51 protein-coding genes and 3 pseudogenes are annotated in these 48780 nt (G+C 73.0%); 28 read left to right on the forward strand and 26 right to left on the reverse strand.

Annotation, left to right across the window (positions count from 1 at the left end; translation table 11 throughout):
- A partial coding sequence (locus BBH68_RS14295; RefSeq protein ID WP_065962368.1) for a hemolysin family protein occupies positions 1-1138 on the reverse strand: 1138 nt, incomplete at its 3' end.
- A gap of 282 nt (positions 1139-1420) precedes the next feature.
- Here BBH68_RS14295 and BBH68_RS14300 point away from each other — a divergent pair.
- Together BBH68_RS14300 and BBH68_RS14305 are read left to right on the forward strand one after the other, a co-directional pair.
- On the forward strand, positions 1421-2458 hold the full coding sequence (locus BBH68_RS14300) for a sporulation protein (RefSeq protein WP_065962369.1): 1038 nt from the start codon (positions 1421-1423) through the stop codon (positions 2456-2458).
- Between the two features lie 123 nt (positions 2459-2581).
- Positions 2582-3037: a tellurite resistance TerB family protein gene (locus BBH68_RS14305; protein ID WP_065962370.1), complete on the forward strand. Its 456-nt coding sequence runs from the start codon at positions 2582-2584 to the stop codon at positions 3035-3037.
- Positions 3038-3061: 24 nt separating this feature from the next.
- Here BBH68_RS14305 and BBH68_RS14310 read toward each other — a convergent pair whose 3' ends face one another.
- Together BBH68_RS14310 and BBH68_RS14315 are read right to left on the reverse strand one after the other, a co-directional pair.
- Positions 3062-4009, reverse strand: coding sequence for a M56 family metallopeptidase (locus BBH68_RS14310; protein ID WP_065962372.1), 948 nt, complete (start codon positions 4007-4009; stop codon positions 3062-3064).
- Position 4010: 1 nt separating this feature from the next.
- Positions 4011-4415: a BlaI/MecI/CopY family transcriptional regulator gene (locus BBH68_RS14315; protein WP_065962374.1), complete on the reverse strand. Its 405-nt coding sequence runs from the start codon at positions 4413-4415 to the stop codon at positions 4011-4013.
- Between the two features lie 212 nt (positions 4416-4627).
- Here BBH68_RS14315 and BBH68_RS14320 point away from each other — a divergent pair, with 212 nt between their 5' ends.
- The 5 genes and pseudogenes from BBH68_RS14320 to BBH68_RS14340 all read left to right on the forward strand — a co-directional run bounded on the left by BBH68_RS14320 (position 4628) and on the right by BBH68_RS14340 (position 8839).
- The gene (locus tag BBH68_RS14320) at positions 4628-5203 is read left to right on the forward strand and encodes a TerD family protein (protein ID WP_065962376.1); all 576 of its coding nucleotides are present in this window, start codon (positions 4628-4630) and stop codon (positions 5201-5203) included.
- Positions 5204-5274: 71 nt separating this feature from the next.
- Positions 5275-5508 (forward strand): annotated as a pseudogene (locus BBH68_RS14325) (twin-arginine translocase TatA/TatE family subunit); the annotation flags it as partial.
- A gap of 262 nt (positions 5509-5770) precedes the next feature.
- A complete protein-coding gene (locus BBH68_RS14330; RefSeq protein WP_483855352.1) occupies positions 5771-6910 on the forward strand; it encodes a serine/threonine-protein kinase in 1140 nt (379 codons plus the stop codon).
- Between the two features lie 132 nt (positions 6911-7042).
- A pseudogene (locus tag BBH68_RS14335) lies at positions 7043-7306 on the forward strand (response regulator transcription factor); the annotation flags it as partial.
- A gap of 165 nt (positions 7307-7471) precedes the next feature.
- On the forward strand, positions 7472-8839 hold the full coding sequence (locus BBH68_RS14340) for a DUF1996 domain-containing protein (protein ID WP_425428814.1): 1368 nt from the start codon (positions 7472-7474) through the stop codon (positions 8837-8839).
- An 89-nt stretch (positions 8840-8928) separates the two neighbouring features.
- Here BBH68_RS14340 and BBH68_RS14345 read toward each other — a convergent pair whose 3' ends face one another.
- The gene (locus tag BBH68_RS14345) at positions 8929-9573 is read right to left on the reverse strand and encodes an NAD(P)-dependent oxidoreductase (protein ID WP_065962380.1); all 645 of its coding nucleotides are present in this window, start codon (positions 9571-9573) and stop codon (positions 8929-8931) included.
- Entirely contained in the window at positions 9570-10529 is a 960-nt protein-coding gene (locus BBH68_RS14350; RefSeq protein ID WP_174589024.1) for an EamA family transporter, read from the reverse strand. Before BBH68_RS14350 ends, BBH68_RS14345 begins: the two co-directional genes overlap by 4 nt.
- Positions 10530-10618: 89 nt before the next feature.
- Between BBH68_RS14350 and BBH68_RS14355 the strand changes: the two genes are divergently transcribed.
- The gene (locus BBH68_RS14355; protein WP_065962382.1) at positions 10619-11497 is read left to right on the forward strand and encodes a LysR family transcriptional regulator; all 879 of its coding nucleotides are present in this window, start codon (positions 10619-10621) and stop codon (positions 11495-11497) included.
- 31 nt (positions 11498-11528) lie between these two features.
- On the opposite strand, the gene BBH68_RS14360 is transcribed toward BBH68_RS14355, so the two are convergent.
- The 3 genes from BBH68_RS14360 to BBH68_RS14370 form a co-directional block, all read right to left on the reverse strand.
- Positions 11529-11819 carry an alpha/beta hydrolase family protein gene (locus BBH68_RS14360; protein ID WP_065962383.1) on the reverse strand — a complete coding sequence of 97 codons (291 nt, stop codon included), beginning with the start codon at positions 11817-11819 and terminating at the stop codon, positions 11529-11531.
- 292 nt (positions 11820-12111) lie between these two features.
- Complete coding sequence (locus tag BBH68_RS14365) at positions 12112-13539, reverse strand: amidase (protein ID WP_065962385.1); 1428 nt, start codon at positions 13537-13539, stop codon at positions 12112-12114.
- Positions 13540-13720: 181 nt separating this feature from the next.
- Complete coding sequence (locus BBH68_RS14370) at positions 13721-14680, reverse strand: nitrilase family protein (RefSeq protein ID WP_079150987.1); 960 nt, start codon at positions 14678-14680, stop codon at positions 13721-13723.
- 181 nt (positions 14681-14861) lie between these two features.
- Between BBH68_RS14370 and BBH68_RS14375 the strand changes: the two genes are divergently transcribed.
- Positions 14862-15878: a LacI family DNA-binding transcriptional regulator gene (locus BBH68_RS14375; protein ID WP_065962387.1), complete on the forward strand. Its 1017-nt coding sequence runs from the start codon at positions 14862-14864 to the stop codon at positions 15876-15878.
- A 35-nt stretch (positions 15879-15913) separates the two neighbouring features.
- On the opposite strand, the gene BBH68_RS14380 is transcribed toward BBH68_RS14375, so the two are convergent.
- Positions 15914-16873: a D-2-hydroxyacid dehydrogenase family protein gene (locus tag BBH68_RS14380; protein ID WP_065962389.1), complete on the reverse strand. Its 960-nt coding sequence runs from the start codon at positions 16871-16873 to the stop codon at positions 15914-15916.
- 79 nt (positions 16874-16952) lie between these two features.
- On the opposite strand from BBH68_RS14380, the gene BBH68_RS41950 reads away from it, so the two are divergent.
- Complete coding sequence (locus BBH68_RS41950) at positions 16953-17612, forward strand: hypothetical protein (protein ID WP_065962391.1); 660 nt, start codon at positions 16953-16955, stop codon at positions 17610-17612.
- Here BBH68_RS41950 and BBH68_RS14390 read toward each other — a convergent pair.
- Positions 17543-17938: a putative quinol monooxygenase gene (locus BBH68_RS14390; protein ID WP_079150988.1), complete on the reverse strand. Its 396-nt coding sequence runs from the start codon at positions 17936-17938 to the stop codon at positions 17543-17545. The genes BBH68_RS41950 and BBH68_RS14390 overlap by 70 nt on opposite strands.
- Before the next feature lie 29 nt (positions 17939-17967).
- Positions 17968-19032, reverse strand: coding sequence for an aldo/keto reductase (locus BBH68_RS14395; RefSeq protein ID WP_065962393.1), 1065 nt, complete (start codon positions 19030-19032; stop codon positions 17968-17970).
- A gap of 178 nt (positions 19033-19210) precedes the next feature.
- Between BBH68_RS14395 and BBH68_RS14400 the strand changes: the two genes are divergently transcribed.
- On the forward strand, positions 19211-20134 hold the full coding sequence (locus tag BBH68_RS14400) for a helix-turn-helix transcriptional regulator (RefSeq protein WP_065962394.1): 924 nt from the start codon (positions 19211-19213) through the stop codon (positions 20132-20134).
- Here the strand turns inward: BBH68_RS14400 and BBH68_RS14405 are convergent.
- The 5 genes from BBH68_RS14405 to BBH68_RS14425 all read right to left on the reverse strand — a co-directional run bounded on the left by BBH68_RS14405 (position 20050) and on the right by BBH68_RS14425 (position 24558).
- Entirely contained in the window at positions 20050-20742 is a 693-nt protein-coding gene (locus BBH68_RS14405; RefSeq protein WP_065962396.1) for a hypothetical protein, read from the reverse strand. The two genes, BBH68_RS14400 and BBH68_RS14405, sit on opposite strands and share 85 nt — an antisense overlap.
- Before the next feature lie 114 nt (positions 20743-20856).
- Positions 20857-22161 carry an ABC transporter permease gene (locus BBH68_RS14410; protein WP_079150989.1) on the reverse strand — a complete coding sequence of 435 codons (1305 nt, stop codon included), beginning with the start codon at positions 22159-22161 and terminating at the stop codon, positions 20857-20859.
- Positions 22161-22817, reverse strand: coding sequence for an ABC transporter ATP-binding protein (locus BBH68_RS14415; RefSeq protein WP_065962397.1), 657 nt, complete (start codon positions 22815-22817; stop codon positions 22161-22163). The genes BBH68_RS14410 and BBH68_RS14415 overlap by 1 nt, the downstream gene beginning before the upstream one ends.
- The gene (locus BBH68_RS14420) at positions 22814-24013 is read right to left on the reverse strand and encodes an efflux RND transporter periplasmic adaptor subunit (protein WP_065962399.1); all 1200 of its coding nucleotides are present in this window, start codon (positions 24011-24013) and stop codon (positions 22814-22816) included. The genes BBH68_RS14415 and BBH68_RS14420 overlap by 4 nt, the downstream gene beginning before the upstream one ends.
- The gene (locus BBH68_RS14425; protein WP_065962400.1) at positions 24013-24558 is read right to left on the reverse strand and encodes a hypothetical protein; all 546 of its coding nucleotides are present in this window, start codon (positions 24556-24558) and stop codon (positions 24013-24015) included. The genes BBH68_RS14420 and BBH68_RS14425 overlap by 1 nt, the downstream gene beginning before the upstream one ends.
- 168 nt (positions 24559-24726) lie before the next feature.
- On the opposite strand from BBH68_RS14425, the gene BBH68_RS14430 reads away from it, so the two are divergent.
- Both BBH68_RS14430 and BBH68_RS14435 read left to right on the forward strand, forming a co-directional pair.
- Positions 24727-25383: a response regulator transcription factor gene (locus BBH68_RS14430; RefSeq protein ID WP_065962401.1), complete on the forward strand. Its 657-nt coding sequence runs from the start codon at positions 24727-24729 to the stop codon at positions 25381-25383.
- The gene (locus BBH68_RS14435; RefSeq protein WP_065962403.1) at positions 25380-26639 is read left to right on the forward strand and encodes a sensor histidine kinase; all 1260 of its coding nucleotides are present in this window, start codon (positions 25380-25382) and stop codon (positions 26637-26639) included. Before BBH68_RS14430 ends, BBH68_RS14435 begins: the two co-directional genes overlap by 4 nt.
- A gap of 97 nt (positions 26640-26736) precedes the next feature.
- On the opposite strand, the gene BBH68_RS14440 is transcribed toward BBH68_RS14435, so the two are convergent.
- The gene (locus BBH68_RS14440) at positions 26737-27219 is read right to left on the reverse strand and encodes an iron chaperone (protein WP_065962405.1); all 483 of its coding nucleotides are present in this window, start codon (positions 27217-27219) and stop codon (positions 26737-26739) included.
- 128 nt (positions 27220-27347) lie between these two features.
- Positions 27348-28541 carry an MFS transporter gene (locus tag BBH68_RS14445; protein WP_065962406.1) on the reverse strand — a complete coding sequence of 398 codons (1194 nt, stop codon included), beginning with the start codon at positions 28539-28541 and terminating at the stop codon, positions 27348-27350.
- Between the two features lie 93 nt (positions 28542-28634).
- Here BBH68_RS14445 and BBH68_RS14450 point away from each other — a divergent pair, with 93 nt between their 5' ends.
- The 5 genes from BBH68_RS14450 (at position 28635) to BBH68_RS14470 (ending at position 32232) form a co-directional block, all read left to right on the forward strand.
- Entirely contained in the window at positions 28635-29645 is a 1011-nt protein-coding gene (locus BBH68_RS14450; protein WP_065962407.1) for an ArsR/SmtB family transcription factor, read from the forward strand.
- A 51-nt stretch (positions 29646-29696) separates the two neighbouring features.
- Positions 29697-29927 (forward strand): FitA-like ribbon-helix-helix domain-containing protein, encoded by a 231-nt coding sequence (locus tag BBH68_RS14455; protein WP_065962410.1) that lies wholly within the window; start codon positions 29697-29699, stop codon positions 29925-29927.
- Positions 29924-30328: a type II toxin-antitoxin system VapC family toxin gene (locus BBH68_RS14460; protein WP_065962411.1), complete on the forward strand. Its 405-nt coding sequence runs from the start codon at positions 29924-29926 to the stop codon at positions 30326-30328. Before BBH68_RS14455 ends, BBH68_RS14460 begins: the two co-directional genes overlap by 4 nt.
- Positions 30329-30457: 129 nt before the next feature.
- Entirely contained in the window at positions 30458-31432 is a 975-nt protein-coding gene (locus tag BBH68_RS14465) for an ATP-binding cassette domain-containing protein (RefSeq protein WP_065962412.1), read from the forward strand.
- On the forward strand, positions 31432-32232 hold the full coding sequence (locus BBH68_RS14470) for an ABC transporter permease (protein WP_065962415.1): 801 nt from the start codon (positions 31432-31434) through the stop codon (positions 32230-32232). The genes BBH68_RS14465 and BBH68_RS14470 overlap by 1 nt, the downstream gene beginning before the upstream one ends.
- Here the strand turns inward: BBH68_RS14470 and BBH68_RS14475 are convergent.
- Together BBH68_RS14475 and BBH68_RS14480 are read right to left on the reverse strand one after the other, a co-directional pair.
- A complete protein-coding gene (locus tag BBH68_RS14475) occupies positions 32229-35627 on the reverse strand; it encodes an ATP-binding protein (protein WP_065962417.1) in 3399 nt (1132 codons plus the stop codon). The genes BBH68_RS14470 and BBH68_RS14475 overlap by 4 nt on opposite strands.
- Before the next feature lie 160 nt (positions 35628-35787).
- The gene (locus tag BBH68_RS14480) at positions 35788-36291 is read right to left on the reverse strand and encodes a MarR family winged helix-turn-helix transcriptional regulator (RefSeq protein WP_245738059.1); all 504 of its coding nucleotides are present in this window, start codon (positions 36289-36291) and stop codon (positions 35788-35790) included.
- A 114-nt stretch (positions 36292-36405) separates the two neighbouring features.
- Between BBH68_RS14480 and BBH68_RS14485 the strand changes: the two genes are divergently transcribed.
- Positions 36406-36864 carry an SgcJ/EcaC family oxidoreductase gene (locus tag BBH68_RS14485; RefSeq protein ID WP_065962421.1) on the forward strand — a complete coding sequence of 153 codons (459 nt, stop codon included), beginning with the start codon at positions 36406-36408 and terminating at the stop codon, positions 36862-36864.
- 92 nt (positions 36865-36956) lie between these two features.
- On the opposite strand, the gene BBH68_RS14490 is transcribed toward BBH68_RS14485, so the two are convergent.
- Positions 36957-38330, reverse strand: a complete 1374-nt coding sequence (locus BBH68_RS14490) for a diacylglycerol/lipid kinase family protein (protein WP_065962423.1) — start codon at positions 38328-38330, stop codon at positions 36957-36959.
- Positions 38331-38615: 285 nt separating this feature from the next.
- Positions 38616-39296, reverse strand: coding sequence for a TetR/AcrR family transcriptional regulator (locus tag BBH68_RS14495; RefSeq protein WP_076970889.1), 681 nt, complete (start codon positions 39294-39296; stop codon positions 38616-38618).
- 120 nt (positions 39297-39416) lie between these two features.
- Here BBH68_RS14495 and BBH68_RS14500 point away from each other — a divergent pair, with 120 nt between their 5' ends.
- A complete protein-coding gene (locus tag BBH68_RS14500; RefSeq protein ID WP_065962424.1) occupies positions 39417-39977 on the forward strand; it encodes an NAD(P)H-dependent oxidoreductase in 561 nt (186 codons plus the stop codon).
- Positions 39978-40097: 120 nt separating this feature from the next.
- Positions 40098-40865: an alpha/beta hydrolase gene (locus BBH68_RS14505; protein ID WP_065962446.1), complete on the forward strand. Its 768-nt coding sequence runs from the start codon at positions 40098-40100 to the stop codon at positions 40863-40865.
- Here BBH68_RS14505 and BBH68_RS14510 read toward each other — a convergent pair.
- Entirely contained in the window at positions 40819-41205 is a 387-nt protein-coding gene (locus BBH68_RS14510; RefSeq protein WP_065962425.1) for a luciferase domain-containing protein, read from the reverse strand. The two genes, BBH68_RS14505 and BBH68_RS14510, sit on opposite strands and share 47 nt — an antisense overlap.
- 76 nt (positions 41206-41281) lie before the next feature.
- On the opposite strand from BBH68_RS14510, the pseudogene BBH68_RS44490 reads away from it, so the two are divergent.
- The 6 genes and pseudogenes from BBH68_RS44490 to BBH68_RS14535 all read left to right on the forward strand — a co-directional run.
- Positions 41282-41458: pseudogene (locus BBH68_RS44490) on the forward strand (nuclear transport factor 2 family protein); the annotation flags it as partial.
- A gap of 120 nt (positions 41459-41578) precedes the next feature.
- Positions 41579-41920, forward strand: a complete 342-nt coding sequence (locus BBH68_RS43100) for a PadR family transcriptional regulator (RefSeq protein WP_065962448.1) — start codon at positions 41579-41581, stop codon at positions 41918-41920.
- The gene (locus tag BBH68_RS14520) at positions 41917-42873 is read left to right on the forward strand and encodes a hypothetical protein (RefSeq protein WP_065962427.1); all 957 of its coding nucleotides are present in this window, start codon (positions 41917-41919) and stop codon (positions 42871-42873) included. Before BBH68_RS43100 ends, BBH68_RS14520 begins: the two co-directional genes overlap by 4 nt.
- Positions 42874-43075: 202 nt before the next feature.
- On the forward strand, positions 43076-43888 hold the full coding sequence (locus BBH68_RS14525; RefSeq protein ID WP_245738060.1) for a phosphatase PAP2 family protein: 813 nt from the start codon (positions 43076-43078) through the stop codon (positions 43886-43888).
- A 108-nt stretch (positions 43889-43996) separates the two neighbouring features.
- A complete protein-coding gene (locus BBH68_RS14530) occupies positions 43997-44494 on the forward strand; it encodes a GNAT family N-acetyltransferase (RefSeq protein WP_065962429.1) in 498 nt (165 codons plus the stop codon).
- 83 nt (positions 44495-44577) lie between these two features.
- A complete protein-coding gene (locus BBH68_RS14535; protein WP_065962430.1) occupies positions 44578-45363 on the forward strand; it encodes a hypothetical protein in 786 nt (261 codons plus the stop codon).
- 125 nt (positions 45364-45488) lie between these two features.
- Here BBH68_RS14535 and BBH68_RS14540 read toward each other — a convergent pair whose 3' ends face one another.
- The 3 genes from BBH68_RS14540 to BBH68_RS14550 are packed head-to-tail and all read right to left on the reverse strand — an operon-like array spanning position 45489 to position 47931.
- Positions 45489-45977 (reverse strand): hypothetical protein, encoded by a 489-nt coding sequence (locus tag BBH68_RS14540; RefSeq protein ID WP_065962432.1) that lies wholly within the window; start codon positions 45975-45977, stop codon positions 45489-45491.
- A 1-nt stretch (position 45978) separates the two neighbouring features.
- Entirely contained in the window at positions 45979-46695 is a 717-nt protein-coding gene (ribD, locus tag BBH68_RS14545; protein ID WP_065962433.1) for a bifunctional diaminohydroxyphosphoribosylaminopyrimidine deaminase/5-amino-6-(5-phosphoribosylamino)uracil reductase RibD, read from the reverse strand.
- 33 nt (positions 46696-46728) lie between these two features.
- Complete coding sequence (locus BBH68_RS14550) at positions 46729-47931, reverse strand: helix-turn-helix domain-containing protein (protein ID WP_065962434.1); 1203 nt, start codon at positions 47929-47931, stop codon at positions 46729-46731.
- Positions 47932-48110: 179 nt separating this feature from the next.
- On the opposite strand from BBH68_RS14550, the gene BBH68_RS14555 reads away from it, so the two are divergent.
- Positions 48111-48536, forward strand: a complete 426-nt coding sequence (locus tag BBH68_RS14555; RefSeq protein ID WP_065962437.1) for a hypothetical protein — start codon at positions 48111-48113, stop codon at positions 48534-48536.
- The last annotated feature ends 244 nt before the right edge of the window (positions 48537-48780 follow it).

Here is a 48780-nt window from a genome sequence, read left to right on the forward strand (position 1 = left end):
CGAGGCCGATGCCGGCGAGCTGGTCGAGGCGGACGCCGCCGTCGGCCTCCCAGACGGCGCGGCCGTCGTCGGCGGGCGGAGCGGGCAGCAGGTCGGGGGGGTCGAGCGGGTCGTGTTCGTCGCGGACCTCGCCGATGACCTCCTCGACGACGTCCTCGACGGTGACCACCCCGGCGGTGCCGCCGTACTCGTCGATGACCACGGCCATGGCGCCCTCGGCGCGCAGGCGCTGCAGCAGGGTGCCGACGGGCAGGGTGTCGGGCACCAGCAGCGGGCGCGTGGCCAGGTCGGTGACGGGGGTGGCGGCGCGCTTGGCCGGGTCCAGGGCGAGCACGTCGCGGATGTGGACGGTGCCGATGACCTCGTCCAGGCTGTCGCGGTAGACGGGGAAGCGGGACAGGCCGGTGGCGAAGGTGAGGTCGGCGGCGTCGGCGGCGGTGGCGTGGGCCTCCAGGGCCTGGACGTCCACGCGCGGGGTCATCACGTTCTCGGCGGTCAGCTCGCCCAGGTGGAGGGTGCGGACGAACAGCTCGGCCGAGTCCTGCTCGATGGCCCCCCGCTCGGCGGAGTGGCGGACCAGGGCCACCAGTTCCTCGGGGGTGCGGGCGCCGGCCAGTTCCTCGGCGGGCTCCAGGCCCATGCGGCGTACGAACCGGTTGGCGGTGTTGTTGAGGTGGCGGATGAAGGGCGAGAAGGCGGCGGTGAAGCCGCGCTGGGGGCCCGCCACGACCTTGGCCACGGCCAGCGGGCGGGAGATGGCCCAGTTCTTGGGCACCAGCTCGCCGACCACCATCAGCACCACCGTGGAGACGGCCACGCCCAGGACGGTGGCCACCGAGGAGGCGGCGCCGCCCAGGCCGACGGCCCGCAGGGGCCCGAGCAACAGCGCGGCGAGTGAGGGCTCGGCGAGCATGCCGATCACCAGGGAGGTGACGGTGATGCCCAGTTGGGCGCCGGACAGCTGGAAGGTCAGCCGGCGGACCGCCGCCAGCGCGCCCCCGGCGCCGCGCTCGCCCGCCTCGGCGGCGCGCTCCAGCTCACCGCGCTGGACGGTGGTGAGCGAGAACTCGGCGGCCACGAAGACCGCGCAGGCCAGGGTGAGGACCAGGGCGAGGAGGAGCAGCAGGACCTCGGTCACCGTGCCACCCCCCACTTCCTGCTCGACTGCCGACGGGGGACGACACGGCCGGTACTGGGAGGTTCACCCATGGCGGGTCCGCCGCTCCTTTCCTCGTTCTCTCAGGGTTTCCGGGGTCTCTCGGGGCTTTCCGGAGCCTCGGGGTTTCCGGGGGACGCATCCTCCCCCAGCCAACGTAAAGGGATGGTAAAGCATTCCCGAGGGGACGCGCCGCCTCTATGCTTCTACATGCGTGTAGAGAACGACGCGGAACAGAATACTTGTGAAGGAGTGAACGCCGCGATGGTGTTCAAACGACTGCTCGGCTCCCTCGGCATCGGCGGCCCCACCGTGGACACGGTCCTGGAGGGCGGCCCGGTGCGCCCCGGTGGCGCGCTGAGCGGCCAGGTCCACCTCAAGGGCGGGTCCTCGGACTTCGACATCGAGCAGATCACCCTGGAGCTGGTCGCCCGGGTCGAGGCCGAGTACGAGGAGGGCGAGCGCGAAGGCGTCGTGGCCTTCGACCGCTTCACGGTCGGCGGCGGGTTCCGGCTCGCCGAGGGGGAAGACCGCAGCGTCCCGTTCTCCGTCACCCTCCCGTGGGAGACGCCCGTCACCGAGCTGTACGGGCAGCCGCTGGGCATCGTCCTGGGTGTGCGCACCGAACTGGCGGTGGCGGGCGCCAAGGACAAGGGCGACCTGGACCCGCTGACCGTGGGCCCGCTGCCCGCCCAGGAGGCGGTCCTGGAGGCCTTCGGACAGCTGGGCTTCGGCTTCAAGTCGGCCGACCTGGAACTGGGTCACATCCGTGGCACGGGGCAGACGCTGCCGTTCTACCAGGAGATCGAACTCACCCCCGCGCCGCAGTACGCCCACGCCGTGAACGAGATCGAGGTCACCTTCCTCGCCCACCCCGGCGGCATGGAGGTCGTCCTGGAGGCCGACAAGCGCGGCGGGCTCTTCTCCGGCGGCCACGACGCCGTCAACCGCTTCACGGTCGGCCACGAGGGCGTCGAACACCGCGACTGGAACGCGGAGGTGGACGCCTGGGTGCGGCAGATGGTCGAGAACCACGGCTCGTACGGCTCCCACGGCGCGCCCTACGGGCAGGGTTACGGCCACCACGACGGGTATGCGCACGACGGCCACGGCCACGGACACGGACATGGCCACGGACACGGACATGGCCACGGGCACGACGGCCACCACCGCTCCGGCCCGAGCACCGGCGCGGTGGTCGCGGGCGTCGCGGCCGGGGTCGCGGTCGGCGTGGTCGGCGGCATCGTGGCGGCCGAGGTGGTCGACGAGATCGGCGACGCCTTCGAGGACGAAGAGGACTGAGGCGGCAAAGAGGACCGAGACGGCGAAGAGGACCGAGCCGACGAAGGGGACGACCGAGCCGGAAGGCCGCGCGCCCTGCTAGCTTTTACACCACTGTAGAAACACCTCACGTACGGAGTTCTCATGGCCCTGTGGGATCGCATCAAGGATTCCGCCCAGACGATGCAGACCCAGCTCGTCGCGAAGAAGAACGACCTCAAGAGCGGGGCGTTCCGCGACGCGAGCATGGCGATGTGCGCCCTGGTCGCGGCGGCCGACGGCAGCGTCGACCCGTCCGAGCGGCAGCGCGTCGCCCAACTCATCGCCACGAACGAGGTGCTGCAGAACTTCCCCGCGGACGACCTGCAGCGCCGCTTCAACGACTACCTCAACAAGCTCACCGCCGACTTCGACTTCGGCAAGGTCAGCCTGTTGCAGGAGGTCGCCAAGGCGAAGAAGAAGCCCGCCGAGGCGCGGGCCGTCATCCAGATCGGCATCGTCATCGGCGGCGCCGACGGCGACTTCGACAAGACCGAGCAGGCCGTGGTCCGCGAGGCCTGCTTCGCGCTCGACCTGCCGCCGGCCGAGTTCGACCTGTAGGCCAACGCCTCCGGCGCCGGCGCCCTACAGGGGGGTGGCGGCCTGGAGGACGAGGAACAGCGCCACCGCCGCGTTCGCCGAGGACAGCGCGGACGCGGCGGTGCCGGCGGCCGCGATCCACGCGGCCAGCCCGGCCGCGGTGGCCACCGGCGGCCACCACCGGGCCGGGGGCACCGGGCCCAGCAGCGCGGCCACCCGCCGGGGCACGGGCCCGGGCGCGGCGAAGCCCGCCAGCGTGGGGGCGGGCGTGCCCTGGGAGACCAGGGCCGCCTTGCCCACCGCCCGCGCCATCACCCGGCGGTCCCCCACCGCCCGGGCCGCCTCCTCGTCGGCCCACCGCTCCGCGCAGTAGGCCACCGCGCCCCGCAGCGCGTGCAGCAGCGGGTTCGCCCGCGCCGCCAACTGGGCCACCAGGAGGTGGCGGTGGTGCCGCCCGTCCAGGTGGGCCCGCTCATGGGCGATCAGCGCCTGCCTCTCTCGCGCGGTCAGGCAGTCCAGCATCGCGGTGGAGACGACGATCCGCCCCCGCTCGCGACACGCCCCGGGCCCGCCCGGCAGGGCGTACGCGTACGCCTTGCCGTCGGGCAGCACCGCGACCGGCGACTGCGGCAGGCCGGCCAGCGCCGCCTGGGCGCGCCGCCGCACGCTCACATGCCGCACCACCGTGGCCGTACAGCCGACGGCCACCACGGCCAGCGCGCCGATCGCGGCCTTCCCGGCCACCTCGTCGTACGGCACCGCGGCCCGCACCTCGGGGTCGGACCAGCCGTCCGGGAGCGGATTGCCCGGCAGTTGGGCCGTGCCGACGACGACCAGCAGGCCCAGGCACAGCGTCGAGCACAGCGCGAGCACGCCCCCGACGAAGGTCAGCAGGCGGGTGGCGGCACGCGGGTGGAGATGCTGCTCGGCCAGGCGCGCGATCGGCAGCGCCGTGAGCGGCAGCACCAGGGGGAGGAAGACGAACACGCCCATGTCAGCCCTCCGACTCCTCCGCGGCCTCGCCCAACAGGTCGCGCAGCAGCCGCTCGTCGTCCGCCGACAGCCCCGTCACAAAGCTCGCCAGCACGGCCTCCCGGTCGTCCTGGCCGTCCAGCACCCGGCGCATCCGCAGCGCGGCCAGGCCCGCCTCGTCGGCCTGGGCCCGCCACACGAACGACCGGCCCACCCGCTCCCGCGCCACGGCCTGCTTGGTGTGCAGCCGGGAGAGGATCGTCATCACCGTCGTGTACGCCAGGTCGCCCTCGAGCCGCTCCTGCACCCAGGCCGCCGTGACCGGGCCGCCCGCCCGGCACAGCACCTCCAGGACCTGCGCCTCCAGCTCGCCCTGCCCGCGCCGACGAGAACGCGGGCGCGGACCGTCCTTGTCCTGGTCCCTCACACCGTCTCCCTCCGCTCCGCCGGGACGCGCCGTACGCCGCCGGGCCGCGCGCTGCTCGCGGCCGGCTGACACAGGACCGTACCTCCTCGGAGGCCCCGCACCGGCCCCCTGAGTCTTCTACAGTGATGTAGATTTTGCTTCCGGCCCATCGGGCGCAGACCCCTTGGGCACTGACCCATCGGGCACTGGCCCACCGAGCACAGGAGGAGAACGTGGGAGTTTCCCTGTCCAAAGGCGGCAACGTCTCGCTCACCAAGGAGGCACCGGGCCTGACGGCCGTCCTGGTCGGCCTCGGCTGGGACGTGCGGACCACGACAGGCACGGACTACGACCTGGACGCCAGCGCCCTGCTCCTGGAGGAGTCCGGCAAGGTGGCCTCCAACCAGCATTTCGTCTTCTACAACAACCTCACCAGCCCCGACGGCTCGGTCGAGCACACCGGCGACAACCTCACCGGCGAGGGCGAGGGCGACGACGAGGTCATCAAGGTCGACCTGGCCGCCGTACCCGCCGAGGTCACCAGGATCGTCTTCCCGGTGTCCATCCACGACGCCGAGGCACGCGGCCAGAGCTTCGGCCAGGTGCGCAACGCCTTCATCCGCGTCGTCAACCAGGCCGGCGGCGCCGAGATCGCCCGCTACGACCTGAGCGAGGACGCGGCGACGGAGACCGCGATGGTCTTCGGCGAGCTGTACCGCCACGGCGCGGAGTGGAAGTTCCGGGCGGTCGGCCAGGGTTACGCCTCCGGCCTCGCGGGCATCGCCGCCGACTTCGGCGTCAACGTCTGATCCGCGACGGCCCCGGCGCCGGCCCTCACGTCACCCCGACCGCACCGCCACGCCCAGGAAAGCAGGTACCGATGCTCGGGATCAGTGAGCTCTCGCTCCTCCTCATCGTCGTCATCGTCGTGATCGGGGCCAAGAAGCTCCCGGACCTGGTCCGCTCCATGGGCAAGTCGGCCCGCATCCTCAAGAGCGAGGCCAAGGCGATGAACTCCGACGCCTCGCCCGCCGTCTCCCAGGACGGGTCCGGACACCGGGTGATCCGGGCCGAGCCCGGCGATGTCATCCGCTCCCGGACGGAGACCGATCCGGGCCACGGCAAGGAGGGCGGCAAGGACGGCGGCACAGGCGACGACAACGGCACGGGCCGGGGCCACGGCACGGGCACCGGCAGCGGCGCCGGGCCGCGCTGATCGCGCTCAGGCGGGGGCCACGGCCGCACAGCACCGAGCGGAACTGTCGGTACCCTGAAGCGGTCGCGGTCCCCCCACCACCACCTCGTACGGTGCCGTTGTCCGTCCGCGTCGGTTTGCTTCAGGTTCGATCAGGATCGAGGTTGGTGCGCACGTGCTGGTGGCGGATCGGTACCGGTTGGAGACGCCCATAGGCCGCGGAGGCATGGGCGAGGTCTGGCGCGCCACCGACGAGGTGCTGAGACGGACGGTCGCCGTCAAGTTGCTGATCGGGGACGACCCCGGCTCACAGGCGGCGGCCCGCTTCCGGCTCGAGGCCCAGACGGCGGCCCGGCTGAGCCACCCCAACATCGTGGGCGTCTTCGACTTCGGGGCGCGCGACGGGCGTTTCTACCTGGTGATGGAGTTGGTCGAGGGCCGCAGCCTCGCCCAGGAGCTGGCCGCCGAGGGCACGCTCCGCGCGGAGCGGGTGGCCGCGGTCGCCGCCCAGGCGGCCGCGGGGCTGGCGTCCGCGCACCGCACGGGGATCGTCCACCGGGACATCAAGCCGGGCAACCTGATGTCCGATGCCGACGGGATGGTCAAGATCGGCGACTTCGGGATCGCCCGGTTCGTCGACGACCCCGCCACCGCGCTCACCACTGCCGGGCAGATCATCGGCACCAGCCTCTACCTCGCCCCCGAGCGCGCCCTGGGGCGGCCCGCAGGGCCGGCCTCCGACGTGTACTCGCTGGGCTGCCTGCTGTACCAACTGCTGACCGGCACCCCGCCGTTCCAGGCGGACACCTCCGCCGCCACGCTCGCCCAGCACATCGACGCCCCGCCGCTGCCGCCCAGCCACCGGGGCGCCGCCCTGCCGCCCGCCTTCGAGAACTACCTGCTCGGCATGCTCGCCAAGCAGCCCGAGGACCGCCCCACCGCGCAGCAGATCGCCGACTGGTTCGGCTCCGGCGCCTGGCAGGGCCGCCCCGAGCCCATGCCGGAGCCCATGCCCGCCCCCGCGCCCGCGCCCGCCGCCATGCCGGGGCCGCCCCCGCACGCCCAGGTCTTCGGCACCACACCGGTCGCCGGCCCGGCATCCGGAGCGGCCACCATGCCGCCCCGCGCGCCCGAGACACCTTCCGTGGCCACGTACCGCCTGCCCCAAGCCGCCGCGCCGGCCGACCGACGGCGCCGGCCCGCCCCCGCGCAGCGGCAGGGCGCCCGCGAACTCGTCCGGCGCCGGCCGAGGGTGGCGAGCCTGATCGCCGGTCTGGTGGCCTTCGTCATCGCGATTCTGATCGGCATCGCCTTGTTCTGATCCGCCGACGGGCCCCGCGGTCAGCCGGACACGGGCCGGGCTTCCAGCGTCCGTTTGATGACGTCCATGCCCTGGACCATGGCCGCCCCGATGGGCTCGGCGAGGTCGTCGGGGAGTACGTCATGGTACGCCCGCCGGGACCCCCAGACCGCCGCGCTCCACCGCGACCTGGCGGCCCTGACCCCGCGCGAGGCGGAGGTCCTGCGGCTGCTGGCGCAGGGCCTGAGCAACGCCGAACTCGCCGCCCGGCTCCGTCTGTCCGAGGCGACCGTCAAGACGCATGTGGCCCGCATCCTCGCCGAACTCCAGCTCCGCGACCGCGTCCAGGCCGTGGTCGTCGCGTATGAGACCGGGCTGGTCAGCCCGGGTGGACGGCGGGAGACCGACGGCGGCTGAGAAGAACCGCCCCGGTTTCCGTATCTCTTCGGTATGCGACGACAACCGATGAGGGGCGGCCCGGGCGGCCCGGTGAAAAGCAGGAAGAGACACAAGCGGTCCCGAGTGATCGTGATCTCCGTGGTCGGTGCGACGGCGTTGGCCGTGGGGGGCGGAGCGCTCCTGATGACCGACAACAACGCCTCGGCCGCCAAGGAGACCCCCGCGCAGCAGGCGGCCGCGCGGGCCGGGATGACGGTCAAGTGCCCGGATGTCGCCACCAGCCTGTCGAGCGTGCCGCAGCAGGCTCGGCCCGCCGTGAACGACGAGCTGGCGAAGATGGACAGCCAGATCGCCGACGCCTACCGGCGGCTCACGGCCCAGGGCACGCGGGCCGACCAGGAGTTCCTGCGCACGCGGGTGCTGGGCCCGCTGACGGCCGAGCGGCGGCAGACCCTCGACCGCATCGCCACCGAGATCGAGAAGGCCGCCACCCGCCCGTCGGGCCTGGACTCGCTCGCGTCCTGCACGGTCAAGCAGGACACCGCGGCGCTCGCGGCCGCGCCGGACGCCCAGGCGCAGGGCGGGGGCGGGCAGGCGCAGGACAGTCAGACGCAGGGCAGTCAGGCGCAGGGCGGGGGCGGGCAGACGGCGGGCGGACAGGCGCAGGGCGGGCCGCAGCGGTCGGACTTCGTGGACATCCGCAAGGTGAGGCCCAACGTGAAGAAACCGCGAGTGCGGGCCAGGGGCTCCAAGGGCACCTTCTCCTCCCGCTGCGGGCGCAACCAGAACAAGCACTTCAACTCCGACAACGTCATCGTGGCCCCGGGCGTGAGCAACGGCGCCCACCACATGCACGACTACGTCGGCAACCTGAAGACCGACGCCTTCGCTTCCAACGAGGTCCTCGCCTCCGCCGGGACCACCTGCACCAACGGCGACCGTTCCACCCACTACTGGCCGGTCCTGCGGCTGCGGGACGGCACGAAGGAGGCCGACGCGGGCGCCCCGGGCGGCGGGACGGAGGGCAACATCGGGCGCATCCTGCGGCCCGCGTCCGTCCGGATCAGCTTCCGCGGCAACCCGGTGTCCAAGGTCGCGGCGATGCCCCGTTTCCTGCGCATCATCACCGGTGACGCCAAGTCGTTCACCAACGGAACGGCCAACGCCAACGCCTCCTGGAGCTGCACCGGCTTCGAGGACCGCCAGCTGAAGGACAAGTACCCGCTGTGCCCGAAGGGCAGCAACGTGGTGCGCACGTTCACGTTCCAGAGCTGCTGGGACGGCAAGAACGCCGACAGCGCGAACCACCGTACGCACGTGGCGTTCGCCCGCGCCGACGGCTCGTGCCCGCAGGGGTTCAAGGCCATCCCGCAGCTGGTGCAGCGGATCACCTACAAGGTGGCGCCCGGCGCGAGGAACATCGCGGTGGACAGCTTCCCCGAGCAGCTGCACAAGCCGGTGACGGACCACGGGGACTTCATCAACGTGATGTCCTCGAAGCTGATGAAGCGGGCGGTGAACTGCATCAACAGCGGCCGTCGCTGCGGCTGACGCGCAGCGGCCCGGCAGGGGCTCCCACCCCTGCCGGGTCTACCACGCGACCCTGACGCCCAGGGCCGGTTGCCCAGGGCCGGTTCCGCTCAGCCGTCGGCCTGGTGACCGACGGTGAAGTGCTGGTCCCCGCCCGGGTTCTCGAGTTCGTCGAGGACGGCCACGGCGAGGTCTTCCGCCGAGATCCGGGACGTACCGTCGGCGTCGGCTATGAGGGTGGTGGTCCCCCGGCGGTACGCGCCGGTGCGCTGTCCGGGTTCGAGGAGCGCGGGCGGGCTGAGGTAGACCCAGTCGGCCGGGTGGGCTCGGCAGACATCCAGTTGCGCGGCGCTGGCGGCGGCGAGGGTGCGGAATTGCCGTGGCACGTAATCCGGGCTCTCGAGGACGAGCCGGTCGGGGTGTCCCGGGATCCGCAGCGGGGCGGCGCCGCCGACGACGAGGATCCGTGCCCCGGCCGCCGCGGCGGCGTCGAGCAGGGCGGTGGTGGTGGGGACGGCGGTGTCCTCGTGGCCGGGGGCGGGGCGGGTCGCGGCCACGATCGCGTCGGCGTCCTTGAACAGCCGGCTCATGTGGTCGGTGTCGGTCGCCTCGCCCTCGACGGCGGTCACCCCGGACGGCAGGTCGGCCGGCCGCTGGGTGCGGAACACCGCGACGAGGTCATGGCCCCGGCTCACGGCTTCGGTGACGACGCGCGAGCCGACCATGCCTGCGGCTCCGACGACGACGATCTTCATCGAGGTGTCCTTTCGGGGGTGGGTGTCGCGGGGGTCGGTGTCGAGCCCGACGTGCGGGTGCGGGCGGGGGCGGGGAGCTGTCCGGCGACGATGGCGGCGAGCGAGAGCCCGAACCCGAGGAGCTGGACGGGGCCGAGCGTCTGGTCGAGCAGGACGGCGCCGAGCACGGCGGCGACCAGCGGCGAGAGCAGGCCGAGCACCGCGACCGAGGTCACGGGCAAGGTGGTGATGCCCTGGAACCACAGGGCGTAGCTGATCAGCCCGCCCACCAGGCCCAGCCACAGGTAGCCGAGGGCGGCGGCGCCGTCGATCGCGGGAGGCGGCCCCTCGACGAGGAAGGTGACGGGTACCAGGAAGAGCCCTCCGGCGGTCAGCTGCCAGCCCGCGAAGGCGGTGGGCCCGACCCCTGCGGGGCGTCCCCAGCGCTTGGTGAGCGTCACGCCGAGCGCCATGGTGACCGCGCCGGCCAGCCCCGCCACGATCCCCGTTGTGTCGAGCGCCGCGCGCGGCCCGATCACCACCAGGCCGACGCCGACGACGCCGATCACCCCCCACAGCAGGCGCCAGACGGACAGCCGCTCGTGGAGCACGGTCACGGCCAGCACGGCCACGCCGAGCGGCTGGGCCGCCCCCAGGGTCGCGGCGACACCTCCCGGCAGCCGCTCGGCCGCGACGAACAGCAGCGGCAGGAACAGCCCGATGTTCAGCACGCCGAGCGCCGCGGCCTTCCCCCACCAGGCCCCGCGCGGCAGGGTCCGGGTGACCGCGAGCGCGATCAGCCCGGCGGGCAGCGCCCGCAGGAGCCCCGCGAACAGGGGGTGTCCGGGCGGGAGAAGCTCGGTCGTGACCACATAGGTCGTGCCCCACACCAAGGGGGCGAGCGCCGTCAGCGCGGTGCGCGGCAGGTCTCCGCGGCGGATCCCCCCGGCTCCGCCGGACACGGTTCGGCTTGTCATATCCGGAGTCTCGCCGCGCGGGGATCAATGAGTCCAACACATGTTTGTCACGCCATCGATCTCGATTCGCGATAGATCATGATGGATCCATGGAACTCCAGCAGATGCGGTACGTCCTCGCGGTCGCCGAGACGAACAGCTTCACCCGGGCCGCCCAGCGGTGCCTGGTGGTCCAGTCCGCCCTCAGCCACCAGATCGCCCGTCTGGAGCGGGAGCTGGGCGCGCGGCTCTTCGACCGCACCAGCCGCCGGGTGCGGCTGACCCCGGCCGGTGAGGCGTTCCTCCCGGCCGCCCGCCAGTGCCTGGACGCCGCCGAGCGCGCGGCCGCCGAGGTCGCCGCGGCTGTCGGAGAGGTACGCGGGCGGCTCGCCGTGGGCCTGATCCCCACCGTCGCCGCGGTCGACATCCCCCGCGCGCTGCACGACTTCCGCCGGCGATATCCACAGGTGCGCGTCAGCTTGCGGGTGGGCGCGAGCGAGGACCTCGTCGAGCAGGTCAAGCAGGGAACCCTCGACGTGGCCTTCCTCGGGCTGCCGACCACCGCGCACCCCCAAGGCGTCACCACCCGGGAACTCGCCCGCGACCGCCTCGTCGCCGTGGTCGCCCCGGACCACCCCCTCGCCGGCGAGCCCGCGGTCACCCTGCGCAGGCTCTCCACCGAGGTGTTCGTGGACCTCCCGGCAGGGACGGCCGGGCGCGCCCAGTCCGACCAGGCCTTCGCGGCCGCCGACCTGGTCCGTGACGTCGCCTTCGAAGTGACCACCGCGGACCTCATCGCCCGGCTCGTCGGGCAGGGCCTCGGCGTGGCCATGCTCCCCTCCGCCTACGCGCCGCAGCTCGCCGGCGTCGTCACCGTCGAGGTCGCCGACGCGCCGGCCCGGGTGGAGTACATCGTCTGGAGCCGCTTCAGCCTCACCCCGGCGGCGACCGCCTTCCTCGGCGTACTCGACCTCACCCCCGAGCCATGAGCCGGCCCCGGCGTCAGCGGCGCGCGGGGAGTCAGCTCCCCGCCGGGGACGCGAGCAGCTCCCGTACGGCGGCGCCGATGAACTCGACGTCCTCGGGGTTGGCCCCGGCACCCGTGAGGTGGCCCCACTCGCCGGGGATGACCCGCACCTCCCCGTGCGGGATGTGAGCCGACGCCCAGACCTCGTCCTCGGGCGGGAAGTAGAGGTCCTTCTGCGCCGGCATGGCGAGCGTCCTGGCGGTGATGGTGCCGAGCGCCTTGACGACGTCCCCGCCCGCCCCCTCGGTCGCGCCCACGTCCGCGTGCTGCCACGTCCAGACCATCGCGAGCAGGTCGTTGGTGTCCTGGCCCGCGAAGTTGGCTTCCCGGACACGACACCGCCCACTGGTACGTCTGCTGCGCGCCCATGGAGCAGCCGATCACCAGCTCCAGGCGCTCGATGCCGAAGTGGCCGCGCACCAGGGCGCGTTGGACGCACACGTTGTCGCGCATCGTGATGTGCGGGAAGTCGGCGCCGGCCTGGGGCGCGGGGGTGTTGGAGGGCGAGGAGGACAGGCTGAGTAGTCGCTTGGCGTGGTCATGGGATGTTCCTGTTTCTGGTCAGGTCAGGTCAGCTCAGGGGAGTCGGGTCAGGCGGTGGGCGAGGGCGGCCGCCTTGGCCTCGTCTCCGGGACGGCATACGAGCTGGAGGGCGACGGGCAGTCCGTCGACCGTCCCGGCCGGGAGGCTGAAGGCGGGCAGGCCCAGGACGTTCCACGGGCTGGTGAGGGAGAGCAGGGCGTCGCGCACGGGGATGACGCGACCGTCCGGGGCCACCTCGCGGGCGCCGAGCGGCGGAGCGGTGATCGGAACGGTCGGAAGGGCCAGCACGTCATGCCGGCCGAAGAGCTCCCCGACGGCGCGGATGAGGGCCGCGCGGGTGTCGAGCGCCGCCGCGTACCGCTCGGGGGAGACGGCCGACGCGGCCTGGAGCCGGCGCAGCACCTCCTCGTCGTACAGGCCCGGCGCCTGCTCCATGCGCCGGGCGTGCAGCGCGGACGCCTCGGCGCCCTGGATGGCCGAGTAGGCCTCGCGGCAGGCTCGCGCCCGGCGCCACGCCACGTCCGGCACGGCGCCGACCGCCGTCTCCAGGGCGCGCCGCACCGTGGCCGCGACGCGGGGGTCCCCCGGCGGGGGCGTCTCCTCCGTGAGCCATCCGACGCGGTCGGTGTCCTGGGCGAGGCCGGTGTCCGGGGTGAGGCACGCGTCCGCCGCCCCGTCGAGGCGATGGCCACGCCCCTCGCGCTCCGCCAGCGCGTCGTGGACGGTGAGGCAGTCCCGCACCGTGGGGGCGTGGACGCCGACGTGGTCGAGCGTCCGGGACAAGGGCAGCACGCCGTGCGTCGGTATCGCGTCGTAGGCGGGTTTGAAACCGACGACGCCGCAGAGGGCGGAGGGGATGCGGACGGAGCCGCCGGTGTCCGTGCCGAGCGCGAACGCCACCATCCCGGCGGCGACCGCGGCGGCGCTCCCGGCGCTCGAACCCCCGGCCATCCGGGTGAGGTCGCGGGGGTTGCGCGTCGGGCCGTGGACGGAGCGGTCCCCCGTGGGCCCGTACGCGAACTCGTGCGTCGTCGTCTTCCCGACGATCACCGCGCCGGCCCGGCGCAGCCGCCGTACGCACGCGGCGTCGGTGCGGGCGACGCGGCCGGCGAGGTGGGCCGAGCCCGCCGTGGTGGGCAGGCCGGCCACGTCGATCATGTCCTTGATGCCGGCGGGCAGGCCGTGCAGCGGTCCGCGGTCCAGGCCCTCGCCGAGCTCGCGGTCGGCCTGGCGCGCCGCCGCCAGCGCGCCGCCCGCGTCCACATGGGCGAAGGCGTTCACCCGGGGGCCGGACCCGGCGATGGCCTCCAGGGCATGACGGGTGAGTTCGACCGATGTCGTGCGGCCCGCCCGCAGTTCCGTGGCCAGCTCGCCGATCGTCCGGCCGGCGAAGAAGCCCGGGGCGGCGGCATCGGGGTCGGCCGCGGCGGCGGCATCAGTGGTGGGGCAGAAGCTGGTCATGAAGGAGGGTCCTTGGTTCGGTGGCCGGTCGTTCAGAAGCCGGGGCACAGGCCGAGAAGTCGACCGCCTTCAGGCACCAGCCGGCCAGGACACCGGCCACGGCCGCCGTCGCGACACCCACCCGCCGGGGGGTGTCGCGAGCGCGTCGGTCCAGGGCTGTCTCGCCTGCCACGAGGCGCACCTATCGGGGGGCGGCGGGGCTCAGCGTGTAGCCGAGCATGGGGTCGTACAGGTCGGTGCGGCGATCGCGGATCAGGTCGTTGAGCTGGTTCCAGACGGGCGCGCCGCGGGCGGCGACGATGTCGATGTCGGCCGTCAGGATGCGCTCCTCGTCGGGCCCGGCCACCTCTCCCAGGGGCCATCCGTTGGTGCCCGCGATCAGCGAACACCCCAGGAAACGCGCGTCCCGGTCCGTGCCGATCCGGTTGGCCGCGGCGATGAACACGTTGTTCACGTGCGCGGCCGTCATGGTCAGGTAGGAGGCCATGCACCGCCCGGACTCGTCGAACAGCGGCGGCGGGGTCCACACCCAGTTGTTGACGCTGCAGATGATGTCGGCCCCCTGCTGCGCGAGCAGGCGCGGCACCTCCGGGAACCAGATGTCCCAGCAGATGAGGAGGCCGATCCGGCCGATCGGGGTCTGGAACACGGGGAAGCCGAGGTCACCCGGTTCGAACCAGAGCTTCTCCGTGTTCCACAGGTGGGCCTTGCGGTAGTGGCCCACATATCCGTCCGGGCCCACCAGTACGGCGGTGTCGTACAGCCGCGCGCCGTCCCGTTCGGCCAGCCCGCCGACGAGGTGGACCCCGCGCTCGCGGGCGAAGGACTCCCACGCGCGGACGGTCTCCCCCGAGGGGACCTCCTCGGCGTGCTCGTACGCCTCGGCCCGGGTGGCGAAGGTGTATCCGGTGGCGCACAGCTCGGGCAGCACGATGAGCGTGGCCCCGTCGTCGGCGGCACGGGCCGCGAGGCGCAGCCCGTGCTCGACGTTGCGACGGCGGTTCTCCACTCCCACCTGCGCGTCGCACTGGACGACGGCGACCCTGGCGGGACTGACCCGGCGGTCGGCCTGGTCGGGCTGATCGGGCTGATCGGGCCGGTCGGGCCGGTCGGGCCGGTCGGGCTGGGGGGAAGTGCTCATGGTTCTCGCCTCTCGTCATTTCGTCATTGACCGCGGAACCCAAACGTTTGGGTACGCAAGACCAAGCCAAAACAAATGACCCAAACCCATAGCCCAAACGTTTGGCCCAATCGTTTGGGCTATGATGGGCACGCGCTCGAAGCGTCGTCAAGAGCAGCGGCCGAGAGAAGGCAGAACACAGATGGCAGACGGTGCGCGGCCGGTCACCCTGCAGTCCATAGCCAAGGAGCTGGGGCTCCACGTCTCCACGGTGTCGCGCATCCTGAACGGCCCGGCGGCCACCGGGGCGCGGGCGGCGTCCACCGCCACCGCCGACCGGGTCCGCCGGCTCGCCGCCGAACTGGGCTACCGGCCCGACCCCCACGCCACCGGGCTGCGCACCCGGCGCAGCAATCTGATCGGCGTGCTCGTGCCCCGCATGTCCGACCTGGTGCTCGCCATGATCCACGAGGGCATCGAGGAAGCGGCCACCGCCAAGGGGCTCTCCACCATCGTGGTCAACACCCTCGACCGGCCCGAGACCCGCCGGGCGCGCACCGACATGCTCATCGCCCGCCGCACCGACGGCCTGATCTTCGGCGATGCCCGGGTGGAGGACGACTTCCTGGCCGAGGTCGCGGCCCGGGGCACACCGTTCGTCCTGGTCAACCGGCACTCGGCGGACCACCCCTCGGTCACCTGCGACGACTGGCTCGGCGGCCGGCTGGCGGCGGACCACCTCCTGGGGCTCGGCCACCGTGACGTCGCGATCATCGCGGGCGAACCGCACGCCAGCACGGGGGTGGACCGCGTCGGCGGCTTCCTCGAGCGCTGCGCGGAAGCGGGGGTGCCGGTGCCGGGCGACCGGATCGCCCATGGCGGTTTCGACACGGCGGCCGGCCGTGCGGCCGCCGACCGTCTGCTGGCCGCCGATCCCGCGCCCACCGCGATCTTCGCCGTCAATGACTTCGCCGCGATCGGCGCCCTGGGGGCGGCGCGGGACCGCGGCCTTCGCGTCGGCGAGGACCTCGCGGTCATGGGCTACAACGACACCCCTCTCGCGGCCGAACTGCCCCTCCCCCTGACCAGCGTGCTGTCATCGACGCACGAGATGGGACGGCGGGCGCTCGCGATGCTGGTGCGGATCCTGGCGGGGGAACGGCCCCCGTCGGAACGGCTGCGGCCCGTCCTCACCGCCCGGGCCTCCACGGGCTGTTAGGGGGGTGTCGTCGAAGCAGCGGCGTCGGGGCGCCGTCAGCCGAGGCGGCGGACGGGGGAGCCGTCGAGGAACGCCTGGATGTCCTCGACCGCCTCGCCGTAATACCTGCGGTAGTTGTCCCGCGTGACATAGCCGAGGTGCGGGGTGGCCAGCAGCCGGGGCGCGGTGCGCAGGGGGTGGTCCGCCGGCAGCGGCTCGATGTCGAACACGTCCACCGCCGCCCCCGCGAAGGACCCCCGCCGCAGCGCGTCGAGGAGCGCGTCCTGGTCGACGATGGCAGCCCGCGAGGTGTTGACGAGATACGCGGTCGGCTTCAGCAGCGCCAACTCACCGGCGCCCAGCAGACCTCGGGTGCGGTCGCTCAGCGCGAGGTGGACGGAGACCACGTCGCTGGAGGCCAACAGCTCCTCCTTGGACCCGGCGAGCGCCACCCCGACCTCGTCGGCCCGCTCCCGGGTCAGGTTCTGGCTCCAGGCCGTCACCTCCATGCCGAAGGCCTGCCCGATCCGCGCCACCCGGCTGCCGATCTTGCCCAGCCCCAGCAGCCCCAGCCGCCGGCCGTGCAGATCGGCCCCGACCGTGCTCTGCCAGGGCCCGCCCGTACGCAGCGCGGTGTTCTCCACGACCAGGCCCCGGGCGAGGCCGAGGATCAACGCCCAGGTCAGCTCGGTCGGCGGGGTCTGGGAGCTGGCCGTGCCGCAGACCGTCACGCCGTGCCGCTCGGCCGCCGCGTAGTCGATCACCGAGTTCCGCATGCCCGAGGCGACCAGCAGCTTCAGCTTCGGCAGCCGGGCGAACAGCGAGGCGGGGAAGGGGACGCGCTCGCGCAGCGTGACGACGAGGTCCATGTCGGACAGGGCCGCGACCAGCTCGTCCTCGGTGCCGAAGTGCTCGCCGAAGCTCACGACCTCCACCCGGTCCAGGACGGGCGTCCAGTCCGCGCTGCGGAGGGCGGCTCCCTGGAAGTCGTCGAGCACCGCGCAGCGCAACTTCATCGGGATTCCTCCGTACGAACCTCACCGGGCCGCCTGTGACGCTGTTCCCGGCACAGGTTTATCGGCCATACTGCCAGCCGTGGAGCAGCGCATAGGACCGAGCACCCCGCCCGTGCCCGCCGCCGGGTTCGATCCGGCGTTCATCCCCGGCCTCACGGCCCCACGCCCAGCGGAGGAGGAAACCCCGGACGAGAAGGCTGAGCAGCAGCCGCTCCAGGACGCCGACGCGGCGGCCGAGGCCGAGACCCGGGCCGTGGACGCGGTGGCCGAGGACGGCGCCGGCAACGCCGATGACGCCGAGGCGAAGGCCGGCACGGACGAGGCCGGGACGGCCAAGGCCGTGCGGGACGGGGCCGATACGGCCGAGGACGCGCCGGAGAAGGCCGCGCCGGACGAGGACGACACCGACGGGCCCGTCTTCGAGGCCGCCGACCGGCGCGCCTCGATCAGCGCCGGCCGTCGCGGTGTCACCCTCCACATGGACGGGGAGACGGCCGAGTTCGACTGGGACGAGGTCGGCGCGGTCGAGATCGACACCCCGCGGTTCGGGCGCCGGTTCTCCGTCACGGTCTACACGACCGCGCGCCGCTGGTACGAGGCCGAGGTCCAGGCGCCGGCCAGGAGCGCGCTGAAGACGTGGACGGCCGAGCTCGACGCAGTGCTGGACGCCTACTTCGAGGACGCCAAGCCGTCGGAGGCCAAACCCTCGGCCGCCAAACCCTCGGACACCGACTCCTGAGCCACCGGCTCCTGAGCCAGCGCCCCCTGAGCCAGCGCCCCCTGGACCACCAGCCTCCGTACGGCCATCGGCTCGGCGAGCACCAGGTCCAGCACCTGCCGCGCGTGGTGGACGTGGGGCGTGGCGCCGTGCCGGGCGAGGGCCTCGGGGCCCGTCCACTCCGCCACGACCACCATGTGACCGGGGTTGTTGGGGTCGGCGTAGGGCCGGTAGGCCAGACAGCCGGGCTCTTCCAGGGACGGTTCGATCAGCGCCTCGAGGGTGGTGCGCAGCCGGTCCTCCCGGCCCGGCCGCGCCACGCACTCGGCGATCACGACGAGGGACATGGCGGTTCTCCTCGCGGTGGATCCCACCGTCAGGGGCGGGCCGGGCCGGTGCCCGCGCCGGTGGCGGTGATGGCGGAGGCGATCTCGTCGAGGTCGGCCGGCGTCAGCTCCACCGCGCCCGCCCCGATCCAGCCGTCGACCTGGCCGGGCGTACGGGCGCCCACGATGGCCCCGGTGATGCCGGGCCAGGCCAGCGCCCAGGCGATGGCCACCTCGGCGACGGAGACACCGCGCCGCTCGGCGATCGGCCGCAGCGCGTCGGCCAGCCGCAGATTGGCGGCCAGGCCGGTGGTGAAGTCGGCGTGTGCGGAGCGCCAGTCGTCGGCGGAGAGGTTCGCGGCGCGCTCGGCGGAGAACGCGCCGGTGAGCAGCCCGGACTGGAGCGGGGAGTAGACGATCACGCCGGTGTCATGGGCGTGCGCCCAGGCGATCTCGGCGGCGGCTGAGCGGTTGATGGCCGAGAACGGCGGCTGGATGACATCGACGTGGGCGATCCGCTCCGCCGCCTCCAGCAGCGCGGGCGAGTGGTTGGACAGGCCGATCGCCCGGACCTTGCCCTCCGCCTTCAGATCGGCCATGACCTGCCAGTACTCCTCCAGCGGCGTGGCGTTCGGGGACGCCGCGCCGGAGCCGTCGCCCGCGTACTCCAGCGACTCGCCGGTGTCGGGCCAGTGCACCTGGTACAGGTCGATGTGGTCGACGCCCAGCCGCCGCAGCGAGTCCTCGATCTCGCGCCGCACACTGGCGGGCTTCATGATCCGGCGGGGCGCGGCCTTCGGATCGGCCGGGTCCCAGACCAGCCCGACCTTGGTGAACAGATACGGGCGCTCGGCCTCGGGCAGCCCGGCGACGGCCTTGCCGACCAGTTCCTCGGAGTGGCCGAGCCCGTAGACGGCGGCGGTGTCGATCCAGTTGACGCCGGAGGTGACCGCGTGGCGGATCGCGGCGATCGACTGGGCGTCGTCGGTGGCTCCCCAGCTGAAGCGCCAGTTGGCCCCGGACACCGCCCAGGAGCCGAAGCCGGTCCGGGTGATGTCCATGCCGGTGGTGCCGAGCGGAAGGGCGGGGAGTCCGTTGACGGTGGTCGTACTCATGGGTGGGTGTCTCCTGTTACGAGAAGGGTGGCCGGGGGCCGTGGTGGGCGCCCGGTGGGCCGGAACCGTTCCGGCGAGAGCAACTCTCCTCGTCCGGTGGCGGCGTACCCAGCGGCAGCCGGTGCCTGGGCACGGCATGACCAGGCTGGGCGGCGCGCGGGCCGGGGATACTTGGCGCATGGCATTGGACAGACGCGCGGAACTCGGCGAGTTCCTCCGGTCCCGGCGGGCCCGGCTGCGGCCCGAGGAGCTGGGCCTGCCGGGCTACGGCGGCCGCAGGCGGGTCCCGGGCCTGCGCCGGGAGGAGCTGGCCCAGCTGGCCGGGGTGAGCGTCGACCACTACGTCCGGCTGGAGCAGGGCCGTACCCTGCACTTCTCCGAGGCGGTCCTGGACGCGGTCGCCCGGGCGCTGCGGCTGGACACCGTGGAGCGCGAGCACCTGTACCGGCTGGCCCGCCCCTGGTCGGACACCGACCGCACGGACGATACGGACCGTCCGCAGCGCGTTCGGCCGGGGCTGCGGCGGCTGCTGGACTCGGTGACCGACGTCCCCGCCTATATCGTCGGGCGTAACACGGATGTCCTGGCCTGGAACCACCTCGCCGCCGCCCTGATCACCGATTTCGGCGCGCTGCCGCCCGACCGGCGCAACCTGGCCCGGCTCGTCTTCCTGGACGAGGGGATGCGCAGCCTGTACGCCGACTGGCCCGGCAAGGCCGCCGATGTGGCCGCCTACCTGCGCCTCGACGCGGCCCGCCACCCCGACGACCCGGGGACGGCGGCGCTCCTCGCGGAACTCTCCGCGGCCTGCCCCGAGTTCCGGGAGGTCTGGGCGGAACACCGGCTCAAGGACAAGACCCACGGGCGATACGTCTACCGCCACCCCGTCGTCGGCGAGCTGGACCTGGGCTTCGAGACCCTCCGCCTGCCCGACGACCCGGACCAGGCGCTGATCGCCCACACCGTCGAGGAGGGCTCCCCGTCCGAGACCGCGCTGCGGCTGCTGGCGGCGTGGGCTCAGGAGCGCGTCGAGGACGGCGGCCGGGCGGCGCGCGGCGGCGCGCCGAGCGCCTGCGCGGTCGGGGCGGAGTCCGGCTTGTAGGAGACGGACACCAGCGGCTCGTCCAGGCCGGGGTCGGTGAAGGTCAGCACCAGCACCGGATAGTCGGCCGCGTCATTGCTGCTGGGCTTCGGCGTGGACTGCACCAGGTCCCGCATCCCATAGCCGTTGCGCAGCGCCGAGCGCGGCAGCTCGACCGTGAAGTAGAGCGGATCCGCCCGGGTGACCCGGATCCTGCCGCTCCGCGCCCCGGCGCCCTTGACGGACCGCGGCGACAGCCCGCGGGCCTGTGCCATCAGCCCCTTCCCGTGCGGGGCGCAGACGCGGACCGACACGCTGCCGGGGGCGAGGGGGGTCCGCAGGGCGAGCGGGCGGCGATCGGTGGTGATGGTCGCGTCGATGGTGAAGCGCATCCGGCCGCCCAGGTGCGACTCCGACGCGTATCCATGGGCGAGCCCGGTCAGCCGGGGGCCTTGGTACTCGACCGGGGGAACGGACACGTCCTTCAGGCAGGGGTCCTCGGCGCTCCACGTGGCGGCATCGCCGTCCCCACCGCCGCCCCGCGCGCCGCGACTTCCCGCGTACGCCAGCGCGAGCAGCCCCAGAACCAGCGCCGCGATCAGCGCGTACGACCGCCGCGACAGATTCACCCCGCCCCTCCTTGCCCCGCCCCACCCGGCCCGGCCATCCAACCACGTCAGGCGGACATGCCGGCGGGCCGTCCGCCCGGCCCCCGTGGGCACCGGGCGGGCGGCCCTCCCTGTTCAGGGCGTGGCCAGGGCCTCCGTCGGGGAGAGCCGGGAGGCGCGGATCGCCGGGTAGAGGCCGGCCAGGCCGCCGATCGCGAGGGTCGCGGCCAGGCCGACGAGCAGCGCCCACGGCGGGACCACGACGGGCCAGCCCCGCGAGAGCGCGTAGCCCGCGGTGACCCCGGCGCCCAGGAGCGCCCCGCCCGCTCCACCCAGGGCGGACAGGAGCAGGGATTCCGTGAGGAACTGGCCGCGGATCTGGCCCCTGGTCGCGCCCAGGGAGCGGCGCAGCCCGATCTCCGCGCGGCGTTCCAGCACCGAGATGACCATCGTGTTGGCCACCCCGACGCCGCCGACGAGCAGCGCCACCGCGCCAAGGCCGAGAAGCAGCCCGGTGAAGGCCTCGCCCGCCGCCTGCTGGGCGGCAAGGGCGTCTGAGGGGCGGGAGACCTCGACCTCGCCGGGCGCCTCGGGGTTGGCGGTGGCGCCCAGGACGGAGGCCACCGACTCCACCGCGGACTCCTCCGAGCGGGTGTAGATCGTGGTGGGGCGCCCGTCGAAGGACAGCTCGGCCTCGGCCTCGGCCCAGCCGACGAGGGCCGCCGTGTCCAGCTCGGCGGCGAGCGGGGCGGGTTCGAGGACGCCCACGACGGTGAACCACTGGCCGCCGATGAGGATCTGGGTGTCGGGGCCGGCCCGCCCGATCCCGAGCCGTTCCGCGGCGGTGGCGCCGAGGACGACGGCCGGGTAGCGGCTGGTGGCGGCGTTGAGCCAGGTGCCGCTGCGCAGCTCGGCACCGATGGTGGCGCGCAGACTGGTGCGGACGGCGTAGGTGGCGAGGCCGTTGGTCTCGGCTCCGGGGATCTTGTCGGTGCGGTAGACCTTCGCGCCAGGGAGCTTGCCGACGGCCGACACCGAGTACACCGGGCCGATCCGCGCCACCATCTCCTCCGCGGTGGCCGGGAGCCTGGCCTGGCCGCCGGACATCGTCGAACCGGGCGAGGCGGTGAGCAGGTTGGTGCCCAGCGCGGCGAGGGCGCGGTCGAGATCGGCGCGGGAGGAGGACGAGATGCCGACCACCGCGACCATCGCCGCGATGCCGATGGCGATGCCCAGCGCGGAGAGGAAGGCCCGCATGGGGCGGGTGCGCAGGCCCACCGCGCCGACCTTGACCACATCGCGCGGGCGCAGCCGGGCGGGGCGGAGGGCGCCGGCGTGCGGCCGATCCGTACGCCCGGGGCGGTCCGTGCGGCCAGGGCGGTCCGTGCGGGCTTCCACGGGCGCTTCGGCGGGCGTGTCCGGGTGCGTGTCCATGGCCATCAGTCCGACACCGTCCGCCCGTCGCGCATCCGCACCTGCCGGGGCAGACTGTCGGCGATCTCCCAGTCATGCGTAATGATCACGACGGTGGTGCCCGCGGCGTGCAGTTCCCGCAGCAGCCGCATCACCTCGGCCCCGGAGTGCGAGTCGAGCGCCCCGGTCGGCTCGTCGGCCAGCAGCAGCGCCGGCTCGCCGACCACCGCCCGAGCGATGGCGACGCGCTGGCGCTCGCCGCCGGACAGCTCGTGCGGGTGGTGGCGCACCCGGTGGCCGAGGCCGACCCGGTTCAGCATCAGGGCCGACCGGCGGCGACGTACGCCCGCCGGCAGCCCGGTGTACAGGAGCCCGTCGGCGACGTTGTCCAGCGCCGAGGTGCCGGAGGCGAGGTGGAAGTGCTGGAAGACGAAGCCGATGCGGGTCGCCCGCAACGCGGAGACCTTGGCGTCGGAGAGGGCGCCGATGTCGTACCCGTCGAGGAGCACGCTCCCGCTGGTGGGCCGGTCGAGGGTGCCGAGGATGTTGAGCATCGTCGACTTGCCGGAGCCGGACGGGCCGACGATGCCCACGAGTTCACCGTGCGCGATCTCCAGGCTGACGCCGTCCAGCGCGGTGACCCCGCCCGGGTAGGTCTTGGTGACATCCGTCAGGGAGATCACTTCGGTACCCCCACCTTGGTGCCCTCGGAGATCCCCTTGCCGGAGATCTCCACCCAGCCGTCGGCGAACAAACCGGTGGTGACCGGCACGTACTCCGAGGTCGAGCCGTGGACGGCCTCCACGCCGAAGCCGCCTTCGGCGAGCGCCAGCAGGGCGCCGACCGGCACGGTGAGCACGTCCTTGCGGGTCTCGGAGGTGAAGTCGACGTGCACCGCGGCCAGTGCGTAGCCCTCGGCGGCCTTCCGGCCCGTCCGGTCCTTGAACCCGACGACCACCTCGACCTTCGTCTTCGCCTCCTCCCCCTGTCCGTTGCCTGGCTCGATCACCGTGGAGACGTTCTTGATGGTGCCCTTGACGCTCCGATCGCCTGGCAGCACGACCTCGACGTCCTCACCCTCCTTCGCCAGCCGCTGGTCGGCGGGGTCGAGCTCGGCAGTGACGGCCTGCTCGGTGCCGGTGTACGACAGCACCTTGCCGCCGGGGCCGACCGTGTCGCCCTTGCGGGCCGCCACGCTGTCCACCCGGACCGCACCGGGCGCGAACACCACGCTCCCCAGCTCCACGGCCCCGGTCTCCGCGAGCCCCTGATCCTCCTGCCAGGCGCGCACCGCCTCGGCGGTGGCGGCGGTGTATTCGTCGTCGACCGTGAACCCCGTGTAGCCGAGCGCGCTGAGGTTCTTCTCCAACTGGCGTACGTCCGCGCCCCCGGTGCCCGTCTTCAGGGGGCGGTACGCGGGCGTGGAGCCGTACATCAGCGTGACCGGGCGCCCGTCCTCCTCGTACAGCGCCTTGCCGCGGGTGATCCGGTCCCCCGCCTCGGGCGCCTCGGTGACCGTGCCGGGCCGCCGGGCGGACAGCGTGGTCGTCGGGCCGAAGCCGAGCTGTCCGTCAACGCTCTGGGTGTCCTGGAGCGTCCGGCGGGTCACCTCGGCAGTGCTCGGCGGCAGGTCGCTCGCGACCTTGTCGCCCGAGCCGTGGCCGCCGAGGCCGAGGGTGGCGGCGGTGGCGGCGCCGGCCGCCAGCAGGACCAGGACGGCGACGGCGACCACCTTCCTGCCACGGCCCCGGGCCTTGCGGCGAGGGGACCCGGGGTTCGGCGCTTGCTCGCGGTCCGGTGCCTGCCCGGGGTCCGGCGCCCCGTCGCGCTCCGGTTCCGGCCCGCGCTCCTGTGTGCTGTCCACGACCACCTCTGCCATCAGCCCTTTTCCCTGTGCAGAGTGCCGCCGCCGCCCATGAACTTGTTGCACGCCTTCTCGGCCTTCCCGAAGTCCGGGTCGTCCACGACCGATCCGTCGAGCCGGATGCCGCCCTCCGCCTGCGGGTCGGGGAATTGCTCCACGCCCTGCTCACGCATGCACTTGGCGTACTTGCGCACGTTCTCCTGCGCCTTCGCGTCGGGCTTGCCTCCGACTGCGTTCTGCACCGGGTCCCACTCACGGCAAGCCTCCTGGGCCTTCTCGACCTTGCCCTTGGGAGTGCCGGCCGGGATGGTGAGCCTGATCCCCTCACCGGGCTCCGGGTCCTCCATGTCGATGCCGTGCTCGCGCATGCACTGCGCGAATTTCACGCCCGTCTCCTGCGGGCTCAGCTTCGCGCCGGACTCGCCGCCCCCGCTCTTCTCCGCGCCGTTCGCCGAGGCCACCTTGCCGTCGCCGCCGTCGGAGCCACACCCGGTCAGGGACAGGGCGAGGGTCAGCGCCAGTGGCACGGCCGCGGCCATGCCGAGGATGCGCCTGCTCATCGCGTCGTCTCCTTCTGCTCGATCCGTCCGTACGACAAGGGATGCAAGAGCAGACCGCGTTTCCCCCACGTTTCCGTCGCCCGTCGAGGCGCTCACTAACGGCGCGGAAACGCCGTACCGGGAACCATGGGCCCTGCCCGGGAGAACCGGTAAAGGGAGGGGGGACCGATGCGGGTGCTGGTGGTCGAGGACGAACCATTGCTCGCCGACGCGATCACGGAGTGGCTGCGCGACGAGCCGCACGCGGTCGACGTCGCGTACGACGGCGCCGCCGCGCTGGAGCGGCTGACCGTCAACGACTACGACGTGGTGGTCCTGGACCGGGACCTCCCCCGGGTGCACGGCGACGACGTCTGCCGCGAGCTGGCCGAGACCGGGGCGACGGCGCGGGTGCTGATGCTCACCGCCGCCGCCGGGGTCGCCGACCGCGTGGCGGGACTCACGCTCGGCGCCGACGACTACCTCACCAAGCCCTTCGCCTTCGCCGAACTCGCCGCCCGCGTCCACGCGCTGGGCCGCCGCAGCCGCCCGGCGACGCCGCCGGTGCTGCGCCGCGCCGGGATCACCCTGGACCCGGCCCGCCACGAGGTGTTCCGGGACGGGCGCTACGTACCGCTGTCGAAGAAGGAATTCGCCGTGCTGACCGAGCTGCTTCGGGCCGACGGGAGCGCGGTCTCCGCCGAACAGCTCCTGGAGAAGGCCTGGGACGAGCACGCCGACCCGTTCACCGGCGCCGTCCGGCTGGCCGTGCTGAAGCTGCGTCGCAAGCTCGGCGAGCCGCAGGTCGTCGAGACCGTCACGGGCGTGGGGTACCGGATCTCATGACGCGCCGCCTGAGGGTCCTGCCGCGCCGGATCAGCCTGCGGGCCCGGCTGACCCTGATCTACGGGGGTCTGTTCCTCGCGGCCGGCGTGGTGCTGCTCGGCGTCACCTACGCGCTGTTCGACCAGCAGCTCGCCGGAGGCGGTCTGAAGGTCTACGCCCGCGGCGTGAAGACCGACGATCCCGCCTCGGGCCCACCTCGGAACCAGGTGATCACGGGGGACGGAAAAGTCCTCGGCAACGAGGCGGCGCAAAAGTGGATGAAGGACGAACGCGACCGGCTGAACGCCGCCGCCACCACGTCGCTCATCGCCCAGGGCGGGCTCGCGCTCCTGGTGGTCGGGGGCGCGGCGGCCGGTTTCGGCTGGCTGGCCGCCGGCCGGGTGCTGGCCCCGCTGCACCGGGTCACCGACACCGCCCGCCGTATCGCGAGCGCCCCCGCCGCCGACCGCGGCCTCCATGAGCGGATCGCCCTGCGCGGCCCCGACGACGAGGTCAAGGACCTCGCCGACACCTTCGACACGATGGTCGAACGGCTCGACCGGTCCTTCGACGGCCAGCGCCGCTTCGTCGCCAACGCCTCACACGAGTTGCGCACCCCGCTCACCCTGGGGCGGGCCCTGGTCGAGGTGGCCATGCACCGCAAAGCCGCCTCCGAGGACGTCAGGCAGCTCGGCGAGAACCTGCTGGAGATCAACGCCCGCCACGAGCGACTGATCAACGGGCTGCTGCTGCTCGCCAGTTCGGAGAACGAGATCAGCGAGCGACTCCCGGTCGATCTGTCCGACATCGTGGACCACGTGGTCGGGCAGACCGCGCGGGAGGCGGAAGTGGCCGGGATCACGGTGACGCAGCGGACCGCCCCGGCGCCCACTACCGGCGACGCGCTGCTGCTCGAACGGTTGGTGCACAACCTCGTCGAGAACGGCATCCGCCACAACACCCTGGACGGAGGCGGCTGGGTACGGGCCGTCTGCCGCGCCCGCGACGACGGCCTGGTCGAGGTGGAGGTGGACAACACCGGCCCGGCCGTGCCCCGTTACGAGCTGCCGGCGCTCTTCGAGCCGTTCCGCCGCCTGGGCACTGACCGCCTCGTCACCGCGAAGGGCGCCGGCCTCGGCCTCTCCATCGTCCGCTCCATCGCCCGCGCCCACGGCGGCGAGGTCACCGCACGCCCCCGCGACGGCGGGGGCCTGACCGTAACGGTCACCCTCCCCGCCCACGCGGAGGCGGACGGCGGCAGGCCGGGGCATCCATAAGGGCCGGACATTCGTCAACCGGTCAACGCCTCCCGATCCGGTTCCTCCCGATCCGGTTCCTCCCGGTCCGGTCAACGCCTCCGGTCCGGGGGCCGTCTCAGCTCACGGCCTGCCGGACGAGCGCGTCGATCCGCGCCTCGGCGGCGGGGGTCATCTCCGTGAGGGCGAAGGCGGTCGGCCACATGGCGCCGTCGTCGAGGTGCGCCTGGTCGCTGAAGCCGAGGGTGGCGTACCTCGACTTGAACTTCTGCGCGCTCTGGAAGAAGCAGACCACCTTGCCGTTCTTGGCGTACGCGGGCATCCCGTACCAGAGCTTCGGGGCGAGCTCCGGCGCGCCGGCCTTGACGATGGCGTGGACCCGCTCGGCGAGGACGCGGTCCGCCTCCGGCATCTCGGCGATCTTCGCGAGCACCTCGCTCTCCGGATCCGCCTTGGCCGCGCCCGCGCGGGAGCCGCGGCGGGCTGCCGACTTCAGTTCCTGGGCGCGCTCCTTCATCGCGCTCCGCTCCTCGTCGGTGAAGCCGTCGTACTTCTCGTCGGTCGCGGTGGTGGTCCTGGCGGCCGTCCGGGTGCCCTTCATCGCGGGTTTCCTCTCGTGCGGATCATGCGGATCGTGCGGATCTCGGTGTGACAACCAGGCTAGGGATCACCCGCGAGGGTGGCTTCTTGAAAACTGACCGGATGGCGCCGGCCGGAGGGCGCCCGGCGTCAGGCGGCCAGGTCGTGCTCGGTCCGGCGGCCGACCCGGGACCGGAGGGCCAGGGTCGCGGCCGAGGTCAGGACGCCGGAGAGGAGGGCGCTCCACCACAGGACGGCGGGGCTCAGGGAGGTGTAGACGGTGACGCCGAGGGTGAGGGCGCCGAACCGGGCCACCCCCCAGGTCCACTGGAAGGCGCCCTGGTAGCGGCCGCGGGCGTGGGCCGGGGCGAGGTCGGCGATCATGGCGGCGGCGATCCCCGCGACCACGACCTCGCCGAGGGACCACACGACCACGGACACGGTGTACGCGGCGACGCTGTCCGCCACGCCGGTCAGGGCCACGCCCACGGCGATCAGCACGCTGCCCGCCGCCTGCACGGGGAGCTGCGGGAGCCGGGCGAGGGTGGCGGTGGCGAGCGGCTGGAGTGCGACCACGAACACCGCGTTGACCGCGGCCATCGCGCCGTAGACGGCCGGGGAGAGCCCGCTGTCGCGGATGGCCAGCGGCAGGGCGACCTCGGTCAGCGAGTAGACGAAGAGCTGGATCCCGAACAGCGGGAGCAGGGCGAGCAGCAGGCGGTCGCGCAGGACGACGCCGTAGCCGGCGCCGTCCGCCGCCGGGGCCTTCTCCTGCCGGGCGGGGCGGGTCTCGCGCAGCCGGGTGGCGACGATCGCCGCGTAGATCAGCATGGTGGCCACATCGACGGTGAACAGCAGCCAGTAGCCGTGCGCGGCGAGGAAGCCGCCGAGGACGCCGGCCGCGGCCGTGCCGATGTTGACTCCCCAGCCGAAGAGCGCGTACGCCCGCTGCCGGCGGCCCGAGTCCACCGAGTCGGCCAGCAGCGCGTAGGCGGCCGGGCCGATCATCGCGCCCGCCGCGCTGATCAGCAGGGCGGCGGCCGCCATCGTCGCCACCCCCGGCGCCGCGAACAGCGCGCCCTGCGCGGCGGACGCGCCCAGGAGGCCGATCAGCATCGTGGAGCGGCGGCCGATCCGGTCGGCGAGCAGGCCGCCGAGCGCCGGGCCCAGGAGGTTGCCGGCGCCCAGCGCGCCCAGGACAAAGGTGGTCTCGGCGCCGGTGACGCCGCGCGCCGCCAGGAAGAAGACCAGGAAGGGGGTGACGAGGTAACCGAGCCGGTTGACGATCGTGCCGGCGAAGACGGTCCAGACGGCGGGCGGCAGGCCGCGGAATGTGGAGAGCATGCGTGGAGCCTGCGGGGTGACCCGGCCACCCTCCTATTGATTAAGGTGAGACCGAATCCACCGGAAGGATCGGCTGGAGACCGAGAGGATCGCATGGAGACCGGGCTCAGCTTTTCCGCCGCGGACCTGGCACAGACCCGCTTCGCGGTCTCTCCGATGTGGGAGGTCGTCACCAGTTTCCGGCTGCTGCGCGGCACCGAGGGCGAGCCGCCGCCGCACCGGCGGTGGATGGCGCAGGTCCGGCCGCGGCTCGCGGAGGCGGGGCTCGACCGCGGCTGGCTCGCCACGCTGATCCCCGAACGCGCCTATCTCGCGGACTTCCTCAACCCCACCCCCGAGACCCCCTTCCCCACGCTCGCCGCCGAGCTGGACGCGATCCGGCACACCCCGGCGGAGCGCGTACGCATCGATCTGGACCGGCTGGGCGCCGAGCGCGACCTGAGCAAGTCGCCCCGGATCCGGCTGCTCAGGGAGGCCCCCGAAGCGACGCTGCGGAAGGTCGCCGCCGAGATCGAGACGTACTGGGAGCTGGCCCTCGCCCCGTACTGGGACCGGATCCGGCAGCTGCTGGAGGCCGATGTCTTCCACCGGGCCCGGCAGGTGGCCGAGCACGGCGCCGGACACGTCCTCGGCGAGCTGCACGAGACCGTCCGCTGGGACGACGGCACCCTGCGCCTGGTGCGCCGCCACTGCGCGCTGAGCCGGTCGGAGGCCGGGGCGGGCCTGCTGCTGGTGCCCTCCGCCTTCGCCTGGCCCCGGGTGTTCACCCGCTCCGTGCCCCCCGACCCGCCGCAACTCGCCTATCCCGCCCGGGGCATCGGCACCCTCTGGGAGCCGCGGAACGCCGGGTCGGTCGACGCGGTCGCGGCGGTCCTGGGGCGGTCGCGCGCCCTGCTCCTCGCGGAGCTGGACACCCCCGCCTCGACGACACGGCTCGCGGAGCGGTTCGGGATGTCGGCGGCCGGGGTGTCGCAGCACCTCACCGCGCTGCGCGGCGCGGGCCTGGTGACGACGCACCGGACGGGGCGTTCGGTGCTGTACGCGCGCACGGCGGTGGCCGACGCGCTGATGGCGCCCGCGGACGGCGTCGCGCTCGCGCGCTGATACCTGGCGAGGTCGTCAGCATTTCGTCATCACCGCTGCTAAAATGCTGGCATGACCGACGTAACAGTCCGCAGAGTGCCCGACGACATGTTGAAGACGCTCAAGATTCGCGCCGCGGAGGCCGGCAAGTCTCTGCAGGCGTATCTGTGGGACATGATCGTGCGGGAGGCGACGACTCCCACCAATGCCGAACTGGCTCAGCGCATGAAGCGCGCCGCCACTCTGGACCTGACGGACGCGGACGTTCCGGGCCTTCTTGAAGCGGAGCGTGAACGTCGATGATCGTCATCGACTGCTCCGCACTTGTCCACGGCCTGACCGACCGGGGCCCGCGCGGGGACGCCGTACGCGCCAAGATCGCCGCCCATGGCCTCGCGGCGCCGGCGCTGCTCGACTTCGAGGTCGGATCGGCCCTGTTCGGCATGGCGCGCGGGCAACGCGGGGGCGTACCGAAGCTGGCTGCGGAAGACCTTGACGAAGCCCTGGCCACCTACCAGGCGCTCACCATCCGCCGGTACGACGCGATGCCGTTCTGGCCCCGTGTGCGAGAGCTGTCGGCGAACCTGTCCGCCTACGACGCCGCGTACGTCGCACTTGCCGAAGGACTCGACGTTGATTTCGTCACGAGCGACGCACGCATCGCGAAGGCAGGCGTAGCACGTGTCACGGTGGACGTTCTCTGATCGGCGAACCCAGACGGCGGCGGCTCGGGCAATGGGGCGACGTCTCTGTTGAAAGAGAGGGCGGTCATCGAGCCGCCTATGAAACCGCCGTGAAACCGCGGTGATCCCGGCCCCGCGCATCCTCACCGCATGACGACTTCCCGACCCGCCCGGGCCATCACGGCGACCGGGCTGCGCAAGGCGTACGGCGAGCAGGTGGTGCTCGACGGCATCGATCTGGACATCCGCGAGGGCACGGTCTTCTCGCTGCTCGGGCCCAACGGCGCGGGCAAGACCACCATGGTGCAGATCCTGTCCACCCTGATCCGGGCCGACGGCGGCGAGTTCCGCGTGGCCGGGCACGACCCGGCGAGGGAGCCCGACGCGGTGCGGGCCGCGATCGGGGTGACCGGGCAGTTCTCGGCCGTGGACAACCTGCTGACCGGCGAGGAGAACCTGCTGCTGATGGCGGACCTGCACCGCCTCGGCCGGCGCGAGGGGCGGCGGCGGGCCGCCGAGCTGCTGGAGCGGTTCGACCTCGTCGAGGCGGCCGGGAAGACGCCCGCCACCTACTCGGGCGGGATGCGGCGGCGGCTCGACCTCGCGATGACGCTGGTCGGCGAGCCGCGCGTCATCTTCCTCGACGAGCCGACCACCGGCCTCGACCCGCGCAGCCGGCACACCATGTGGCAGATCGTCCGGGACCTGGTGGCGGGCGGGGTCACGGTGTTCCTGACCACGCAGTACCTGGAGGAGGCCGACGAGCTGGCCGACCGGATCGCGGTGCTCAACGGCGGGAAGCTGGTCGCGGAGGGGACGGCGGAGGAGCTCAAGCGGCGGATCCCCGGCGGGCATGTGCGGCTGCGGTTCACCCGGCCGGAGGATCTGGAGCGGGCCGCCCGGGCCTTCGGCGAGGTGTCGCGCGACGACGAGGCGCTCACCCTCCAGGTGCCGAGCGACGGCAGTGTCCGGGAGCTGAGGTCCCTGCTCGACTGGCTGGACGCCGAGTCGGTCGAGGCCGAGGAGCTGTCCGTGCACACCCCCGACCTCGACGACGTCTTCTTCGCCCTGACCGGCACCCCGACCCAGCAGCCCCAGCCCACCGCACGGAAGGTGAACGCGTGATGAGCGGCGCCCTGATCCACACCTTCAGCGACTCGATGACGATGCTGCGGCGCAACCTGAAGCACGCGCTGCGCTACCCCGCCATGACGATCACCGTCGCCGCGATGCCGGTCGTCATGCTGCTGCTGTTCGTCTACGTCTTCGGGGGCGCCCTGGGCACCGGTGTCGGCCCGATGGGCGGGTCGGGCGGCGACGCGGACTACATCGACTACGCCGCCCCCGGCATCATCCTGATGGCGGCCACCTCCGGGTCGCTGGCGATGGCGGTGTCCATCTCCGTCGACATGACCGAGGGCATCATCAACCGCTTCCGGACGATGGCGATCTCGCGGGCCTCGGTGCTCGTCGGACACGTCGTCGGCAGCGTGCTCCAGACGCTGGTCGCCATCACCCTGGTCACCGGGCTCGCGCTGGTCATGGGGTTCCGCCCGAACGCCACCGTCGTCGAGTGGCTCGCCGTACTCGGCCTGCTGACGCTGGTCACCGTCGCGCTCACCTGGCTGTCGGCCGCCATGGGGCTGGCGTGCAGGAGCCCCGAGACCGCGAGCAACGCGCCCATGCCGCTCCAGTTCCTGCCGTTCCTCGGCAGCGCGATCGTCCCCACGGACTCGATGCCGACCGGGCTGCGCTGGTTCGCCGAGTACCAGCCGTACACGCCGATCATCGAGACGCTGCGGGGGCTGCTGATGGGCACGGAGATCGGGAACAGCGGCATCATCGCGGTGGCCTGGTGCGTGGGCCTCACCGTGGTCGGATTCCTCTGGGCGCGGGCGTTGTTCAGGCGGGAGCCCCGGCGTTAGGCGCCCCGGCGCTGCTCGTCCGTGCCTGCTGTGCGGCCGTGCCCTCCGCACTCGCGCGGAGCTGCCGTGAGGGGTTCGATCGCGGCGAGCGCGGCGGCCCGCAGATCGTCCCGCCCCAGGGCGGCGTACGAGGACACCGCCTCCTCGTACGCCGCCCTGTCGGCCTGTTCGGCCGCGCGGCGGGCGCGGGCCGAGGACATGGTCGGCTGGAATCCGCGCAGGAAGCGGAACCGCTCCGCCAGAGCGATCAGCCGGGCCCCGGCCGCACGGGCGCCGGGGACACCGGCCCCGGACGCATGGGCCCCGGACGCACCGGCCCCGGCCGCGCGGGCGCCCGCGTCGCCGGTGTGCTCCGCGCGGTCGAGCTCCACCATGGCCACGGCCAGCAGCAGCGCGCCGCACACCGGGAGCTCCATCAGATAGGCCGGGGGCTTCTCCACGGGGTGGCTGAGCATTGTCCACAGCTTGTGGGGAAGTGCGCCGGCGGTCTTCTCGATCAGGTCCACCCGGCCGTGGTGCGCGTGGGCGATCACGGCGGCGGCCTCGACCTCCAGGGTCCAGGGCTCCAGGCCGGGCGGGTCGGTGCGGTAGAGCGTGTTCTCGTCGCTGCGCGACGCCTCGACGGCCCGCCGCCACTGGCGCAGACCGGTCTCGGTGTCGCCGCGCGCGAGGGCCAGTTCCGCCCGTGTGCCGAGGTCGAAGATGACCACACCGACCGTCTCGTCCCTCCGGTCCGACGTGGTCAGCGGCAGCCAGCGCTCCGCCTCGTCGATGGCGCCGAGCTGCAGGTTGACGAGGCTCAACGCCGCCCGGACGCCGGAAATGTCCCCCCACGGCATGCACTCCTCCAGCAGCCGCAGCGCCTCCTCCCCATGGCGCCTGCCCTCCTCGCCCCGTTCGGCCTGGAGGCACAGCTCCCCGATCCGGGAGTGGGCGAGGACCTGGACCCAGGCGGCGCTCCGGCCCGCGAACGCGTCAAGCATCTCCCGGGCGGCCCGCAGTGCGCCGTCCAAGTCGCCCGCTCGCTCCAGGACGTAGCTCGCCACGGCATTGGCGACGCCGGCCAGCAGCGGCTCGCCGCTCTCGCACAGCGCGCGCAGCGGGGCGGGGTCCGGGCCCAGCACCTCGGGCGCGGCGGCCAGGACGGTCGCGACGGCCCGCAGGAGGGTGTCGGGCGAGGCGGGCGGCAGCCGGCGCAGGGTGGCGAGCGGACGGCCGGCGCGCAGCCCGACGACGGTGAAGGTGTTCGCGGTGAACAGCGCCGTGGCGGTCCGGGTCGCCTCGACGAGCGCGGGGTCGGGCCCCCGCTCGGGCCGGAAGTGCGACAGCAGCCGGCCGGTCTCGTCGGCCAGCACGGCCACGCGCGCGTAGTTGCCCTCGACGGTCCACAGGCTCGCGAGCACCGCGGAGACCGCCGCGACCGCCGCCCCGTCGGCCCGGGCGAGGCCGTGCCGCAGGGCGTGGACGAGGTTGTCCTGCTCGGCCCGGATCCGGTCGAGGGCCGCGAAGGGCTCGGGCGCGTGGGGCCCTTCGTGGTGCGCGACGCCGAAGTCGCGGGCCCACGCGAGGAAACGGCCGAGCACGCGGTCGGTGTCCCCGGCCGCCTCCCGGTGGGCGGTGCTGAACTCCCGTACGGTCTCCAGCATCCGGAAGCGCGCCCCCGAGGGGGTGTCGGCGACCTTGAGCAGCGACTGGTCGGTCAGGTCCGCCAGCACCTCCAGGGTGTCGCCGTCCTCTCCCGGGCGCGCGTCGCCGTCCTCGCCCAGCAGGTGGCGTGCGGCGTCGGCCGTGAATCCGCCGGGGAAGACGGACAGCGCCCGCAGCGCCGCCCGCCCGGCCGGGTCCAGCAGGTTCCAGCTCCAGTCGACGACGGCGTGCAGCGTACGGTGGCGGTCGGGCGCGTCCCGGGCGCCGCCGCGCAGCAGGGCGAAGCGGTCCTCCAGGCGCCGGGCGATCTCCGCGACCGACATGACCCGGACCCGCGCGGCCGCCAGCTCCACCGCGAGCGGCAGCCCGTCCAGGTGGCGGCACAGCTCCTCCACCGCCTCCCTGGGCAGCTCGGCCCCGGGGCGCACGGCCCGCGCCCGCTGCTCGAACAGCTCGACGGTCGTGGCGAGGCTCAGCTCCGGCAGCGGGTACACGGCCTCCGAGGAGAGGCCGAGGGGCGCCCGGCTGGTGGTGAGCACCCGCAGGTCCTGGGTCGTGGACACCAGGTGGCGTACGAGGTCGGCGGCGCCGCGTATGACGTGCTCGCAGTTGTCCAGCACCAGCAGGAGGGGCCCGGTGCCGAGGGCGGCCGCGATGCCGGTGAGGAGGTCCGTCGGCAGGCCCAGGGGGCCGGCGGAGGCGGGCAGCACCTCGCCGACGCCGAGGGCCGAGGCGACCTCCCTGGCCACGTCCTCGTCGGAGGTGACGCCCGCGAGCCCGACGAAGTACACGGCGCGCCGCCCCGCCCGGCGGCTCACGGCGTGCGCCAGCCGCGTCTTGCCCAGGCCGCCGGGGCCGACGACCGAGGCGACCCGGGATGCCTCCAGCAGGTCCGCGACGGCGGCGATGTCGTCGTCGCGGCCGAGCAGCGGATTGGGCTCGTGCGGGACGCCGTGGCGCACCACGGGCGCCTCGCCGCGCAGCAGTTCCTCGTGCACGGCCCGGAGCGCGGGTCCCGGGTCGGTGCCGAGTTCCTCGCGCAGCGCCCGGCGGTAGGCGTCGTACCTGGCCAGCGCCGCGGAGGGGCCCAGGGTGGCCGCCTCGCAACGCAGCAGCTCCAGCAGCACCTCCTCGTCCCGGGGCCGCTCGCGGGCCAGTTCGGCCAGCGGCTCGGCCGCCTCGGCCCGCCGGCCGAGCCGGGACAGGGCCAGCGCGCGGGCGCGCGCCAGCGTCCGGTAGGTCGCGGCCCGCTCCGCGCGCAGCGCGGCCACGGGGTCCTTCTCGGCCGCCGGGTCCCCGGCCTCCGGCCCCCCGGCCGCCGTGTCCGGCGCCCCGCCGGCGGCCTCGCCGCCCGGGCCGCCGGCCCACAGCGCGAGGCCCGCCTCGGCGTGCGCGAGCGCCGCGGCGTGGTCGCCGGCGCGCGCGTGCCGCGCGCTCGCGGCCGCGCGGAGGAGCACCGCGGAGCTGTCGACCCGGTCCTCGGGCAGGGCGAGGCGGTAGCCGGCGGGGGTGCTGGCGATCACGTCGGCGCCGAGCTGGGCGCGGGCGCGGGAGACCAGGATCTGGAGCGCCTTGGTCGGGTTCTCCGGCCGCTCCGCCTCCGGCCAGAGCCCCTCCACCAGCCGCGCGGTGCCGCAGCCGGTGCGCAGGTCACCCGCGAGCAGGGCGAGCAGGCCGCGCAGCCGGGGACCGGTGATCTCGCGGCCGCGGCAGGATACCCGCGTCAGCAGGGCCAGTTCGGTGGTCACCGGGTCAGGTTAGCCAGCGGACGGACGGTCGCGGCGACGCGGCCGTACGGTCGGGGGCAGGGGGTTTGCGGTGAGTATGGGACCACGCCGACGGCACGGCGTGTCGCTGTCCCATACTCACCGCAGAATCCGCGACCCAGCGGCCACGCGGCCGTGCCGGTCAGGGCTCGAGCGGCCCCAGGCCCTTCGTCTCGGCGGTGGCCGCGCGGAGGGCGGGCGCCGCGCGCTCGAAGTAGCGGCGCAGCACCCGCAGTTCCTCGTCGCCGAAGTCGTCGAGGACCTCGGCCATACGGCGGCGGGCCGGGCCGAACGCCTTCTCGTCCTCCTCCTCGGGGACGGGCACGGCGGCCACGACGACCCGTCGCCGGTCGGCCGGGTCGGGGCCGCGGCTGACCCGGCCGGCCCGCTCCAGCCGGTCGACGAGGCGGGTGGTGGCGCTCTGGGACAGCCCGATCCGCTCGGCCAGGACGCCGGTGGTGAGCGGGCCCGCGAGCTGAAGGGCGTTGAGGGCGTAGAGGTCGGTGGGGTTCTGCCCGAGGGCGTCGGCCGCCGCCTGCCCGTGCAGCACGACGGCGGTGAGGTACGTGCGGTAGACGCCCGCCAGCTCTTCCAGCAGCGGTCCGCGTTCCTGGTCGGCCATGGTGTCGTGCCTTCCTTCCGTCATGTCGTCCCTCACCCCTTGCCAATTTCATGCGCACCTGCATATATTGCATGCACGCAAGCAATCTTATCAGCCAGTGAGCCAGTCCAGTCAGTGAGCCAGTCCAGGAGGAGCAGTATGAGCACCATCGCGACCACCACCGACGCCGCCGCCGTCCGCGCCCTCTTCGAGGCCAACAGCCGGGCCTGGGGGGACACCGAGGCCTTCGCCGGCACCTTCACCGAGGACGCCGACTACGTGACCTTCTTCGGCGGCCGCATGACCGGCCGGCACGCCATCGCCGAAGGGCACCGCGGGCTGTTCGAGGGCGTACTGAAGGGCTCCCGGCTGTACGCCGAGATCGAGGACCTGGCCTTCCCCGCCCCCGGCATCGCCCTGGTCCACTCGCGCGGCGCCGTCCTCAAGGGCAAGCGGACCAGGCCCTCCGCGCGGGCCCTGTCGGTGCAGACGTACGTGATGACGCGCGGCGCCGACGGACGCTGGCTGATCCGCGTTTTCCAGAACACCCGCCACCGCCCGCGCGTCGAGGCGTTCAGCAACTGGCTGGCCCACAGGTTCGGCCCACGCGGGAAGTGACCCCCTGGGGCGGGGTGGCTCAGAACCCGCCCCGGGGCCGGAAAGAGCCCGCCCCTGGAGCCGGGCGGCGGCCCGGAACCCGCGCCCGCGGCTCAGAACCCGCGCCGGCCGGCCGCCGTGCGCCCCACCACCGCGCCCAGTTTGCGCAGCCGCCGCCAGTCCATGCGCGGCTTCGCCGCCGGCACCCCGGGCCGGTCCCGGGGCACCCGGACCCGCAGCGCGCCGGGCGCGATGCGGCAGCGCACCGGCACCGACAGCGCCATGGCCTCGCCGTCGATCCCGACCTCGATCTCCTCCTGGTCGGCGTCCACCAGCACCTCGCCGGCCGTCCGCACCGTCAGGCCCGCCGCCTTCCGGCCGCGCAGCAGCCCGGCGGCCTGGGCGGCGTTGTCGACCTTGATGCCGAGCACGCCGAGCCTGCCGGAGTTCAGCAGCTCGCGGCGGCCGAGCCCGGCCGGGTCGTCCGTACGGTACGGGTTGTTGCTGACCAGCAGCGCCTGCGGGACGGGGATCCGGACCCCGTCGGCCTGCGCGATCAGCCGGGGGCCGCGCTGCCGGGTCAGCAGGTCGGGCAGCAGCTCCAGGGTGGTGCGCACCTTGTCGTCGCGGTAGGCCGGGCTCTGCACGACCGCCGCGTACGCGCCGAACGACGCGTTGTTCACGAAGGGGTGCTCGTTGGCGAAGCCCAGGTCGACGCGGAGCTCCACGCCGTCGGTGAGCGCGTCCAGACAGGCCGAGGGGTCCTCGCGGTCCAGGCCGAGGTCCATGGCGAAGTGGTTGCGGGTGCCCGCGGAGATCACCAGGAAGGGCAGGCCGCGCTCCACCGCGACGGCCGCGACCAGCGCCTGCGTACCGTCACCGCCCGCCACGCCCAGCAGGTCGGCGCCCGCGTCCGCCGCCTCGCGGGCCAGGGCGGCCACGTCCTGGGGGTGGTCCGGGTCGAGCAGCGCCACGCGGGCGCCCAGCCGCTCGGCCTTCTCCACCAGCCCGAACCGCCCCACCTTCCCGCCGCCCGACCGCGGGTTCATGATCAGGAAGGGGCGCTCCGGGGCCGGGGTCCGGTACTCCGTCACCGGTACGGCGCCGAAGCCGGTGCTGCGGATCGCGGCCCGCCCCGTCCAGACGGCCACCCCCCACAGCCCCAGCGACACCATGACCACCCACAGCAGGTTCTGCGCGTCGTAGAACCCGATCACGGTGAGCGGCGCCAGCACGGCCAGCGCCCCCGCCGCGATCCGCACCGCGCCCCGGCGGGTCAGCACCCACCACACGGCGGCCGCCGTGACCCCCATCCCGCCGAGCCCCACCACGAGCAGGATCACGCTCGCGGTCCCGGCGAAGATCACCGGCAGCAGCACGGCCAGCGCGGCGGTGGTCAGCGACAGCCGCGCCGACCAGCGCTGCCCGGAATGGGCCTCCTCGTCGGCCCCCCAGCCACCGCTGGGAGGCTCCCCCTCCAGCCCCATCGGCCCTCCCTGGCCCGGCGAACCGCACAACGGCGTCCTGCCACTCTCGACGACACTCGGGACGCTCTCTCGACAGGGCGTCAGCGCGTCATGCTAGGCCCTGCGGCGGGCCGTTCACCGCCACGCCGCGACGGAGGCCCAGATGGCGGACTCCACGGCGGGACCGACAGCGGGGCCCACGGCGGACCCCACGGCGGACCCCACGGGCGGGACCGACGGCGGACTCCCCGGCGGGATCCACGCCGGGCCCTCCGACGGGGCTCACGCCGGCGCCTCCGACGGGGCTCACGCCGGGCCCACGATACGGGCGACGAGGTCGCGCCAGCCCTCCTCCAGCCGGTCCAGGGCCATGCCGCGCTGCCGGGTCAGATGGTGGATCAGCGCGGGCTCCAGGTAACCCATCAGCGCCTCCGCCCGCAGCTCGGTGTCGCCGCCGCCCCCGGCCTCGCGCAGCAGCATGGTGATGTGGGTGAGCCGGACCTGGCGCGGGGCGCTGCTCAGGCGGCGGTCGGCGGGCGGGTCCCCGGCCAGGTAGAGGTCGAGATACGCGCACATCTGCCGGAGCGTGGCCACCCCGAACGCCGCCAGCCGCTCGACGGCCGGGGCGCCGGGCCCGAGCGGGGGCGGGCCGGTGAGAAACGCCTGCTGGTAGGCCTGCTCCGAATGGTCGAGCAGGGCCTGGAGCAGTCCGGTACGGTCGCCGAAGCGGCGGAAGACCGTGCCCTTGCCGACGGACGCGGCGCAGGCCACCGCCTCCATGGTCAGCTTGTCCACCCCCCGCTCGGCGACCAGCCGCGCGGCGGCCTCCAGCAGCCGGGCCCGGTTGCGCGCGGCGTCGGCCCGCATCGGCGGCGCCTGGCCCGCCAGCGGCAGCAGCGACCGCCGGGCCGCGCCCTCACCCTCACCCTCACCCCGCGGGGCGGATGCGGGCTGGGACGGGGGCTGGGGCGGCGCTGACGAGGTCATGCCCCCTAGCGTAGCGGACCACGGTCCGGTTATATTCAAGTGGACCGCGGTCCGGATATCTGGTATAACCTTCAACTAACGAGGTCCGCACCGCGGGCGCTTATCGATCTTGGAGAACTCATGTCTGTTCGTATCCTCGCCCTGGTCGGCAGCCTCCGCGCCGGCTCGACAAACCGCCAGCTCGCCGAGGCCGCTGCGAAGCACGCCCCTGAAGGCGCCGAGATTCAGATCTACGAGGGCCTGGGCGACGTCCCGTTCTACAACGAGGACATCGACGTCGAGGGTTCCGTCCCCGCCGCCGCCACGGCGCTGCGTGACGCGGCCAACGAGGCCGACGCGATCGTGCTGTTCTCGCCCGAGTACAACGGCACCATGTCCGGCGTCCTGAAGAACGCGATCGACTGGCTGTCCCGCCCGTACGGCGCCGGCGCCCTCCGCGGCAAGCCCGTGGCCGTCATCGGCACCGCCTTCGGCCAGTACGGCGGCGTGTGGGCCCACGACGACGCCCGCAAGTCGGCGGGCATCGCTGGCGGCGCCGTCATCGAGGAGGCCAAGCTCTCCATCCCCGGCTCCCTGACCCGCTTCGCCGAGGTGCACCCGGCGGACGACGCGGAGGTCGTCGGCCAGCTCACCGAGGTGCTCACCCGCGTGGCCAAGGAAGCCGCCGCGGCGAAGGCCTGACCCTTCCCCTCACGCGAGGCCCCGCCGACCCCACGCGCAACGCGGTCGGCGGGGCCTCGCGCGTTCCCCCGCCTCCAGTACGCTCTCGCCGAACGCCACCCTGAACCAGCGGGAGTGTCCGTGGAATTCATCCACTACGCCGACGGCGAGGCCCTGAGCTGCACCTCGATCGAACCCGCCGCGCCCACTGACCCCGCCGCGCCCGGCACCGGCCGCGCCCGGGTGGTGATCATGCACGGGGCCGGCATCGGCAGCCAGCAGCGGAGCCTCCCCCTCGCCCGCGACTTCGCCGCGGCCGGCCACGCCTCCCTCGCGTTCGACTTCTCCGGACACGGGCGAAGCTCGGGAACGCTGGAGGAGCTGAGCCTGGAGCGTCGGCTCCGGCAGGCACTCGCCGTGATCGAGGCCTTCGCCCCCGACGGCGACCCGCTGATGCTGGTCGGCTTCAGCATGAGCGGCCAGACCGTCGCCGATCTGACCTCCCACCTCGGCAGCCGCGTCGAAGCGGTCTGCCTGTGCGCACCGGCGGCGTACGGGCCCGAAGCGTGGCCGGTCCCCTTCGGGGACGGCTTCACCGACCTCATCCGCCGCCCGGGAAGCTGGCGCCCCAGCACGGTCTTCGCCACGTTCGAGGCCTTCACCGGCCGTGCCGTCCTGGTCGTCCCCGAGCGCGACGAGGTCATCCCGCCCGAGGTCACAGCCGGGATCGAGCAGGCCCTCCGGGCGAAGTCCCGGTTCTCCAAGATGGTCCTGGACGGCGCGGATCACCAACTCGGCCGCTGGCTCACGGAACACCCCGAACACCGCGCGAGGCTCGTGGCCCTGATGACCGACCCGGCCCTCAGCACATCTGGTGATCTCGCCGGTCCGGGAACGTCACCCGGTTGAGATTGCACCGCCGCGGCGTGGCCCCGGCACAGCGCGCGTGCGCCTTCAACGCCACGCTGACCAGGGACAACAACACGTCCGCGTCCCGCTCGGTGTCCAGGTGCACGGTCACCCACTGCGAGTCCGGCACCAGCCGGATCGCCGTCGACCGGCCGAGATGGATGGCCAGATTCCGGATGGCCGGTTCGGTAAGGTGCAGGTCGGCGTCCCGGTCGGAATGGAAGTGCACGATCTCGCACTCCTCCGTCCGCAGCGCCCGCCCCATGCCACAGCAGGCCGGGCCCTCGTCGAGGTCCGGCCAGTCCCGCAGTCGCTCCATGGCCCGATGCGCCACGCTCACAGAGGCATCTTCCCCCGGTTTCCCGGGGCCTCACCCTCACGTTGCCCGACCGTAACCATCCGGCCGGGCGGACCGGATGCGCGCGGCAGCTTTCGCGGACCATCCCGACATCCACGTCGCCGTCGAGGACATGCTCGTGGACAGCGACCGGGTCGCCGTCCGCTCCGTGCTGCGCGGGCTTTCGAACTCCGTCCCCGCCGGCGCGGAGCCCGCAGCCAGCATGTTGGACATCTTCCGAGTTCAGCATGGCTTGATCGCCGAGCACCCGCCCGCCGGTCGGGAGAGGGTGACTCTCACCTCGGGCGTGGAGGCGCCGCCGGCGACGGCCCAGAGTTGTTCGGATATATTTCGTAGCTCGATATATAGTCGGCGCGTGACAAGACAGAACCCGTCCTTGACGGAACCGCAATACTTCATCCTTGCCGCGCTCATGGACGGGCCGTTGCACGGTTACGGCATCATCAAGGCGGCCGAGCAGGCCACCGACGGGCGGCTCCGGATCGCTGTCGGCACCCTCTACGGCGCGCTGGAGCGGATGGAGCGGGCCGGACTGGTGGCCGCCGGCCACGAGGAGATCGTGGACGGGCGGGCGCGGCGCTACTACAAGCTCACCGAGGACGGCACCGCCATGCTCAGCCGGGAGGCCCTGCGGATGCAGCAGGCGGCCGCCGTCGTCATCGGCCGCTCACGGAATGCCGGAGCGGCCCCGGCATGAACCGTCTGCTGCTCGCGGCCTATCCCGAGCCCCACCGTTCCCGGCATGGAGAGGAGTTGCTGGCCTGCCTGGCCGAGGCGTATCCCGGCCGCTCCTGGCCCCCGCCGCGGGAAGTTGCCGCTTTGGCGCGTGCCGGGGTGCAGGCCCGCGCCCGTGCCGTCGTCGACGACACCACTCGGCCGTGGTGGCTGGACGGCATCCACCTGGCCGCCCTGGCCCTCGCCGCGCTGGCGCTGGTTCCGTACTTGCAGGATGTGTGGCACTGGGCACTGCACATCGACCCCGGACAGCACGCCATCGCCTTCCACTTCTCCGGCTGGTACCCGTGGGCCGAAGGTCCCACGCGGATACGGCTGCTGCCCTACGGGCTGCTGCCGCTGGGCTGCCTGATCGCTCTGCTGCGTGGCAGACCGGGGATCGCGCTGCCGGTCGCGGCAGCCATGATCTGGGCCGGCGCCACGTCCCACGGCCGCATCCTCTTCGGCGACGAGGGCAAGGCGGGCCTGGGCTACTACGGTCTCGGCACCCCGATAACCGCCCGTGACCTGGTCCTGTCGGGGACACTGTGCACCGCGTGCGCTGTGCTGACGGCCTGCCGTCCCAGCCGTCTGCGGCGCCGCTCGTACCGCCGGCTGGTGCCCGTCGTGCTCGCCATGTACGTGGCCGGGGGCCTGCACATCATCTCCGTCAGTCCAACCTTCCAACGCGGCCTGTTCGCCATCGAGGTCGCCGCGCTGATCGCCGCGTGGGTGGCGACGGCCTCCACCGGGGACTACCGGTGGCTGATCCCCGTCGCGGCGGTCGCCTTCATCCGCACGCAGGCGATCGTGATCAAGCCGCAGGGGTTCATGCAGTCCCTGCCGAACCTGGTCGTCCTCGTCCTCCTGATCGCCCCCCTCCCGGTCCTGGCGATCACCGCCCAGCGCCGACAGGGGCAGGCCCTCGCCCAATAGGAGCGGACCCCGGCGGGCCGACCGAGCCCGGCGGCCCACGTCGTGCCGCAAGACGTGCGTGACCGAACTCCCCCCCAACGGAAGAAACAGAGCGATGACACAGCACGATTCTCCGTCCCTGCCCGCGCACCGTCCGGGGGGCTCAAGGCAGGCCCCCGAGGCCCCCGACGACCCCAGCCCGTCGCGTACGACACGGCCGTGGATGCCGGCTCTGCTGTACACGCTGGGGTTCCTGGCGGTCTACCTACTCGCCATCTGCACCCCGTGGGGGCAACGAGCCGAGAACGCACTGTTCGATCTCGGTAAACAGGGCAGCGAAGAAGCATGGATCTACCCCCTGTCAGGAGCGGAATACGGCTCGACGCCCATACCCCCGATGGAATTGAGCGCCAAGCCCACCCTGATGGTGGGCCTGGCCGTCATCGTGGTCCTCACCCTGGTGCGGCGGTGCTGGCGGCAGGGGTGCGCGGCGCTCGGGATCGTCGTTCTCACGACCGGAAGCAAGGAGGTGTTCAAGTCGGCCATGCCCCGCCCCGATCTGGTGGGCGCGCCCGAGAACCTCCTTGATCAGGGTTTTCCCAGCGGGCACACGGCCATCCCCGCCGCGCTGACCCTCGCCGCCGTCCTCGTGGTTTCCCCCCGCATCCGCCCCTACGTCGCCACGGCCGGTGTGCTGTGGCTGGCCTGCATCGCCGCCGCCAGCGCGACCATGGGCGGCCACCGGCCCAGCGAAGTGCTGGGAGCCACCCTGTTGGCCTGTGCCTATTACGGCCTCGCCACCTGGCTGCTGCCCCCGGCCGCCGCGCCAGGCGCCACGCGGAGCCCCCGTGCGCTGCCCGTCATCACCCTGACGCTGGCACTGGCCATCGCCCTCGCTTCCGGCGCACGGAACGACACCCTCACAAGGTCACTGGTCTCCGCGGCGACGGGCTTCATCTGTGCGGCCCTGGTCTGGTACGCCGCAGTCGGGCGGCCCGCACACACCGCACGCCGCACGCGCCCCGCACTGGGCTGACCACCCGGCAGGCTCCGGGCGGGTCGGAGGGGTGGCGCGGGCGCGCCCCGGTGGGCCGGGGCAGCCATGCGGCCGGTCTTGTCAGTGGCAGAGCGTAGTGTCCGCGCCATGAACACTCTTCGCCTCGAACCGTGGTCCGAAGCAGGTCTGAACATCCTGCACCGCCAGAACACTCCCGAGATGACCGAGCATCTCGGGGGGCCCGAGACCGAGCAGGCGATCGTCGATCGTCATCAGCGCTACCTGCGCCTCGACGGCGGCGAGATGCTGATCGTCCGCCTCGGTGACGTGGCGATCGGTTCGGTCGGGTACTGGGAGCGGGAGTGGGGTGGTGAGGACGTGTACGAGACCGGATACGGGATTTTCACCGAGTTCGGCGGTCACGGATACGCGTCCGAGGCCCTGCGACTGGCCGCGGACCGGGCGGCGGCGCGTGGCGCACGGCGTTACCTGCACGCGTTCCCCCACGTGGACCACGCGGCGTCGAACGCTGTGTGCCGCAAGGCCGGGTTCGAGCTGGTCGGCAAGGTGTCTTTCGAATACCCCAAGGGCACCTGGCAGGAGTCCAACGACTGGCGGCTCGACTTGAGCGCCCTGGGCGGCTGACCGCGCCTTGCCCTTGCCACCGCGTTCGGCCCACTGCCGACCGGGGCCTTCGACAACTCGGACAGCAGGGAGCGTTTCTTCCGATGACCACCCAGCCCACACGCCCTGAGCGCAGCGGTCCCGAGACCGGCTCGGGCATGGATGTCCCGCCGTTCAAGCCTTCTCTCGTCAAAGCGGTGTTCCGGGACGTGACCTCGATGCACGTCTCCCGGTCGGCCGCGTGGGCCGCCGCGTCGGTGACGCGGACCGTGCTGACGGAGATCATCGACAGCGCGAGGAGAGCGGCGGCGGAGGAGGCCCGGAAGAAGCTGATTCCCGGGGACCTTCTCTCGGCGATCGACCGGAACGTCGAGCTGGAGGTGGGGACCAAGTGGTACGACCACAGCCCGACGTTTCGAGGCCTGACCGGTGACCTGTACGACGCCGAGGGTGTCATCGTGCCTTCCCGCAAGCGCAGCAGGTCACGCAAACCGAGCGCGGTGGTCGGCGCCCACAGGTTCGAGGCCGGGGTCAGGAAGCTGCTGCGGAGCCAGGGAGCGAGGGCCGTCCCGGCGATGGTCCGCGACCTGGACGGAATCGCGAGCGTGTTCCTGACGGACCTCGCCCGGGACGCGGCCATGGTCGTCCGCGAGGGCGGGGTCAAACGTTTCGGTACGGTCACCCCGGTGATGTCGGGCGAACCTGCCCCGACCCCGCCCCCGTCCCTCAACGACTCCCACCGGGCCCTGTCCACCCGCAGGGGGGACGGGCGGACCATCGGCAGGGATGACGTCCTGGCCGCCACCACGATCCAGTTGTTCGGCGGCAACCTCAGGCAGCGAGCCCTCACCGAAGCCCGCGAGGCGACACAGAACACTTCGGCCGGCTGAGGCGCCAGGGGCCTCCCCCGAGCCGTCCTCCCCACGAGCCGTTCTCCCCACGAGCCGTCCTCCCCGGCAGCCGGGGCGAGCGTCGCGTCCCCGGTCACTCGCGCCGTCTCGCGACGCCTCCCCCGTCATGCCCGGCGGGAAGCCCCGTCCGGCCATACGACATCCACGGGCAGGCCCGCCTCACGCGCCTCGTACACCACATCCGCCGTGCCCCCGCCCTTCCCGGTCGGCGGCTGCCCGTCCCACACGGCCACCAGCCGATCCGCGCGCTCCAACAGCACGGCGTTCGCCGCCTCGTACGCCTCGCGGCTCGCCGTGGCGTACGGCATCACCACCACCTCCTGCGCCGCGTCCCTGAGCCGGTCGAAGGTCGCGGCGTGGTCCGGCTTCACCTTCGCCTCCCGGTAATCCCGCGACGGCACCACCACGACCAGCCGCCCGCCCACCGCCAGGACCGCCTCCGCGAACAGGCTGTCGCTGCCGCGCGCGATGCACGAGACGCCGACCAGGCCGGCGGGCTCGTACCCGGCGAGAATCTTGTCCAACTCCGCCCGCACGAGGGGCACGGAGTCCTCGGTCAGGTCCATGTGGCCGGTCACGGCGATCGTCGTCATATCAACGCCTCGGCCGAGCGATCAGCCGGATGTCAGGACCTGATCGCGCGACGTCCAGCAGTTCGCACCGCAAGATGTCGTCCATGGTCTCGATGGTGCCGCCCTGGAGCGCGCTCTTGCCACGGCCGAGGAGCGCGGGCGCGATGTAGGCGATGATGCGATCGACCAACCCGGCCGACACGAACGAGGCTGCGAGAGTGGGCCCGCCTTCGAGGAACATTCCGCGCACGCCACGGGAGGACAACTCCCGCAGCAGCGCGTCGAGGTCCAAGCCCTCCTTCGCGCGCGGGAGCCGGACGACGGTCGCGACGCCGTCGAGGTGCGTGGCGTCCGCGTCCTCCGCCACGGCGATGATCGTGGGCGCGGCGTCGTCGAGCACGCGGGCGCCTGCGGGCGTGCGCGCGTTGCTGTCGACGATGACTCGCCACGGCTGCTCGTCGACGGGTACGGCTACCCTCAGCGTGGGGTCGTCCACCAGCGAGCGCACGGCAAGGTGCGGATTGTCGGCCTGCTGGGTGCCGGACCCCACCACCGTGGCCTGACAGGCCGCGCGCAGGGAGTGGACTTCGGCACGGGACTCCGCGCTGGTGATCCACTGGCTGGTGGAGTCCGCCGCGGCGATCCGCCCGTCCAGGGTGGCCGCGTATTTGTAGACGACGTAGGGGCGCCCCTCGACGGTGGTCCATTCGCCGGCGCCGACCAGCTCGCTGATGTTCATGGGTCCCTTCCTCAGTGGGTGGTGTCGGTGAGCCTAGGGAGTGGCGATTGCTTCGGTCAGGCGCTGGACCATCTCGGTGCGCCGCCAGGGCGCGAGGCCGGTGACGACCCGGCGCAGCTCTGCGGTGGTGCGGCATGACTCCGTCTCGCGAGTGATCTCCAGGGCCTCCATGGCGGTGGCGCAAGCCGCGTCGGGGGAACGGTTAGCGGCATGAGCGCCTGCGAGGCGTGCCAAGTGGAGCCCGCGCTCGCGTTGGTAGGTGTCAGGCCAGCTATTGAGCGCTCGCTGGTAGGCGGTCAGGGCGTCGGCCGGCTTGCCTAGGCGCAGGTAGCAAGTCGCCCGCTGGGCCTCGACATAGGAAGAGTTGCAGTACCCCCCGAGCTGGTCGGTCACCGCATCGTCTCCGCCGACGAGTACCTCGGCGGCGTCGAGCGCGCGCAGGGCCTCCATTTCATCGCCGGCGAGCGCGTGGCCGTGTGCCTCTTGGAGGCGAGCCGAGGCATGGACACGTGCGGGCACGTCGCCGCGAACGCGTAGCGCGGCCGCCGCCAGGCCAACTACCCGCTGCTGCTGCCTGAGACCAGCGGAGAGTTGGGCTTTGCGCATCAGGACGAACGCTTGGCGCACAGGCTCGTCGGCTTCCTGCGCCCACTCCATCGCGCGGTCGGACCACCAAAGGCCTTTGCCAGGGTGGCCGAGGTCCTCGTACAGCCATCCAGCGAACTCTGCCCATTCGGAGGCGGTTTCGAGGATGCGACGTCGGAGGGCACCGGAGGCTGCGGGAAGTAGCTGCTGCTCGATGACGGTGAGGTGGTCGTGGACGGCGCTAATGGCCGAGTGCGGTCCGTAAAGCCCGTCTGACTGGACCAGGGTGACGCGGAGCTGGCGGAGGTGGTCGACGACGGCTGGGTTGATCGCGCGGCGAGTCGTGGAGCCGGTCGGGGCAGGAAGGACGCCGAGGCCGACCGCCGCGCCCAGGAAGCCCCGACGATTCACCTCAGCGCTCTGGGCGTGGTCTCCGGCTAGCCCAACTTCGGCCGGAGACATGCCAAGCCGGTCAGCGACGAGCGCCAGCACATCCATGTCGCGGGCGGACTGACGACCGCGCTCCAGCCTACTGATGGTGCTCTGGCTGAACCCGCACAACGTCGCCAGTTGCTGTTGGGTCCACCCATGGCCGCGCCGGGCGGCCGCGATGGCCTCACCGGCACTGCGGTGGGGTGCTGACTGTGCCATCTCCGGTCCTGGTCTGTGGTGGGCGTGGCTTGACAAGGAATACCCACAGTAGCGGCCCCGTCGCAGACGTATGCAGCTTCCGCATACGCACAGCGACGGACGCATGCGCCCGGGACGGCGGCCCTAGCGCAACGGTTGTCTGGACGCACTGGAAGAGACGCTCCGCTGGAGGCTTCTTCATGACGCTCACTCAGCCCACCCCCGCCCCATGGACACCGCCACGCGGCAATGACGTGGAGGTGGTCGAGGTTGGCCACTATTGGGACGCTGTGCGTGCCCCCAAGGCCATCGGCGAACGCACTCTTGAACTCCTCGGTAAGCAGGGCGGCGCCGCCATCGCCGACTACTGCACCATGTACTGGCTCATCTCGCCGGGGAGCGCCTACTACTGGCAGAGCATTCGGCAGGTCCAGGTACTTACGACGACCACCGCCGAGCTCACGTTCATGGGCATGCCGCCCGGGCACTGGAGGTCGGGGCCCGGTCTGCACTGGCGCATCCCGGTGGGCCCCAACCGGTACCTGACCGACACCGAGCAGTTGCGTCAGGCCCTCCTTCTCGCAGCCGTCGTCGAGTTCGGTTCCGACGAGGAGGCCGATCGGTGAGGCCCCAGATCTGTGCGCGCTGCGACACGATGACCGACAAGCCAGTCGTCGTAGGACATGTGCACTCCGCCAGCATGGGCGGACGCACCATCTACTCCTGCCCTGAGCACGTTCCGACCTTCCCCCAGCCCATAGATCCGATCGCCCAGATCGACGCCTTGCGTCGCGTCCGGCGTGAGGGGACAGCATCATGACCACCCCGGCCGACGCCCGGCGCCTGTCCCCGTACTGCGCGCTCTGCTCT

Source organism: Streptomyces sparsogenes, from assembly GCF_001704635.1.
Taxonomy (GTDB): Bacteria; Actinomycetota; Actinomycetes; order Streptomycetales; family Streptomycetaceae; genus Streptomyces; species Streptomyces sparsogenes.

What these genes read in the sequence shown, in the direction of transcription:
- BBH68_RS14430 (WP_065962401.1), top strand. Translation starts at nt 24,727, where the DNA reads ATGCGGGTGCTGGTGGTCGAGGACGAACCATTGCTCGCCGACGCGATC.
- BBH68_RS14465 (WP_065962412.1), top strand. Translation starts at nt 30,458, where the DNA reads ATGACGACTTCCCGACCCGCCCGGGCCATCACGGCGACCGGGCTGCGC.
- BBH68_RS14450 (WP_065962407.1), top strand. Translation starts at nt 28,635, where the DNA reads ATGGAGACCGGGCTCAGCTTTTCCGCCGCGGACCTGGCACAGACCCGC.
- BBH68_RS14395 (WP_065962393.1), bottom strand. Translation starts at nt 19,032, where the DNA reads ATGAGTACGACCACCGTCAACGGACTCCCCGCCCTTCCGCTCGGCACC.
- BBH68_RS14445 (WP_065962406.1), bottom strand. Translation starts at nt 28,541, where the DNA reads ATGCTCTCCACATTCCGCGGCCTGCCGCCCGCCGTCTGGACCGTCTTC.
- BBH68_RS14355 (WP_065962382.1), top strand. Translation starts at nt 10,619, where the DNA reads ATGGAACTCCAGCAGATGCGGTACGTCCTCGCGGTCGCCGAGACGAAC.
- BBH68_RS14435 (WP_065962403.1), top strand. Translation starts at nt 25,380, where the DNA reads ATGACGCGCCGCCTGAGGGTCCTGCCGCGCCGGATCAGCCTGCGGGCC.
- BBH68_RS14480 (WP_245738059.1), bottom strand. Translation starts at nt 36,291, where the DNA reads ATGACGGAAGGAAGGCACGACACCATGGCCGACCAGGAACGCGGACCG.
- BBH68_RS14365 (WP_065962385.1), bottom strand. Translation starts at nt 13,539, where the DNA reads ATGACCAGCTTCTGCCCCACCACTGATGCCGCCGCCGCGGCCGACCCC.
- BBH68_RS14470 (WP_065962415.1), top strand. Translation starts at nt 31,432, where the DNA reads ATGAGCGGCGCCCTGATCCACACCTTCAGCGACTCGATGACGATGCTG.
- BBH68_RS14440 (WP_065962405.1), bottom strand. Translation starts at nt 27,219, where the DNA reads ATGAAGGGCACCCGGACGGCCGCCAGGACCACCACCGCGACCGACGAG.
- BBH68_RS14555 (WP_065962437.1), top strand. Translation starts at nt 48,111, where the DNA reads ATGACGCTCACTCAGCCCACCCCCGCCCCATGGACACCGCCACGCGGC.
- BBH68_RS14400 (WP_065962394.1), top strand. Translation starts at nt 19,211, where the DNA reads ATGGCATTGGACAGACGCGCGGAACTCGGCGAGTTCCTCCGGTCCCGG.
- BBH68_RS14370 (WP_079150987.1), bottom strand. Translation starts at nt 14,680, where the DNA reads ATGAGCACTTCCCCCCAGCCCGACCGGCCCGACCGGCCCGACCGGCCC.
- BBH68_RS14535 (WP_065962430.1), top strand. Translation starts at nt 44,578, where the DNA reads ATGACCACCCAGCCCACACGCCCTGAGCGCAGCGGTCCCGAGACCGGC.
- BBH68_RS14310 (WP_065962372.1), bottom strand. Translation starts at nt 4,009, where the DNA reads ATGGGCGTGTTCGTCTTCCTCCCCCTGGTGCTGCCGCTCACGGCGCTG.
- BBH68_RS14550 (WP_065962434.1), bottom strand. Translation starts at nt 47,931, where the DNA reads ATGGCACAGTCAGCACCCCACCGCAGTGCCGGTGAGGCCATCGCGGCC.
- BBH68_RS14410 (WP_079150989.1), bottom strand. Translation starts at nt 22,161, where the DNA reads ATGGCCATGGACACGCACCCGGACACGCCCGCCGAAGCGCCCGTGGAA.
- BBH68_RS14520 (WP_065962427.1), top strand. Translation starts at nt 41,917, where the DNA reads ATGAACCGTCTGCTGCTCGCGGCCTATCCCGAGCCCCACCGTTCCCGG.
- BBH68_RS14380 (WP_065962389.1), bottom strand. Translation starts at nt 16,873, where the DNA reads ATGAAGTTGCGCTGCGCGGTGCTCGACGACTTCCAGGGAGCCGCCCTC.
- BBH68_RS14420 (WP_065962399.1), bottom strand. Translation starts at nt 24,013, where the DNA reads ATGGCAGAGGTGGTCGTGGACAGCACACAGGAGCGCGGGCCGGAACCG.
- BBH68_RS14525 (WP_245738060.1), top strand. Translation starts at nt 43,076, where the DNA reads ATGCCGGCTCTGCTGTACACGCTGGGGTTCCTGGCGGTCTACCTACTC.
- BBH68_RS14390 (WP_079150988.1), bottom strand. Translation starts at nt 17,938, where the DNA reads ATGTCCCTCGTCGTGATCGCCGAGTGCGTGGCGCGGCCGGGCCGGGAG.
- BBH68_RS14460 (WP_065962411.1), top strand. Translation starts at nt 29,924, where the DNA reads ATGATCGTCATCGACTGCTCCGCACTTGTCCACGGCCTGACCGACCGG.
- BBH68_RS14540 (WP_065962432.1), bottom strand. Translation starts at nt 45,977, where the DNA reads ATGACGACGATCGCCGTGACCGGCCACATGGACCTGACCGAGGACTCC.
- BBH68_RS14455 (WP_065962410.1), top strand. Translation starts at nt 29,697, where the DNA reads ATGACCGACGTAACAGTCCGCAGAGTGCCCGACGACATGTTGAAGACG.
- BBH68_RS14490 (WP_065962423.1), bottom strand. Translation starts at nt 38,330, where the DNA reads ATGGGGCTGGAGGGGGAGCCTCCCAGCGGTGGCTGGGGGGCCGACGAG.
- ribD (WP_065962433.1), bottom strand. Translation starts at nt 46,695, where the DNA reads ATGAACATCAGCGAGCTGGTCGGCGCCGGCGAATGGACCACCGTCGAG.
- BBH68_RS14375 (WP_065962387.1), top strand. Translation starts at nt 14,862, where the DNA reads ATGGCAGACGGTGCGCGGCCGGTCACCCTGCAGTCCATAGCCAAGGAG.
- BBH68_RS14530 (WP_065962429.1), top strand. Translation starts at nt 43,997, where the DNA reads ATGAACACTCTTCGCCTCGAACCGTGGTCCGAAGCAGGTCTGAACATC.
- BBH68_RS14500 (WP_065962424.1), top strand. Translation starts at nt 39,417, where the DNA reads ATGTCTGTTCGTATCCTCGCCCTGGTCGGCAGCCTCCGCGCCGGCTCG.
- BBH68_RS14485 (WP_065962421.1), top strand. Translation starts at nt 36,406, where the DNA reads ATGAGCACCATCGCGACCACCACCGACGCCGCCGCCGTCCGCGCCCTC.
- BBH68_RS14300 (WP_065962369.1), top strand. Translation starts at nt 1,421, where the DNA reads ATGGTGTTCAAACGACTGCTCGGCTCCCTCGGCATCGGCGGCCCCACC.
- BBH68_RS14425 (WP_065962400.1), bottom strand. Translation starts at nt 24,558, where the DNA reads ATGAGCAGGCGCATCCTCGGCATGGCCGCGGCCGTGCCACTGGCGCTG.
- BBH68_RS14350 (WP_174589024.1), bottom strand. Translation starts at nt 10,529, where the DNA reads ATGACAAGCCGAACCGTGTCCGGCGGAGCCGGGGGGATCCGCCGCGGA.
- BBH68_RS14305 (WP_065962370.1), top strand. Translation starts at nt 2,582, where the DNA reads ATGGCCCTGTGGGATCGCATCAAGGATTCCGCCCAGACGATGCAGACC.
- BBH68_RS14345 (WP_065962380.1), bottom strand. Translation starts at nt 9,573, where the DNA reads ATGAAGATCGTCGTCGTCGGAGCCGCAGGCATGGTCGGCTCGCGCGTC.
- BBH68_RS14495 (WP_076970889.1), bottom strand. Translation starts at nt 39,296, where the DNA reads ATGACCTCGTCAGCGCCGCCCCAGCCCCCGTCCCAGCCCGCATCCGCC.
- BBH68_RS14340 (WP_425428814.1), top strand. Translation starts at nt 7,472, where the DNA reads ATGACCGACAACAACGCCTCGGCCGCCAAGGAGACCCCCGCGCAGCAG.
- BBH68_RS14360 (WP_065962383.1), bottom strand. Translation starts at nt 11,819, where the DNA reads ATGGTCTGGACGTGGCAGCACGCGGACGTGGGCGCGACCGAGGGGGCG.